The organism is Pseudoduganella sp. SL102 (assembly GCF_027856995.1).
In the GTDB taxonomy this organism is placed as follows: domain Bacteria; phylum Pseudomonadota; class Gammaproteobacteria; order Burkholderiales; family Burkholderiaceae_D; genus Rugamonas; species Rugamonas albidiflava.
The window spans coordinates 399,414-457,084 of sequence record NZ_CP115554.1; the positions used below are offsets into that span (position 1 = coordinate 399,414).

51 protein-coding genes (2 of these 51 cut by a window edge) are annotated in these 57,671 nt (G+C 63.9%); 38 read left to right on the forward strand and 13 right to left on the reverse strand.

The features are described 5' to 3' along the window. On the reverse strand, positions 1-333 hold the beginning of the coding sequence (locus tag OU994_RS01730) for an alanine--glyoxylate aminotransferase family protein (protein WP_281609384.1). The gene continues 864 nt to the left of window position 1, outside the view; only the first 333 of its 1,197 coding nucleotides appear in the window; the start codon lies at positions 331-333; the stop codon falls past the left edge of the window. Positions 334-466: 133 nt separating this feature from the next. On the opposite strand from OU994_RS01730, the gene OU994_RS01735 reads away from it, so the two are divergent. The 6 genes from OU994_RS01735 to OU994_RS01760 all read left to right on the forward strand — a co-directional run bounded on the left by OU994_RS01735 (position 467) and on the right by OU994_RS01760 (position 7,451). Continuing rightward, positions 467-817 (forward strand): helix-turn-helix transcriptional regulator, encoded by a 351-nt coding sequence (locus OU994_RS01735; RefSeq protein ID WP_281609385.1) that lies wholly within the window; start codon positions 467-469, stop codon positions 815-817. Continuing rightward, entirely contained in the window at positions 814-1,314 is a 501-nt protein-coding gene (locus tag OU994_RS01740; protein WP_281609386.1) for an SRPBCC family protein, read from the forward strand. The genes OU994_RS01735 and OU994_RS01740 overlap by 4 nt, the downstream gene beginning before the upstream one ends. Further along, on the forward strand, positions 1,311-1,970 hold the full coding sequence (locus OU994_RS01745; RefSeq protein WP_281609387.1) for a glutathione S-transferase family protein: 660 nt from the start codon (positions 1,311-1,313) through the stop codon (positions 1,968-1,970). The genes OU994_RS01740 and OU994_RS01745 overlap by 4 nt, the downstream gene beginning before the upstream one ends. 132 nt (positions 1,971-2,102) lie before the next feature. Continuing rightward, positions 2,103-2,255, forward strand: a complete 153-nt coding sequence (locus OU994_RS01750; RefSeq protein ID WP_165497536.1) for a hypothetical protein — start codon at positions 2,103-2,105, stop codon at positions 2,253-2,255. 132 nt (positions 2,256-2,387) lie between these two features. Next, positions 2,388-3,977, forward strand: coding sequence for a carboxylesterase/lipase family protein (locus OU994_RS01755; RefSeq protein WP_281609388.1), 1,590 nt, complete (start codon positions 2,388-2,390; stop codon positions 3,975-3,977). A gap of 180 nt (positions 3,978-4,157) precedes the next feature. After that, the gene (locus tag OU994_RS01760) at positions 4,158-7,451 is read left to right on the forward strand and encodes a DEAD/DEAH box helicase (protein WP_281609389.1); all 3,294 of its coding nucleotides are present in this window, start codon (positions 4,158-4,160) and stop codon (positions 7,449-7,451) included. A gap of 17 nt (positions 7,452-7,468) precedes the next feature. Here OU994_RS01760 and OU994_RS01765 read toward each other — a convergent pair whose 3' ends face one another. Further along, complete coding sequence (locus OU994_RS01765) at positions 7,469-9,271, reverse strand: serine hydrolase (RefSeq protein WP_281609390.1); 1,803 nt, start codon at positions 9,269-9,271, stop codon at positions 7,469-7,471. A gap of 127 nt (positions 9,272-9,398) precedes the next feature. Here OU994_RS01765 and OU994_RS01770 point away from each other — a divergent pair, with 127 nt between their 5' ends. The 5 genes from OU994_RS01770 to OU994_RS01790 all read left to right on the forward strand — a co-directional run bounded on the left by OU994_RS01770 (position 9,399) and on the right by OU994_RS01790 (position 15,165). Further along, complete coding sequence (locus tag OU994_RS01770) at positions 9,399-10,157, forward strand: MipA/OmpV family protein (protein WP_281609391.1); 759 nt, start codon at positions 9,399-9,401, stop codon at positions 10,155-10,157. Positions 10,158-10,163: 6 nt separating this feature from the next. Then, the gene (locus OU994_RS01775; RefSeq protein ID WP_281609392.1) at positions 10,164-10,838 is read left to right on the forward strand and encodes a response regulator transcription factor; all 675 of its coding nucleotides are present in this window, start codon (positions 10,164-10,166) and stop codon (positions 10,836-10,838) included. Between the two features lie 10 nt (positions 10,839-10,848). Then, positions 10,849-12,195, forward strand: a complete 1,347-nt coding sequence (locus OU994_RS01780; protein WP_281609393.1) for a HAMP domain-containing sensor histidine kinase — start codon at positions 10,849-10,851, stop codon at positions 12,193-12,195. A gap of 22 nt (positions 12,196-12,217) precedes the next feature. Then, entirely contained in the window at positions 12,218-12,784 is a 567-nt protein-coding gene (locus OU994_RS01785) for a hypothetical protein (RefSeq protein WP_281609394.1), read from the forward strand. Positions 12,785-12,909: 125 nt separating this feature from the next. Next, the gene (locus OU994_RS01790) at positions 12,910-15,165 is read left to right on the forward strand and encodes a PhoX family phosphatase (RefSeq protein WP_281609395.1); all 2,256 of its coding nucleotides are present in this window, start codon (positions 12,910-12,912) and stop codon (positions 15,163-15,165) included. 157 nt (positions 15,166-15,322) lie between these two features. On the opposite strand, the gene OU994_RS01795 is transcribed toward OU994_RS01790, so the two are convergent. Then, entirely contained in the window at positions 15,323-15,685 is a 363-nt protein-coding gene (locus OU994_RS01795; RefSeq protein ID WP_281609396.1) for a hypothetical protein, read from the reverse strand. Between the two features lie 391 nt (positions 15,686-16,076). Here OU994_RS01795 and OU994_RS01800 point away from each other — a divergent pair, with 391 nt between their 5' ends. Further along, positions 16,077-17,894, forward strand: coding sequence for a DUF885 family protein (locus OU994_RS01800; protein WP_281609397.1), 1,818 nt, complete (start codon positions 16,077-16,079; stop codon positions 17,892-17,894). A 168-nt stretch (positions 17,895-18,062) separates the two neighbouring features. Here OU994_RS01800 and OU994_RS01805 read toward each other — a convergent pair whose 3' ends face one another. Beyond that, positions 18,063-19,616, reverse strand: a complete 1,554-nt coding sequence (locus OU994_RS01805; RefSeq protein ID WP_281609398.1) for a DUF4157 domain-containing protein — start codon at positions 19,614-19,616, stop codon at positions 18,063-18,065. Between the two features lie 329 nt (positions 19,617-19,945). Further along, complete coding sequence (gene glmS, locus OU994_RS01810; protein WP_131148429.1) at positions 19,946-21,775, reverse strand: glutamine--fructose-6-phosphate transaminase (isomerizing); 1,830 nt, start codon at positions 21,773-21,775, stop codon at positions 19,946-19,948. Positions 21,776-21,967: 192 nt separating this feature from the next. Between glmS and OU994_RS01815 the strand changes: the two genes are divergently transcribed. Further along, positions 21,968-22,432 (forward strand): Lrp/AsnC family transcriptional regulator, encoded by a 465-nt coding sequence (locus OU994_RS01815; protein WP_281609399.1) that lies wholly within the window; start codon positions 21,968-21,970, stop codon positions 22,430-22,432. A 668-nt stretch (positions 22,433-23,100) separates the two neighbouring features. Then, positions 23,101-23,697, forward strand: coding sequence for an ACP phosphodiesterase (locus OU994_RS01820; RefSeq protein WP_281609400.1), 597 nt, complete (start codon positions 23,101-23,103; stop codon positions 23,695-23,697). Positions 23,698-23,783: 86 nt separating this feature from the next. Here the strand turns inward: OU994_RS01820 and glmU are convergent, their stop codons facing one another. Then, on the reverse strand, positions 23,784-25,160 hold the full coding sequence (gene glmU, locus OU994_RS01825) for a bifunctional UDP-N-acetylglucosamine diphosphorylase/glucosamine-1-phosphate N-acetyltransferase GlmU (protein WP_281609401.1): 1,377 nt from the start codon (positions 25,158-25,160) through the stop codon (positions 23,784-23,786). A gap of 40 nt (positions 25,161-25,200) precedes the next feature. Here glmU and OU994_RS01830 point away from each other — a divergent pair, with 40 nt between their 5' ends. Next, the gene (locus tag OU994_RS01830; RefSeq protein ID WP_131148425.1) at positions 25,201-26,073 is read left to right on the forward strand and encodes a DUF6279 family lipoprotein; all 873 of its coding nucleotides are present in this window, start codon (positions 25,201-25,203) and stop codon (positions 26,071-26,073) included. 4 nt (positions 26,074-26,077) lie between these two features. Here the strand turns inward: OU994_RS01830 and OU994_RS01835 are convergent, their stop codons facing one another. Next, on the reverse strand, positions 26,078-26,827 hold the full coding sequence (locus OU994_RS01835; protein ID WP_281609402.1) for a DeoR/GlpR family DNA-binding transcription regulator: 750 nt from the start codon (positions 26,825-26,827) through the stop codon (positions 26,078-26,080). Between the two features lie 107 nt (positions 26,828-26,934). Here OU994_RS01835 and OU994_RS01840 point away from each other — a divergent pair, with 107 nt between their 5' ends. The 5 genes from OU994_RS01840 (at position 26,935) to OU994_RS01860 (ending at position 30,084) form a co-directional block, all read left to right on the forward strand. After that, positions 26,935-27,624: an NUDIX hydrolase N-terminal domain-containing protein gene (locus OU994_RS01840; RefSeq protein ID WP_281609403.1), complete on the forward strand. Its 690-nt coding sequence runs from the start codon at positions 26,935-26,937 to the stop codon at positions 27,622-27,624. A 281-nt stretch (positions 27,625-27,905) separates the two neighbouring features. Next, positions 27,906-28,538, forward strand: a complete 633-nt coding sequence (rsmD, locus tag OU994_RS01845; RefSeq protein ID WP_174800437.1) for a 16S rRNA (guanine(966)-N(2))-methyltransferase RsmD — start codon at positions 27,906-27,908, stop codon at positions 28,536-28,538. A gap of 82 nt (positions 28,539-28,620) precedes the next feature. Next, positions 28,621-29,112, forward strand: a complete 492-nt coding sequence (coaD, locus tag OU994_RS01850; protein ID WP_130186883.1) for a pantetheine-phosphate adenylyltransferase — start codon at positions 28,621-28,623, stop codon at positions 29,110-29,112. A 10-nt stretch (positions 29,113-29,122) separates the two neighbouring features. Beyond that, a complete protein-coding gene (locus OU994_RS01855) occupies positions 29,123-29,380 on the forward strand; it encodes a YfhL family 4Fe-4S dicluster ferredoxin (RefSeq protein ID WP_131148422.1) in 258 nt (85 codons plus the stop codon). A 107-nt stretch (positions 29,381-29,487) separates the two neighbouring features. After that, positions 29,488-30,084 (forward strand): chalcone isomerase family protein, encoded by a 597-nt coding sequence (locus OU994_RS01860; RefSeq protein ID WP_281609404.1) that lies wholly within the window; start codon positions 29,488-29,490, stop codon positions 30,082-30,084. A gap of 89 nt (positions 30,085-30,173) precedes the next feature. On the opposite strand, the gene OU994_RS01865 is transcribed toward OU994_RS01860, so the two are convergent. Further along, complete coding sequence (locus tag OU994_RS01865; RefSeq protein WP_131148420.1) at positions 30,174-30,461, reverse strand: hypothetical protein; 288 nt, start codon at positions 30,459-30,461, stop codon at positions 30,174-30,176. Between the two features lie 108 nt (positions 30,462-30,569). On the opposite strand from OU994_RS01865, the gene OU994_RS01870 reads away from it, so the two are divergent. Further along, complete coding sequence (locus OU994_RS01870) at positions 30,570-31,538, forward strand: LysR family transcriptional regulator (RefSeq protein ID WP_131148419.1); 969 nt, start codon at positions 30,570-30,572, stop codon at positions 31,536-31,538. A gap of 198 nt (positions 31,539-31,736) precedes the next feature. On the opposite strand, the gene OU994_RS01875 is transcribed toward OU994_RS01870, so the two are convergent. Together OU994_RS01875 and OU994_RS01880 are read right to left on the reverse strand one after the other, a co-directional pair. Next, entirely contained in the window at positions 31,737-33,287 is a 1,551-nt protein-coding gene (locus OU994_RS01875; RefSeq protein WP_281609405.1) for a methyl-accepting chemotaxis protein, read from the reverse strand. Between the two features lie 40 nt (positions 33,288-33,327). Then, a complete protein-coding gene (locus OU994_RS01880; protein WP_130186877.1) occupies positions 33,328-33,783 on the reverse strand; it encodes an Lrp/AsnC ligand binding domain-containing protein in 456 nt (151 codons plus the stop codon). Positions 33,784-34,009: 226 nt separating this feature from the next. Between OU994_RS01880 and putA the strand changes: the two genes are divergently transcribed. After that, positions 34,010-37,654: a trifunctional transcriptional regulator/proline dehydrogenase/L-glutamate gamma-semialdehyde dehydrogenase gene (putA, locus tag OU994_RS01885; protein WP_281609406.1), complete on the forward strand. Its 3,645-nt coding sequence runs from the start codon at positions 34,010-34,012 to the stop codon at positions 37,652-37,654. A gap of 210 nt (positions 37,655-37,864) precedes the next feature. On the opposite strand, the gene OU994_RS01890 is transcribed toward putA, so the two are convergent. Beyond that, on the reverse strand, positions 37,865-38,620 hold the full coding sequence (locus tag OU994_RS01890; RefSeq protein WP_281609407.1) for a 5'-methylthioadenosine/adenosylhomocysteine nucleosidase: 756 nt from the start codon (positions 38,618-38,620) through the stop codon (positions 37,865-37,867). Positions 38,621-39,027: 407 nt separating this feature from the next. After that, the gene (locus tag OU994_RS01895; protein ID WP_281609408.1) at positions 39,028-39,177 is read right to left on the reverse strand and encodes a hypothetical protein; all 150 of its coding nucleotides are present in this window, start codon (positions 39,175-39,177) and stop codon (positions 39,028-39,030) included. A 279-nt stretch (positions 39,178-39,456) separates the two neighbouring features. Here OU994_RS01895 and OU994_RS01900 point away from each other — a divergent pair, with 279 nt between their 5' ends. The 7 genes from OU994_RS01900 (at position 39,457) to OU994_RS01930 (ending at position 48,211) form a co-directional block, all read left to right on the forward strand. Then, entirely contained in the window at positions 39,457-40,512 is a 1,056-nt protein-coding gene (locus OU994_RS01900) for a nitronate monooxygenase family protein (RefSeq protein WP_281609409.1), read from the forward strand. 282 nt (positions 40,513-40,794) lie between these two features. Beyond that, a complete protein-coding gene (locus tag OU994_RS01905; protein WP_131148415.1) occupies positions 40,795-41,565 on the forward strand; it encodes an ABC transporter ATP-binding protein in 771 nt (256 codons plus the stop codon). Then, positions 41,565-42,320 carry an ABC transporter ATP-binding protein gene (locus tag OU994_RS01910; protein WP_281609410.1) on the forward strand — a complete coding sequence of 252 codons (756 nt, stop codon included), beginning with the start codon at positions 41,565-41,567 and terminating at the stop codon, positions 42,318-42,320. Before OU994_RS01905 ends, OU994_RS01910 begins: the two co-directional genes overlap by 1 nt. A 117-nt stretch (positions 42,321-42,437) precedes the next feature. Beyond that, on the forward strand, positions 42,438-43,658 hold the full coding sequence (locus tag OU994_RS01915) for an ABC transporter substrate-binding protein (RefSeq protein WP_373922531.1): 1,221 nt from the start codon (positions 42,438-42,440) through the stop codon (positions 43,656-43,658). Positions 43,659-44,181: 523 nt separating this feature from the next. Next, positions 44,182-45,066, forward strand: a complete 885-nt coding sequence (locus tag OU994_RS01920) for a branched-chain amino acid ABC transporter permease (RefSeq protein ID WP_281609411.1) — start codon at positions 44,182-44,184, stop codon at positions 45,064-45,066. 10 nt (positions 45,067-45,076) lie between these two features. Continuing rightward, positions 45,077-46,051: a branched-chain amino acid ABC transporter permease gene (locus tag OU994_RS01925; protein ID WP_131148413.1), complete on the forward strand. Its 975-nt coding sequence runs from the start codon at positions 45,077-45,079 to the stop codon at positions 46,049-46,051. 99 nt (positions 46,052-46,150) lie between these two features. Next, a complete protein-coding gene (locus OU994_RS01930) occupies positions 46,151-48,211 on the forward strand; it encodes a 3-hydroxybutyrate oligomer hydrolase family protein (protein ID WP_281609412.1) in 2,061 nt (686 codons plus the stop codon). Positions 48,212-48,355: 144 nt separating this feature from the next. On the opposite strand, the gene OU994_RS01935 is transcribed toward OU994_RS01930, so the two are convergent. Further along, complete coding sequence (locus OU994_RS01935) at positions 48,356-49,525, reverse strand: iron-containing alcohol dehydrogenase (protein WP_281609413.1); 1,170 nt, start codon at positions 49,523-49,525, stop codon at positions 48,356-48,358. Positions 49,526-49,654: 129 nt separating this feature from the next. Between OU994_RS01935 and OU994_RS01940 the strand changes: the two genes are divergently transcribed. The 9 genes from OU994_RS01940 to OU994_RS01980 all read left to right on the forward strand — a co-directional run. Next, positions 49,655-50,419, forward strand: a complete 765-nt coding sequence (locus OU994_RS01940; RefSeq protein ID WP_281609414.1) for a TSUP family transporter — start codon at positions 49,655-49,657, stop codon at positions 50,417-50,419. A 228-nt stretch (positions 50,420-50,647) separates the two neighbouring features. Continuing rightward, positions 50,648-52,576 (forward strand): tRNA uridine-5-carboxymethylaminomethyl(34) synthesis enzyme MnmG, encoded by a 1,929-nt coding sequence (mnmG, locus tag OU994_RS01945; RefSeq protein ID WP_131148410.1) that lies wholly within the window; start codon positions 50,648-50,650, stop codon positions 52,574-52,576. Next, positions 52,576-53,229 carry a 16S rRNA (guanine(527)-N(7))-methyltransferase RsmG gene (gene rsmG / locus OU994_RS01950; protein WP_281609415.1) on the forward strand — a complete coding sequence of 218 codons (654 nt, stop codon included), beginning with the start codon at positions 52,576-52,578 and terminating at the stop codon, positions 53,227-53,229. Before mnmG ends, rsmG begins: the two co-directional genes overlap by 1 nt. Positions 53,230-53,361: 132 nt before the next feature. After that, positions 53,362-54,132: a ParA family protein gene (locus tag OU994_RS01955; RefSeq protein ID WP_131148408.1), complete on the forward strand. Its 771-nt coding sequence runs from the start codon at positions 53,362-53,364 to the stop codon at positions 54,130-54,132. Between the two features lie 101 nt (positions 54,133-54,233). Next, positions 54,234-55,127, forward strand: coding sequence for a ParB/RepB/Spo0J family partition protein (locus tag OU994_RS01960; protein ID WP_281609416.1), 894 nt, complete (start codon positions 54,234-54,236; stop codon positions 55,125-55,127). Positions 55,128-55,769: 642 nt separating this feature from the next. After that, positions 55,770-56,138, forward strand: a complete 369-nt coding sequence (locus OU994_RS01965; RefSeq protein WP_281609417.1) for an ATP synthase subunit I — start codon at positions 55,770-55,772, stop codon at positions 56,136-56,138. Between the two features lie 69 nt (positions 56,139-56,207). Then, positions 56,208-57,011, forward strand: coding sequence for a F0F1 ATP synthase subunit A (gene atpB / locus OU994_RS01970; RefSeq protein ID WP_131148405.1), 804 nt, complete (start codon positions 56,208-56,210; stop codon positions 57,009-57,011). Between the two features lie 114 nt (positions 57,012-57,125). Next, entirely contained in the window at positions 57,126-57,410 is a 285-nt protein-coding gene (atpE, locus tag OU994_RS01975) for a F0F1 ATP synthase subunit C (protein WP_130186860.1), read from the forward strand. 40 nt (positions 57,411-57,450) lie between these two features. After that, positions 57,451-57,671, forward strand: partial view of a F0F1 ATP synthase subunit B gene (locus OU994_RS01980; RefSeq protein WP_131148404.1) — the 5' portion only. Its footprint extends 250 nt past the window's final position; 221 of the gene's 471 nt are visible here — the first part of the coding sequence; the start codon lies at positions 57,451-57,453; its stop codon lies beyond the right edge, outside the window.

A 57,671-nucleotide genomic window follows, 5' to 3' on the forward strand; every position in this document is an offset into this window, starting at 1 on the left:
GGCCATGCGGCGGCTGAAGTAGCCGTTGCAGATGCACAGCACCTGGTCGCCGGGGTGCACCAGGTTCGCGATCGCCATTTCCATCGCCGCCGAACCCGGGCCGCCAACGGCGAGCACATAGCGCGAATTGGTCTGGAACACGTAGCGGCCCATGTCCTTCACCTGCGCGACGACCCGGTTCATCGTCTCGCCCAGGTGGTTGATGACGATCGAGTTCGCCGTCGCCACGCTGTGCGGGATCGGCACGGGGCCGGCACCCATCATCAGCAGCGGTTCGTCGGGAAGGATCTCGTCCAGCGGAACGATATGGGGAACGCTGACGGCTTCATGCATGGCGGGCTCCGGGCAATGGGGGGTCGTCCAGCATATCAGCCACTTGACAGCCCATCAACGCTGTACCGGTCGTCATGCCGAACACTTAAGCAAACGCTTGACTATTGGCCGCGACACGCCGATACTCAAGTCCATGCTTGACCATGATGCCCGCCTCGATGCCGTTTTCCGTGCCCTGTCCGAACCCGCCCGCCGCGCGATCGTGCTGCGGCTGTCCCGTGGCAGTGCCAGCGTGAGCGAACTCGCCGAACCGCTGTCGATGTCGCTGGCCGCCGTGGTGCAGCACGTGCAGGCGCTGGAACAGAGCGGCCTGGTGACAACGCACAAGACCGGCCGGGTACGCACCTGCATGCTCGACCCGCAGGCGATCGGCCTGGCCGAGTCTTGGCTCAGCCAGCGGCGGCTGCAATGGGAAGGACATTTCGACCGGCTCGGCGCCGTGCTTGCCGAGGACACCAACCCAGCCAGTGAAAGGAAATCATGAAGAATGCCAGCCATGTTGCGTCAGCGCCGATTTTCCATGGTTCGTTCGTGATCGAACGGCGCTACCCGGTGCCGCCCGAACGGGTGTTCGCCGCATGGGCCGAACCAGCCTTGAAGGAGCGCTGGTTCCGCGGGCCGCCGGGATGGGAATTGGACGGCCGGTCGCTGGACCTGCGCGAAGGCGGCAGCGAAACGCTGAACGGGCGCTTTACCGGCCCACCGCCGCTGGACACCCGTTTCACCGCACGCTACCACCACGTGCTGCCGGCCCGGCGGCTGGTGTACATCTACGACATGCACCTGAATGGCACGCATCATTCCGCCTCGCTGGCCACGGTGGAATTCCTGCCGGACGGCACCGGCACGCTGCAGCGTTTCCATGAGCAGGTAGCGTTCCTCGATGGCACCACGGCGGACAAAGGCGTGCCATCGCGCGAACACGGTACCGCCGTGCACCTCGATTGCCTCGCCACCCTGCTCGCGGGAGGCCAGCAATGAACCTGACCCTGTACGCCCACCCCTTTTCGTCGTACTGCCAGAAGGCGATCATCGCGCTGTACGAACATGGCCTGCCGTTCACGCTGAAGCGCATCAACGATGGCGATGCCGGCGCGGAAGAAGAATTCGCTGGCCGCTGGCCGATGCTGCACATGCCGCTGCTGGCCGACGGCACGCGCGACGTGATGGAAGCCACCATCATCATCGAGTACCTGGAACGGTATCGCGGCACGGCGCCGTCGCTGCTGCCGGGCGACGGCGACCGCGCGCTCGACGTGCGCTTCCTCGACCGCTTCTCCGACAACTACGTGATGACGCCGATGCAGCGCATCGTCTACGATGCCTTCCGCCCGCCGGAACAGCGCGACGCGCGCGGCGTGGCCGATGCTCGCGGCATGCTGGAACGGGCCTATGCATGGCTCGATGCGCACATGGCCGGGCGGCACTGGGCCGCCGGCGCGGATTTCACGCTGGCCGACTGCGCCGCCGCGCCGTCGCTGTTCTATGCCGACTGGGTCCACCCGATACCGGCGCGGCACGCGCATGCCCGGGCTTACCGGGCCCGGCTGCTGGCGCGGCCATCGGTCCAGCGCGCCGTGGACGAGGCAAGGCCCTACCGGCACCTGTTTCCGCCAGGCGCGCCGGACCGCGATTGACTGCCGCCCGGCCGGGTAAGTACCCCTCGATGCCGCCGATACCGGCTGTTACCACCGGCGCGTGACTGACGATCAATCCACGGGAGATACGCCGTACTGCGAGGCGCCCCTCGGCGGATTCGTTCGCAAACCGTGCACCAGCGTACCGACGACGCTACCGTATGGCGGCATCATGCAGCCATACCGTACAACATCTCGAGGAGAGACATCATGGGTAAATACCTGCTTGCCTGGCTGCTGGGCGTTCCCGCCATCGTGCTGGTGCTGATCTACCTGATTTTCTGATGCGGCCGTGCTGCCGCGCGCAATGAAAAACGCCACCCGACGTGGCGTTTTTCATTTTTGGAACGGGTGAGGGGGCCACGCCCGATACTGTTCGGCTAAGCTACTGGCCGGACCCATCGACCGCCGCCCGCCATGACCGACCCGACCCGCCGCGCCTTCCTGAAGCAATCGATCGTTGCCGCTTCCAGTCTCTCCAGCCTTGCCACCCTGCGGGCCCATGCCGCCACCACGGGCGAAGCGCCGGTCGCGGCGACCATCCATGGCCGGGTGCGCGGCTACCGCGACAACGGCGTGCTCGTCTTCAAGGGCGTGCGCTATGGCGCCGATACCGCGCCGCGCCGCTTCCTCGCGCCACTGCCGCCGCAACCCTGGAGCGGTATCCGCGACGCGCTCGCGCATGGCGCCTCCGCGCCGCAGCCGGACCGCGCCGAGGCGACCAGCGAGGATTGCCTTTTCCTGAACGTGCACACGCCGGGCCTGCGCGATGGTGCGAAGCGGCCGGTCATGTTCTATATCCACGGCGGCGCCTACAACAACGGCTCCGGTTCCAGTCCGCTGTACGACGGCGTGCGGCTGTGCCGGCGCGGCGACGTGGTGGTGGTCACCGTCAATCACCGGCTCAACGCATTCGGATACCTGTACCTGGCGCGCCATGGCGACGACCGGTATGCCGATTCCGGCAATGCCGGCCAGCTCGATCTGGTCCTGGCGCTGCGCTGGGTGCGGGACAATATCGCCGGCTTCGGCGGCGATCCTGGCAACGTGACCGTATTCGGCCAGTCGGGCGGCGGCGCCAAGATCGCCACGCTGATGGCGATGCCGGCGGCGGCCGGCCTGTTCCACCGCGCCGCCACGATGAGCGGCCAGCAGGTCACCGCCAGCGGCCCTCTCAACGCCACGCTGCGCGCCCGGGCGGTGCTCGATGCGCTGAAGCTGCCGGCCGGCTCGATCGACGAGATCCGCACGCTGCCGTACCAGCGGATCGTCGAGGTGCTGGGCACGCGCGACCCGGTGCTGCCCTTCGGCGGGGTGTCGTTCGCGCCGGTGCTGGACGAACGCAACCTGCTGCGCCACCCGTTCTACCCCGACGCGCCGGCGCAATCGGCGCACATCCCCATGATGATCGGGAATACGCACGACGAGACGCGGGCCTTCCTGGGCGGCGATCCCGCCAATTTCAATCTGGGCTGGGACCAGCTCGCCGCGAAGCTGGTGCCGAACATGCGCGTCGACATCCAGCCGGAGGCGGTGATCGCGGCTTACCGAAAGCTGTACCCGGCGCTGTCGCCAAGCGATTTGCTGTTCAAGATCACCACCGCGTCGCGTTCCTGGCGCGGCGCGATCATCGAGGCCGAGGAACGCGCCAGGTCCGGCAGCCCGGCCTTCGTCTACCAGCTCGACTGGGCGACGCCGAAGGATGGCGGCAAGTTCGGCGCGCCGCATGCGTCGGACATCCAGCTGGTGTTCGACAACATCGCCAAGCCGGGCGCCACCGCCATCGGTCCGCAGGCGCAGGCCGTGGCCGACATGATGAGCGAGGCATCCATCGCCTTCGCGCGCAGCGGTGATCCCAACAGCAGGTTCATCCCGCGCTGGGAACCTTACGACATGACGCGGCGTCAGACCATGATCTTCGACGTGCCGCCCCGGCTGGAAGACGATCCGCGCGGCGCCGAGCGGCGGATTTTTGCCAAGGTGCCGTATGTGCAGCCGGGAACGTGAGCAAGCCGTGAGCAAGAGATGAGCAAGACATGGGCAGGACATGAGCAGCAAATAAGCAGGAACAGGCAGGACACGGGCGGACATCCGGAGCGAACCTGAGTGAAACCTGCGCGGCGGCGGACAATCGGCAACGGCGACCGGCGATAATGTCGCATCCATCTACCTTGCAATGCTCCTGTCATGCACTTGTCCGTCGACCAGATCGCACACGAGTTCGATACCGCCACCTTTGCACGCGGCGAAGATTACGTACGCCGCCGCAAGGTCGTCACCTTCGAGTGGGACGATGCATTCCTGTATGGCGAAGTCGAGGGCAGCGGCGCGGAAGTCTATGTGCAAAGCATTTACCTGGAAGCAGGCCGGCGCGGCTTGCGGGTCAAGGGTTCCTGCACCTGCCCGATGGATTACAACTGCAAGCACGTGGTCGCAGTGCTGCTGGCCAGCATGAAACACCAGAAGGCAGCGCCGGCGGCACCTCCGTCAGCCTTGCCGGCCAGTGCGGAACGATGGCTGGAACGCCTCGCGCGCACGTTCACACAAGCCAGCACGCCACCGGTGCCGGCCCGCGGCGCGGAATACCGCCTGGTGTACGTGCTGGTGCCGGACGGCGAGGACGGCGCGCTGCGGCTGAACGTGGGCAAGGCGCGCCTGCGCAAGGATGGCGGCATCGTCGCCGCCACCATCCACAACGACTTCTACAGCCTGCTGTCCACGCGGCCGAACTACATGCGGCCGGAGGACGAAGAGCCGGTCCGCCTGCTGTCCGCACTGCGCACCGGCAGCATGTTTGCCGGCGATATCCGGCCTGCCGGCCCGATTGGCACCCGCCTGCTGGAGCAGTTGCGTGCGGAAAACCGCCTGCTGTTCGCGCACTCGACCGCCAGGCTGAAGAACGGCGATGTGGTATCAGTCCGGCAAGGCCCGCCACGCAGCGCCACGCTCGGCTGGCACGCCGACGACGCCGGCAACGGCCAGGTCCGGCTGGGCTGGCGCTTCGACGACGGCACGCCGGTCGGCCATGTGCTGGCCACGGAGCCGGCACATTACGTGGACGGCGGCATGCTGGGCGAGCTGGCGCTGCCGCGCGAACTTGCCGTGCTGCCCCTTGCCGACCTGCTGGACCTGGTCGCGAACGCACCGCAACTGGCACCTCAGCAGCGCGCCGGCATGGCGGCACGCCTGGCCGCGCAAGGCCTGGACCGGGTGCTGCCCGCGCCGCTGGAACTGGCGACGCGCCAGCGCAGCGATATTGCACCGGTGCCGCACCTGCTGCTCGACAGCCGGGCCGCCAACCTCCGCGACAAGCCGGCGTGGGACGATCACGCGCTGCTGCATTTCAATTACGACGGCGTATCCACCGAAGGCGAGACCGGGCCGGTATTGCGCCGGACGACGGGGGACACGATCGAACTGGTGGCGCGCGACATGGAAGCCGAACGGGCGGCCGCGGACTTGCTCGCCAGCCTGGGATTTGCCGCCGACACGGAGAAATCGCTACCGGGGCGATACCCTTCCATGCGGCTGCCTGCGCCACAAGACTGGATCGGCTTCATGCGCCATGGCCTGCCGCGCCTGCGCAAGGCCGGCTGGCAGGTCTCGATGAACACCGGTTTCCGCTTCGACTTCGATGATCCGCAAGACTGGTATGCCGAGCTGGACGAGGAAGGCGAGGGCGTCAGTGCCTGGTTCGCCCTCGGACTCGGCTTCGTCATCGATGGCCAGCGCCACGCGCTGCTGCCCCTGCTGCTGCAATTGATCCGCGCAGCGCCGCACGACTTCGATGCCGCGGCCCTGGCCGCGCGCGCGGATGGCAGCGAGATCCTTGTCGACCTGCCCGATGGCCGGCGCGATGCGCTGCCGTGGAGCCGCATCCGGCCGATCCTGGCCACGCTGGGCGAACTGTATTTCGCCGAACGCCTGGGCAGCACGCTGCGCCTGCCCGTGACCGACGCCGCCCGGCTGGCGGAACTGGAACGGGCCGCGCAGCTGCGCTGGCTGGGCGGCGAGCGCCTGCGCGAACTGGGCAGGAAACTCGACGGCTTCGCCGGCGTCATGCCGGTGGCTGCGCCGGCCGGCTTGCGCGCCACGCTGCGCGCCTACCAGCTCGACGGCCTGGCCTGGATGCAGTTCCTGCGCGAATACGATTTCGCCGGCATCCTGGCCGACGACATGGGGCTCGGCAAGACGATCCAGACGCTGGCCCACATCCTGGCCGAAAAGGAGGCCGGCCGGCTCGATGCGCCCGCGCTGGTGGTGGCGCCGACCAGCCTGATGGGCAACTGGCAGGCCGAGGCCGCGCGCTTCGCTCCTAACCTGCGCGTGCTGCTCCTGCATGGCAAGGACCGGGCCGCGCTGTTCGACGGGATCGGCCAGGCCGAGCTGGTGCTGACAACCTATGCATTGCTCGGCCGCGACGAGGACGTGCTGCGCCAGCGGCGCTACCACCTGCTGATCCTGGACGAAGCGCAATACATCAAGAACAGCCGTTCGCGCGCCGCCCAGGTGGCCTGCCTGCTCGATGCGCGGCATCGCCTGTGCCTGACCGGTACCCCGGTGCAGAACCATCTGGGCGAACTGTGGTCGCAGTTCCATTTCCTGATGCCGGGCCTGCTGGGCGACGAAAAAGCCTTCAATGCCCATTTCCGCAAGCCGATCGAGCAACAGGGCGACACCTTGCGCAAGGACTTGCTGGCGCGGCGCGTGAAGCCGTTCATGCTGCGGCGGACCAAGGACAAGGTGGCCACCGAGCTGCCGCCGAAGACGGAGATCGTGCTGCCCGTGGAACTGGGGGGTGCGCAGCGCGACCTGTATGAAACGGTGCGCGTGGCCATGGACCGCAAGGTGCGCGACGAGATCGACCGCAAGGGCCTGGCGCGCAGCCAGATCGTGATCCTGGACGCGCTGCTCAAGCTGCGCCAGGCATGCTGCGACCCGCGCCTGCTCAAGGGACGCGATACCGCCAGCGCCGGCTCGGCCAAGCTCGACACGCTGATGGAGCTGCTGGACACGCTGCTGAGCGAAGGCCGCAAGGTGCTGGTGTTCTCGCAGTTCACCAGCATGCTGGCGCTGATCGCGGCGGCCCTGCGGGCCCGCGCTGTCGAGTTTGCCTTACTGACGGGCGACACGGTCGACCGCGCCGCGCCGATCGCGGCCTTCCAGGAGGGCAATGCCGCGGTGTTCCTGATCAGCCTGAAAGCTGGCGGCGTCGGACTGAACCTGACCGCGGCCGATACGGTCATCCACTACGATCCCTGGTGGAATCCCGCCAGCGAAAACCAGGCCACCGACCGGGCCTGGCGCATCGGCCAGGAACGGCCGGTGTTCGTCTACAAGCTCATCGCGCGCGGCACGCTGGAGGAGAAAATCCAGGAGATGCAGCGCCGCAAGGGCGAATTGGCCAATGCCGTGCTGGATGCCGAGGGGGCACTGGCGCCAGCGCTCGGCGTGGAGGAATTGCGGGCGATCCTTGCATAGCCGGTGGATTGCCGTCTTCAAGCCCACAGGCGCAGCGGCAACAAGTCCCATGCGGCCAGCACGATCGCCAGTTGCAGGATCGCCACCATGGCCAGGGCATCGATCCGTCGGCCGCTCCCGCGCCGCAGCGCCAACGCCAGGCCGCCCAGCATCGCCACCGGCAAGGCGGCCGTGACGATCGCCAGCAGGGCACTGGCCACCGTCAGGTCGCCCAGCTGGAGCAATGACTGCCGGTAAAACAGCGGCAACGGCAGCAGCAGTGCCAGCACGCCCGCCAGTGGGATCGCCAGCGGATCGCGCGGCGGCAAGCGCCGCAGCGCCAGCCGCGCCAATCCCTTCGCCGCGATCCAGGCCAGTCCCAGCAGGCCGGCGGCCACGCTGCACCACAGCGATGCCAGGTACGCCAGCGATACCCGTGCATGGCTTTGCGTGCCAGTGGTGAGGATGCGCTGCCCTTCTGCCGACAGGAGCAGCGCATGGGAGGGCAGCACCTTGCCGGGCGCGCGGAACAGCCCCTTCCCCGCATGGACAAGAACCAGCGCCGGGCCCTGGAGCGGCTCCAGATGAAGCGCCGCGCCGCCGCCGCGCACCCGCACGAAGCCAAACACGGTATCGATGAAGCGCAGGCTGTCGAAACGGTTGGGGGCGGGCACGTACCAGCCTTCCCAGGGGCGCGGATCGAATGGGGGCGCCACGCGCGGCGCGGGCGTGGCCATGGCCGGCACGAGTACCTGCGCCAGCAGCGCATCGAAGCGCTGGTAATCGGCCGCTTCGTTGTCGGTATTGAAGGCGATGAAAAAGCCTTTTTGCGCTGCCGGGAACAGGCACAGCACGGCCTTGAAGCCGACCGTGCTGCCGCCGTGGCATCGGGCCACCAGGCCGTGGCGGTCGAAGGTGCGCAGTCCCAGGCCATAGCCGACCTGCAGGCCCGCACGTGCCGCCTCGGTTCCCGCGGGCTCGCCCATCCGGCGCAGCAGGGCCGGATCGATGAAGCCCCGGCCGCCGATGCTGCCGTCGCCCATCAGGAAGCGGGCGAAGCGGCCCATGTCCGCCGCGGTGGTCGTGAACTGGCCGGCAGGGCGCATATACGATGGCATCGCCCCGTGGCGGGCGCCATGCTCGAAGTGGCCCATGGCCAGGCGCGGATCGGCGGATTGCGTGACGAACGCGAAGGTGCTGTCGTGCATGCCCAGGGGCGCCAGCAGGGCCCCGTCCAGGTAGCGTTCGTAGCGCTGCTTCACGACGGCTTCGATGACCATGCCGAGCAGCGTGTAGCCCATGTTCGAATACGAATGCCGCGTGCCGGGGCGGTGCCGCACGCGCAGCAGCCCGCTGCCGGCCGGGAAGGCGGCGGCAAGCGGCGCATCGTCCCGCGCCTTCATCGTAAACACCTGCCAGAAATGGACATCGTCCAGCCCGGACGTGTGATCGAGCAGGTGCCGCAGGCGTACCGGGTCGCTGGCCTGCCATGGATTGTCGAAGGCCATCTCGGGCAATAGCGCGGTCACCGGCATGTCCAGCGCCAGGCGGCCTTCGGTGACCAGGCGCAGGATGCCGGCCGCCAGCAAGGTCTTCGCGATGGAGCCCACCTGCACGCGATGGTCCACCCGCATCGGCGCGCGGCTGCGGGCATCGCTGATGCCGGCGGCGCCATGCGTGTCGAGGGTGGACCACACGGCGCCTTCGAGACGCTGCGCCTGCAGCAGCGCGGCGACCCGGGGCGCGAGGGAGGTCGCTGCCGAGCCGTGTGCCACATTGTGTGCCAGGCCTGGCGGGATAAAGACAAGCAGGAGTGCCAGCAGGGTGATCAGCGTTTTCAAGGGGTACCCGAACAAGAACGAGTCCTCAGCATACGCAGCCGGCGGTGAAAAATTGGTGAAATGCCGTCAGTTTGCGGACAGGTAGTCCGGCTGACAATCTCCGCTCCAACCATGAAGGAGCGACAATATGATCAAGCATGCAGCATTGGCCCTTGGCCTGGCAGCGGTGTTCCCGGCCGGTGCCAGCACCCTGTTCCCCACGGTGGGCGAAAAAGGCCCGCCACAGATCGGCATCGGCCTGGCCGCGCTGGTGGAGAACGAAGGCTACAAGGATGGCGGCACCGAAACCGAGCCGCTGCCGGTGTTTTTCTACCAGGGCGAACGCTTGCGCGTGCTCGGTCCGCAGCTGACCTATCGCGTACTGGGCGACCGCGACAACTACATCGGCCTGCGCGTCGATTACCGTTTCGACGGCTACGACAAGGATGACGGCGCGATCTTCGACGGCATGGAGGAACGCAAGAGCGGCATCGCGGTGGGTGTCGCCGGGCAGTTGCGGGCGGGCCCCGGCAACATCTACTACAGCGCGGCGAAAAGCGCTTCCGCCAGCAAAGGCATGTATGCGACCATTCAATATGGCATCCCGGCCACGGTCGGCGGATGGACGGTTACGCCGCGTGCCGGCGTCGAATATTTCAATGCAAAGTATGCGGACTATTATTTTGGCGTGCGGACGCACGAAGCGCGCACCGGCCGCCCGGCCTATGCCCCGGGCAGCGCGTTCAACCTCGATGTCGGTGTCGACGTGCACCGCGACCTGGGCCGCCATCACACGGTGTTCGGCAGCGTGAAGTACCGCCGCTACGACGGCGCCATCAAGGACAGTCCCCTGATGGAGAAGGGCGCTTCGCCACGGCTCAATATCGGCTACCTGTACCGCTTCTGACCGGATATGCAACGCGTCATCCTCATCGAAGACAACGAGCGCATGGCCGCCCTGGTGGCCAGCGGCTTGCGCGCCGCCGGCATCAGCGCCGACATTGCCGCCACCGCGTCGGAAGGGGCGGCGGCGCTGCGCCTGTCGACCTATTCCGCCATCGTGCTCGATCGCGGCTTGCCCGACGGCGACGGCCTGGCGTGGCTCGGCAGCCAGCGCCGCGCCGGGAATACCTTGCCGTGCCTGATCCTCACCGCGCGCGATGCGCTGCACGACCGGGTGGACGGCCTGGAGAACGGCGCCGACGATTACCTGGCCAAGCCGTTCCCGATGGTGGAGCTGGTGGCGCGCGTGCGTGCGCTCCTGCGCCGGCCCGCCGGCCTGGTCAGCCTGGTCGCCAGCTGGCAGGGCTTGCAGGTCGATCCCGCGCAGTCCAGCGTGCAGTACGGGAGCCAGACCCTGCGCCTGTCCGAGGCGGAAACCCAGGTCCTGCTGTCGCTGGTGCGCGCCGGCGGTACTTTCCTGCGCCGCTCGCAGCTGGAAGCGGCCGCCTGGGGATTGAGCATTGCCACCACCAGCAACGCGCTGGACGTGGTGGTGTACCGGCTGCGCACCAAGCTGCTCAAGCTGGGCGCGCCGCTCGACCTGGTGGTACGGCGGGGCGTGGGCTATGCACTGGCCGGGCGCTAGGCTGGCGGCGATGCGGCGCTCGCTGGCCGGCCGGCTGCTCAGCGGCATCCTGCTGGCGGTGGGCGGCACCGCCATCGCCTTCGGCCTGCTGTTCCAGTGGATCGTGCTGAACAATTCATCGCTGATGGTGAAGGATGGCCTGGTCGGCCAGGGCGAAGAAATCCTCGACAACCTGCGCACCGGGCCGGACGGCAAGCTGCAGGTACGCATGCATGAACCCATGCAGACGGGCTACGACGCCTTCTACCGCAACCTCAAGTACCGGGTGCTCGACGCGCACGGCGCAGTGCTGGTGAGTTCCGAGCGGGACGGCCGGCCGCTCATGGCGTTTACGGCCGTCGATGCCACGCGCTTCAGCCACAGCGACGAAGGCGGCGTGGCCCTGTCGGTCGCCACCATCCCGGCCACCCATGAAGGCCGCCGCATCTATATCCAGACCGGGCGCAGCGACCGCTTCGCCGACCTGGCCATCGAGGCGATCACGCCCGCGGTATTCCAGAGCGCGGCGCTGGTGACGATCCTGGCCGTGCTGTCCCTGTCGGTGGTGCTGGTCTGGCTGACGCGGCGCGCCCTGCGCCCGGTGCGGGCCATCTCCATCGAAGCATCGCGCATTTCTCCCGACAGCATGGAACGGCGCCTGCCCACCGCGGGCCTGCCGGAAGAAATCGCGCCGCTGGTGAACGCCTTCAATGCAGCCCTCGACCGGGTGCAGGAGGGATACCGCAGCCAGCAGCGCTTCATTGCCAACGCCGCCCACGAACTGAAGACGCCACTGGCCGTGCTGCGTGCCGAGATCGAACTCGATGGCCATCGCGGCCATGAACGCTACCTGCGCGATATCGACCTGATGGCCCGCATCGTCCAGCAACTGCTGCAGCTGACCGAAGCGGCGGAGCGCTCCAGCTACGCGTTCCGGCCTGTCGACGTGGTGCAGATCGCCCGCGAGGTCTGCGATTTCCTGGCGCCGCTGGCGGCATCTTCCCGGATCGTGCTGGCACTGGACGGAGACGCGGATTGCGTGCTCGCGGCGGATCCTGGCGCGCTGTTCGGCCTGCTCAGGAACCTGGTGGAAAATGCGCTGCGCTATTCCCCGCCGGGCGGCACCGTGACGGTGGAAGTGGCCGCCGGCCGCCTGCAGGTGAGCGACCAGGGCCCGGGCGTGGCGCCGCAAGAGGTGGCCTTCCTGTTCGAGCGCTTCTGGCGCAGCCAGGCGCGCCAGACCGATGGGGCCGGGCTGGGCCTGGCGATCGTGGCCGAAGTGGCACGCAATCATGGCTGGAACGTGCGCTACCGGCCGAACCTGCCGGCCGGGGCGGTGTTCGTTGTCGGATTCAATGAGGACGGATCGGCCCCATGATTTTCCTGCTACGCTAGCCGCCATGCACATCGGCCAACATCCCACGCATACCCTCGAATTGCGCGTACGCGAACTGTCGCAACTGTTCAATTCACTGGATCCCACCCCCTTCCTCAATCGCGACCTGGATCGCTCTTGCGAGGCCTATATCGAGAACTGGGCGTTGCCCCTGCCGTTCGACAGCCGCCTGCAACTTGTCATCCATGTCGAGCAGCCTGTCTCGGCCGCGGAAGCAGGCGAATTGCTGGCCGATGCCATCCACAATCACTACGGCTACAAGATCGAACTGGTGCGCGGAGAACTGGGCCAATTGCTGAGCCAGGGCCGCGCCAGCCTGGCGATCGGCCTTGTCTTCGTCGCGGCCTGCCTCACCGCTGGCGAGCTGATCTCTGGTGCATTCCCCGGACACGCCGCGAAGATTGCACGGGAAAGCCTGACCATCATCGGCTGGGTGGCCATGTGGCGGCCCGTGCAGATCTTCCTCTACGACTGGTGGCCGTTGAAACGCCGCATCCGGACGCTGGAAAATCTGCGCTTTGCGCGGGTATCGGTGCTGCCTGGCCAAGGTACCGGCACGGCTGCCGGCTAGATCGGACCACCACCGGCAACTGTTCGCCGCGCTGTCATCATTCGGTCATCAAGCGGTCACGAGAGGGTCATTTATCGACATTAAAATCTTGTCGTTTTGCAACCCACCAGGCATAGGACCCAGCAATGAACAAGCCGAACGACTTGACGCCCGCAGTGATCGCGGCGGACGACACCGACAGCACTTCGTCGAATCACTTCAACGCCGTGCTCAGCGCACGCCTGAGCCGGCGCAACATGCTGCGCGGCGGGTTTGCCACGGCAGCCACCGCGGTCCTCGGTGGCATGGGCCTGGCCGGCTGCGGCGGTTCGGACGACGATCCGGTGATGCCGCCCACCACCAGCCCGACGCCGCCAGCCCCGGCGCCGGCTGAAAAACTGCTGGGCTTTGCCGCCGTGCCGAAGAGCCTGGCGGACAGCGTCAGCGTGCCGGCCGGTTATACCGCCACCGTGCTGTACGCGCTGGGCGATCCGCTCCGCGCCAGCACCCCGGCCTACAAGAACGACGGCACCGATACCGATTTCGACAACCGCGCCGGCGACCACCACGACGGCATGGAATTCTTCGCGCTGTCCGCCACCGGCACGCCATCGACCACGGCGTCGGATCGCGGCGTGCTCGCCATGAACCACGAGGCGACCACCGATGAAAAACTGTCGTCCCACTTCCTGCACGCGAACGGCGGCACCACCAGCCTGCCGCGCCCTGCCGCCGAAGTGGACAAGGAAGTCGCCGTCCACGGCATCAGCGTGGTGGAAGTGAAGAAGACCGGCACCACCTGGGCCACGGTCAACGATTCCACGTTCAACCGCCGCATCACGCCGCTGACGGACGTGGAAATCGGCGGCCCGGCACGCGGCAGCGCGCTGCTGGTCACCAAGTACTCGCCGGATGGCACGCGCACGCGCGGCACCCTGAACAACTGCGGCAACGGCCGCACGCCGTGGGGCACCTACCTGTCGGGCGAAGAGAACTGGTCCGGCTACTTCGCGCGCTCGGCCACCGACGATGCCGCCCGCGACGCCAAGAGCGTGGCTTCGCTGCGCCGCTATGGCCGCAACCAGGGCGCCACGTCGCGCCACGGCTGGGAAACCGCCGGCACGGACGACAAGTACCAGCGCTGGGACATCAGCAAGAAGGGCGCTTCGGCCAACGGCAGCGACGACTACCGCAACGAGATGAACGGCCAGGGCTACATCATCGAAGTCGATGCCTACGACAAGACCAAGCCGGCCAAGAAGCGCAGCGCGCTGGGCCGCTTCGCGCATGAAAGCGCCGCGTTCGGCATCGCCACCGCCGGCCAGCCGCTGGCCGTCTACATGGGCGACGATTCGCGCAACGAATACATCTACAAGTTCGTCTCGGCCGCCGCCTGGGCCGCCGCCGACGCCACCCCGACGGACCGCATCGCCACCGGCGACAAGTATCTCGATTCGGGCAAGCTGTATGTCGCCAAGCTGAACGCCGACGGTACCGGCCAGTGGATCGAACTGTCGATGGACAATCCGCAGATCAAGGCGTATGCCGCCTACCAGTTCGCCGACCTGGCCGACGTGGTGGTCAACGCGCGCCTGGCGGCCGATGCGGTGGGCGCAACCAGGATGGACCGCCCGGAATGGTGCTCGGTCAACCCGGCCAACGGCGAGATCTACTACACGCTGACGAACAACTCGAACCGCAACGTCAATCCGAGCGGCTCGTCGCAGCTGGCACCGGATGCGGCCAACCCGCGCGCCTACACCGACATGAAGGGCAGCAGCGCGCAGAACGGCAATCCGAACGGCCACATCATCCGCTTCAAGGAAGGCACCGGCGCCGGCGCGGCCACCACCTTCCAGTGGGATGTGTACCTGTTCGGCGCCGAGAGTGGCGCGGATGCGACGAAGATCAACCTGTCGTCGCTGACCGCCGACCAGGACTTCTCCAGCCCGGACGGCTTGGCGTTCCTGAAGAGCACCGGCATCTGCTGGATCCAGACCGACGATGGCGCCTACACCGACGTGACGAACTGCATGATGCTGGCCGCCCTGCCGGGCCAGGTGGGCGACGGCGCCAAGACCACGCTGACCTACGACAAGGCCGACGGCAGCAAGCTGGCCGTGGATACCTTCGTGGGCAAGAAGGCGACTCCGGACACGCTGAAGCGCTTCCTGGTCGGCCCGGTGGGTTCGGAAATCACCGGCATCACGGAAACCCCGGATGGCAAGGCGCTGTTCGTCAACATCCAGCACCCGGGCGAAAGCACGTCGCTGGCCAATATCGCCGATCCGACCAAGTACACCAGCCAGTGGCCGAGCAATGCCGGCTACGGCCCGGGCAAGCGTCCCCGTTCGGCAACCATCGTCATCACGAAGAACGACGGCGGCCGTATCGGTACCTGATCGCCCCACGGCGTGAACGAAAAAGCCGGCGCTTGCCGGCTTTTTTTCGTTCGATGTCGTGCTTCGGGGCGCTTGTTCGCCGCCCGCTCAAATGAAGCCCGCGTTCGCGGCGGCCATTGTTGCCAGGACAGGCGCCGCTCACCGCGGCGCCGGCTGGTCAATTGAAGACACTGTACGAATCAGGATTCGCGGCGCGGTAGGCAACCAGTTCGGCACGCACCTCGGCGCGGGTCTTGCCTTGCGCGCCAGTGTCGACCGGCTGCGCCGGATACTGTTCCCCGTGGACCAGCTCGCCACGCTGCCGGGCGATCAGCACCTCCGCTTTCACCTGTTCGCGTGTCTTGGTGGAGACCGTCTCGAACGTGTTTCCTGCGTACTGTTCGCCATGAGTCGCGTAGCCGGCGGCGGCAGTGCGCTCTGCGACGATCTCGACACGGGTAATGCTGGCGCCTTCATGGGCCGCCACGGCGGCGGAAGCGGACAAGGCGATGGTAGCAATGACGGTGGCGATGGTTTTCATGGTGAGGCTCCTTGAATGATTGGTGTGAGTTCGTCTCCTCGCCATTTAAGTAGCCAACAACTACATAGTGCGCTACTTATTTGACGCTTGCCGGGTTCGGCGGAAGACCAGTGAACGTACTTTACATCGCGCACGATCAAATAGCTAGCTAAATATCACTATGGATGCGATAGCGTTTTCTGGCGCGATGGACCGGCTTGGGCGCATTGGGTGAAGGGCAGGCCCCTGTTGCCGCACCGCGACAGGGGCGCGCTGGTAGATCAAATTCCTGAAAACCAATGGACGAAGCAAACTTGTTGGTTTGTAATGGTTCGATAGTCACGTCGACATCGATTGATACCTGGACATCCTCCAGCGATGCATCCCATTGTTACCACGGCCAAAAACCACCATGACTTCGATAAAACGCCTCGGCCTGATCACCGCAACCGCTTTCCTGGCCTTCAGTGCGACGCCACTGCTCGGCGCCAGCCCGACATCGGCAGCACAGGCTGCGCAATCAGCAAAGAGCGCGACGGCGACGCAACGCATGGCGGAGCTGGCCGCCGATTATTACCAGTTCAACGGCCGGTTCGAACCGCTCTATGCCACCTATGCAGGGGATAACCGTTTCGATGACGAGCTTGGACTGAGCATCGCGCCTGCCGAGCGAGCCCGGCGACATGCCGCCTATCGCGGATTTGCCACGCGGCTCAAGGCGATCGCACCCTCCCAGCTCAGCGCAGCCGACCGGATCAGCCACGACATCATGGCCTACGAAATCCAGACGGTGCTGGACATGGCGTCGTTTCCGGATCACCTGATGCCGATCAACCAGATGGGCGCGATTCCGATGGAACTCGCCATGGTGGCGGATGGGAAAGGCGCGCTTCCGTTGGCGACACCGAAGCACTACGACAATTTGTTGCGTCGGCTGGTCCAGCTCACGCCATGGATCGACCAGGCCATCGCCAATATGCGCGCAGGAATCGAGGCCGGTGTCGTCCTGCCGAAGCCGTTGATCGTCTCGACACTGCCGCAGTACCGCGACCTTGCCACGACCGACATCGAAAAGAATCCGTTCTATGCCGGCATCAAGAACCTGCCGGATAACTTTTCGGCGGCCGAGAAAGCCAGGATCACGAAAGCGTACCAAAGCGAGATCACCAACCGGCTCCAGCCGGCACTCGCCAGGCTGGCAGCTTTCATGGAGAAGGAATACCTGCCGGCAGGGCGCTCCACATCCGGCCTCTCCGACCTGCCGAATGGCGCAAAGTGGTACCAGCAGAATATCGTTTATGCCACCACGACCCGCCTGACGCCGGACGAGATCCATGCGATGGGACTGGCCGAGGTGGCGCGCATCCAGCAGCAGTTCGCCGTGGTGGGTCCGAAGATGGGTTACCAGGGACCAGCTGCCGAACTACCGAAATGGGTAGCGGGCCAGTCCCGATACAGGCCGTTCAAGGATGACCAGGAAATCCTCGAGGTATATCGCAAGCTCGACGTGGCCGTCGCATCGAAATTGCCCGCCTTGTTCACGCTGGTGCCGAAGTCGCCACTGGAGCAGCGCCTGGAGCCCGAACTGACGCGGGCAACAGCGTCCGATCATTACACGGGACCGAGCACCGACGGAAAACGTCCGGGCATTTTCTGGTCTGTCGTGAATGACGCGAAGGAATACGACCGCACCAAGATGACCAGCCTGTACCTGCACGAGGGCAGGCCTGGTCACCACTTCCAGGTCGCCCTTCAGGTGGAAACACCCTTGCCGGACTTCCGCCGCTTCGGCGGCAATAATGCCTTTGCGGAAGGCTGGGCACTCTACGCGGAGACCCTGGGCAGCGAGATGGGCCTGTACGAAGAACCCGACCAGTATTTCGGTCACCTCAACAGTGAGCTGCTGCGCGCGGCGCGCCTCGTGGTGGACACGGGTTTGCACGCGAAAGGCTGGAGCCGCGAACGGGCGATCGGCTACCTGAAGGAAGTGAACGGTTACACGGACCAGGTTGCCAAGAGCGCCATCGAACGCTACATGGCGTTGCCCGGGCAGGCGCTCGGCTACAAGGTTGGTTCACTGAAGATCCAGGCGTTGCGCAAGCGTGCCGAGGAAGCCTTCGGCAAGCGCTTCTCGCTGCCGGCCTTTCACGCCGTCGTGATCGGCGACGGTTCGCTTCCTCTTGCCGTGCTGGAGCGTAAGGTGGAGCGCTGGATAGCAGAGGCCAAGTGAATGATGGTTTTCGCGATGGGCGACTTTTGACGGCGTAGTCGCCCATTGGCGAGGCCAGTCCGTGGCGCGGCGCGGATCGAGGAGGGCGCTGCTTGGCGTCGTTACTGTCGTGTCACCCAGCAACAATGCCGAAGGAGTGGCTCGGCGTGCAAACCCGAAAGTCTGCAATCACAACGCTCCTTTGATGGTCGTCCAGAATTTGCCCGCATGGAACTCGGCTACCGTCCAGAAAGGACCATCGAGCATCGGTGCACCGATCTGGGATGAGCTGGCAAAATCGAGGCCGTCGAATGACTGGCAAGTTCCGTTGACAAACAACGGCGCGCTGCATTTGGGGCGAACCGATTTTGTTGTCGTGGTCACGTTTGCGTCTGTCCGCAAATAGTGGGATGCGAAATCCGTTCCCCACGCCTGCGAGTCGCAGCCAACCGAGCGGACCGCTGCGTTGCGGGTGAACCAGCAACGTCGGGGAAACAGGCCGGCGTTCGCCAGCGGGTAAGTTGGCGGCGGTTCTTCAGGATTGAATCCCGCCGGCGCAAAATTGCCGGCACCACCCCACATCGAGCCGCCCCCGGCGTGTCCGAAAATTACCATGTCGGCGATTGGGGAAGCCCCGCCGTTGGAAGTAAGTTCGAGATCCACATCGGGCTCGGTGCTCGACACGCTGCCCGGATAAAACAGTGCAGCAAGGTTTGCATGGTTAGGCTCGGCAGTGGCGTCGAACAGATGGATGCTTAACGTTGAACCCGTGGTCGCAGTCAGGTTCGAGATATCGAACTGGTCGCCCGTGTTGATGTAGAGCTCATATCGCGCGTTGAAATTGGCCGGTGGCGCGGGCAGGGTCGCCGCACGCATGCTGACCGGCCGAATGCATTTCCAGTCGTTGAAATGGGCGCCGGCCTTTTTCGCCAGGCCACCCAGGGTATCGGTGTCGCTATCCGACGTGGCCGTGTTGCCGTCGATTTTCCAGCGGCGCAGCACCGGGTGTGCATCCCGCGACACGATATCGCGGACTGCCCCGGCACCCAGGACCGCTGAAGCCGGGGCAGGCATCAGTTGCGCTGTCACCCGGTCGGCTTCGTGCTCTGCCTGGTCCCCGGCGCGGCCGAGCATGATGTTCCCCGGCGTGGGGCCTGCGCCGGCCTGCTGAACCACATGCGTCAATTCGTGCGCCAGCAGGCGGGCGCCGTGCGCGGTACCCGGCGCAAACTGGCCTGCGTCGAAGACGATATTCCGGCCAACCGTGTAGGCGTGGGCGGAAACGGCCCGGGCCGATTCCGCCGCGTGGCGATCCGTATGCACCCGGACATGGCCGAAGTCATGGCCAAAGCCTGCCTCCATGCGGGCCCGCGTGGCGGTGTCCAGCGACTGGCCCGGCGCGCGCAGCACGCTGGCGACGCCGGCAGCGGCGTCGGCATGGCCCGGCGCAACCGTTCCGGATGAAGGGCGGCCATGCGGTGCCATGGGCTTGGGCGACGTGGCGCTGCGCGGTTGACGAAATACATGAACGGGCGCCGCGCCGGCTGGCCGTTGCGCACCCACGACACCGATGGCAAGGCTGGATCTGGCCTGGCAGCGGGGACACGAACCGCCGCATGCACACGAATGCGGTGGCGCCGGGATGCGTTCAGGTTGAGTGACAGGTGCAGGGGCCGCGTGGCGCTGTACGAGAGGGCCGCCGGTACGGCCGCCAGATGATTTTTTCTGTTCCAGTGCCAGCATGACATGCTCCTCTTCAACGAAGGAACCAGCCCGACGGTGGCCCGCATTGCCGGACCTTGGTGCGGCGATGTTAGCACGCGCGGCAGGGGGAGGTGGCGGTGGCGGGATCGGAGGGGTGCTGCAGGCTGGCCGTGTCCCGATCCGCAAACAATCAGTTGGTCGGAGTAACGGCCGCTTCCGCAGCCGGAAGCGGCCAGTCGCAGCGTGCACTGTATATGGGCATCCCTGTTGCCGCCACCCTTGGGCTGGTGGCTGGCAGGGCCCGCTCCGACCAGCGTAATTCCGCCCCGACCAACTGTATTCGCGCTAGACACAGCGGAAAACCGCCCTTACTCCACCGTCACCGATTTCGCCAGGTTACGCGGCTTGTCCACATCGGTGCCCCGTGCCAGCGCGGTGTGATACGCCAGCAGCTGCAGCGACACCACGTGCAGGATCGGCGACAGGCAGCCGTAGTGTTCCGGCATGCGGATCACGTGCACGCCTTCGCCGGAGGTGATGCGCGAATCGACGTCGGCGAACACGTACAGCTGGCCGCCGCGGGCGCGCACTTCCTGCATGTTCGATTTCAGCTTCTCGATCAGCGCATCGTTCGGGGCGATCGTCACCACCGGCATTTCTTCCGTCACCAGCGCCAGCGGGCCGTGCTTCAGTTCACCGGCCGGGTAGGCTTCGGCGTGGATGTACGAGATTTCCTTCAGCTTCAGTGCACCTTCCAGGGCGATCGGGTAGTGCATGCCGCGGCCCAGGAACAGCGCGTTTTCCTTGCGGGCGAAATCCTCGGCCCAGGCGATGATCTGCGGTTCCAGCGCCAGCACGGCGGAGATCGCCGAAGGCAGGTGGCGCATGTCCTTCAGGTGCGCGGCTTCTTCTTCGTCGGTAAGGCGGCCATTGACTTGCGCCAGCGACAGCGTCAGCAGGAACAGCGCGGACAGCTGCGTGGTGAAGGCCTTGGTGGACGCCACGCCCACTTCGACGCCGGCGCGGGTGATGTATGCCAGCTTGCACTCGCGCACCATCGCGCTGGTAGCCACGTTGCAGATCGTCAGCGTGTTTTCCATGCCCAGCGAGCGGGCATGCTTCAGCGCGGCGATCGTGTCGGCCGTTTCGCCGGACTGGGAAATCGTCACCACCAGCGTGGACGGATTCGGCACGCTGTCGCGGTAGCGGTATTCGCTGGCGATTTCCACGCTGACTGGTACCTTGGCGATCGATTCGATCCAGTACTTGGCCGTCAGGCCCGAGTAGTAGCTGGTGCCGCAGGCCAGGATCAGCACGCGGTCGATTTCCTTGAAGACCTTGTGGGCGCCGTCGCCGAACAGCTCGGGCATGATGCCGGTCACGCCTTCCAGCGTATCGCCCACCACGCGCGGCTGCTCGAAGATTTCCTTCTGCATGTAGTGGCGGTACGGGCCCAGTTCCGCGGCGCCGGTGTGCGCGTGCACGGTTTTCACTTCACGCTCCACCTGCTTGCCGTTCACGTCGACGATCCAGGCACGGCCCAGTTGCAGGTCGACCACGTCGCCTTCTTCCAGGTAGATGATCTGGTCGGTGGTGCCGGCCAGCGCCATTGCGTCCGATGCGACGAAGTTCTCGCCCTTGCCCAGGCCGACGATCAGCGGCGAGCCCTGGCGCGCAGCCACCACGCGGTGCGGTTCTTCGCGGGAGAACACGGCGATCGCATAGGCGCCATGCAGGCGCTTGACGGCCTGCTGCACGGTCTCGAACAGGTCGCCGGTGTACAAGTGGTCGACCAGGTGGGCGATCACTTCGGTGTCGGTCTGGCTCTGGAACACGTAGCCCAGCGCCGTCAGCTCGGCGCGCAGTTCGTCGTGGTTTTCGATGATGCCGTTGTGGACCAGCGCAATGCGGGCGTTATCGGAATTGGGCGAGAAGTGCGGGTGGGCATTGTGCGAGGCTGGCGCGCCGTGCGTGGCCCAGCGGGTGTGGGCGATACCGGTGAAACCTTGCAGGCCGACTTCCTGCATCTGCTTTTCCAGTTCCGCCACGCGCGACGTGCTGCGCGAACGCTGCAGGCGGCCATCCGTGTGGAGCGCGACGCCGCAGGAATCGTAGCCACGGTATTCCAGGCGCTTCAGGCCTTCGATCAGGATCGGGGTGATATTACGTTGCGCTACCGCGCCGACGATGCCGCACATGGTGACCTCTACAGTGAATGTTGATATGTCGACAATGGTAGTTCACTAGGATGGAAATATGCTTACTTATTGCGGCAATATATGAAACAATATTTTGTCATTACTTGGTAATGAAATTTTATTGCGATAGTAATCGAATTTTTTTCATATATTTCTTTGTCGCGCTTGTGGCGCCAACGCAGAAAGGAAGACATGGAGATTTCACTGGATGAGCTGGACCGCCGCATCCTGAATGCATTGCAGGAAGACGCCGCTATCACCAATGCGGAACTGGCGCAGGTCGTGCATGTGTCCGCCCCGACCTGCCTGCGCCGCGTCAAGGCGCTGCGCGATGCCGGCATCATCGAGCGCCAGGTGGCCATCGTGGCACCCGACAAGGTGGGCTCGCGCTTGACGGCCATCGCCGAAGTCACGCTGGATGTGCAGGCGGCGGACAGGATGGCCGAGTTCGAGGTGCTGGTGGCGCAGGAAGCGGCGGTACTGCAGTGCTACCGGGTGTCGCCCGGCCCCGATTTCGTGCTGGTCGTGCAGGTCGGCGACATGCCGGCTTATCACGCGCTGGCCCATCGCCTGTTCACGAGCCATGCCAATGTGCGCAACGTGAAGGCGTATTTCTCCACGTTCCGCAGCAAATTCGAGACACGCATCGCCGTTTGACGGGCCGGCTGATCGGTTGTTATCCACCGCCATCCACAGGATGTGCATGGGCTTGTCCACCGGCTTTTCCACTGCCGATCCCCCGTTTATCTCCAGCTTATACAGGGTTATGCAGGCCCTTATACCGGCTTGATCACAAGGTTTTCCACAAAGTTTCCCACAGCCGTGTGCACCGGTCCCTGGCTGCCAGGCCATGGGGCGCGGCATTGCTGCCGCCGCGTGCACCCATATGCCGGGCATGGCCCCCAGGAATTTTCGGCTGTGAGTAAATGGGGTGGTTATTCACCGACGCCCGGAGACCAAGCCGCCACCTCCACCCTGGCGACCTGGCAGGCGCTCGTCGTGCCAAATGAGCAGGCAAGTCAGCGTGCGGGAACGCTTGAAAACCACCTGCCCACATGTTTTCCCAGGGCTTTTCCACAAACTTATCCAGCGCTGCCGCCACATCAAAAACACCGGTTTACAAGCCATACAGGGCTATCCACGGCTTATCCCGGCCTTTTGCGCAGGCTTGCCCACAACCTTATCCCCATACGGGCATCGATAGCATGTTTACCGGCGATCCCAGCCCGCGTACGACATTGCACACTGGCTACCCACTGGTTTTACCCGGGCTTGTGCACACGCTTGTCCACAGCAGGGCCGGTCGGCAGCGGCTAGAATGGCGCATGAATTACCTGGCCCACGTGTACCTGGCCCGGCACTCCGATGCGGCGATGGTCGGCGCGATGCTGGGCGACTTCGTCAAGGCGAACGATATCGCGGCGTACCCGCCCGAGATCGCGCGCGAAATCACGCTGCACCGTCATATCGACAGCTATACGGACAGCCATCCGGCCGTGCTGGCATCGAAGGAATTGTTCGGCGAGGGCCGGCGCCGCTATGCGGGCATCGTGCTCGATGTGTTCTACGACCATGAATTGAGCCGGCACTGGCACCAGTGGTGCGACGTGCCGCGCGCGGCGCTGATCGCCCGCTTCTATGACGCGCTGGCGGCGCACGAGCCGATGCTGCCGCCGCGGCTGCGCGAGATGCTGCCCTACCTGGTGCGGCAAGACTGGCTGGGGGGGTACGCCACGTTCGATGGCGTGGAAGGGACGATCGCGCGGGTATCGCGCCGCCTGAGCCGCAATGGCGAATTGCTGCGCGACGGCGTGCAGGACCTGGTGCGGCACCGCGACGCCATCGCGGCAGGCTTCGAGCGCTTCTTCCCCGACCTGGTGCGGTTCGCGGAAGAGCGCAGGGCGCAACTGCTGCTTGCGTAGAGTTGCTTGCCTGGAGTTGCTTGCCTGGAGTTGCTTGCTTGGCGGCTTGCCGGGCTGCTGCCTGGCTGCCGCTACCTCCCCCTTGCTTACTTCTTGGCCTTGACCGGGCGCTGCCAGCCTTCGATCGTGACCTGCTTCGGACGGGAAATCGTCAGCATGCCGGCCGGGGCGTTTTTCGTCAGCGTGGTGCCGGCACCGATCGTGGCGCCGGCGCCCACCGTTACCGGGGCCACCAGCTGGCTGTCGCTGCCGATGAAGGCGTTGTCCTCGATGATGGTGCGGAACTTGTTGGCGCCGTCGTAATTGCAGGTGATGACGCCGGCACCGATGTTGACCCGCGAGCCCACTTCCGAGTCGCCCACGTAGGCCAGGTGGTTGGCCTTGCTGTGCGCGGCGACCTGGCTGTTCTTGATTTCAACGAAGTTGCCGACGTGGACATCCTCGCCCAGCGTGGTGCCCGGACGCAGCCGCGCATAAGGCCCGATCAGCGATTTCGGGCCGACGGTGGCGCCCTCGATGTGGCAGAAAGGCTTGATCTGCGCGCCTGCCTCGATCGTCGCGTCGACGATCACGCTGTGTGCGCCGACCGTCACGCCATCGGCCAGCGTGACCTTGCCTTCGAAGACGCAACCGACATCGATCGTCACATCGCGGCCGCAGACCAGTTCGCCGCGGATATCGATGCGGGCCGGGTCCAGCACCGTCACGCCTTTTTCCAGCAGGGTGCGCGCCAGGTTGTTCTGGTGGATCCGTTCCAGCTCCGCCAGCTGCACCTTGCTGTTCACGCCCAGTACTTCCCATTCCGCGGACGGATGCGCGGACACGACCTCGACGCCATCGGCCACGGCACGGGCCACGATGTCCGTCAGGTAGTACTCGCCTTGCGCATTCTTGTTTTCCAGCGACGCCAGCCATTTTTTCAGGTGGCCGGTGGGGATGCACATGATGCCGGAATTGATTTCCTTGATGGCGCGCTCTTCTTCCGTTGCATCCTTTTCTTCGACGATGCGCACGATGCGATTATCCTCGCGAACGATGCGCCCCAGGCCGAACGGATTTTCCTGCACCACGGTGAGGATGCCCAGCTTGTCGGCACCGGCCGCATCGACCAGGCGCTGCAGCGAAGAAGTGGTGGTCAGCGGCACGTCGCCATACAGCACCAGCGTGGGTACCGCTTCATCCAGCACGGGCAGCGCCTGCATCACCGCATGGCCGGTGCCCAGTTGCGGTTCTTGCAGCGCCGCGGAGATTTCAACGCCGCCGCGCGCCTTCTGCTCCTCGAGAGCGGACAGCACCGTGGCGCCCCCATGCCCGTAAATCACACATAATTTAGCCGGGGCAAGGCCACGCGCCGTATCGATCACGTGCGCCAGCAACGGCTTGCCTGCCAGCGGGTGCAGTACCTTGGGCAGGGCCGATTGCATGCGCTTGCCCATGCCGGCAGCGAGAATGACTACGTTCATAAGCTGAATTCGTTAAGTTAATAATATGTAAAAGTTTAACATGCAGACATCGTCCTACCGTACGTGGTTCCTGGTTGCCCTGCTGGCGCTTGTCGCGGCGTGCAGTTCACTGAAACTGGCCTATAACAATGGCGACACGCTGCTGTACTGGTGGCTGGACAACTATGTCGACTTCGATGACGAACAGAGCGACCAGGTCAAGAAGGACATCAACGACCTGTTCCGCTGGCACCGCAAGACCCAGTTGCAGGATTACGTGCACGTGCTGCAGCGCGCCCAGCAACAGTTGCGGGGCAATCCCACGCCGGCGGACCTGCGCGCCGACTATGACGATATCCGCGCCCGCACCCAGGCGCTGTTGCTGAAGGCGGCGCCGGACATCGCCGACCTGGCGCTGTCGCTGAAGCCCGAGCAGCTGGCGCAGATGGAAAAGAAATTCGCCAAGAATAACGACAAGTTCCGCCGCGAGAACATGAAGGGCGATCGCGAAGACCAGAACGAATTCCGCTACAAGAAATCGATGGAGCAGTTCGAACTGTGGTTCGGCAGCTTCTCGCGCGAACAAAAGGAGATCATCCGCAAGGCCTCCGATGCACGGCCACTCGATAACGCCATCTGGCTCGACGAACGCATGCGCCGCCAGCGCAACGTGCTGGCCCTGGCGCGCCGGATCATGCAGGAAAAGCCTTCGCGCGAACAGGCGGTCGCGCAGATCCAGAGCCTGATCCGGGAAAGCTTCGCGCGCCTGGACAACTCCGAGCGCAAGGCCTTCTATGAAGCCAATACCAATGCGTCGATCGGCCTGGTGCACACGGTGATCGGCATCGCCACGCCGGAGCAGAAAGCCCACGCGCAAAAACGCATGCAGGGCTGGATCAACGATTTCAATACCCTGGCCGCCGAAGTCAAGTGAGCCGTCACAGCACGCGAATCCCCAGGTCGCGATAAGGCGCCAGTTCGGCATCCGGCACCGATCCTGCCGTGACAAGCGTACCGATGCGGCCCGCCTCGCACACCACGTACGAGGCGGCCGTGCCCAGTTTCTCCGGCGTTACCAGTGCCACCACGTGCTTCGATGCGTTGACGATGGCGCGCTTGACGGCCGCTTCCTCCGCGTCGGCGACGGTCAGCCCGGCCGACGGGTGCAAGCCATAGGTGCCGATGAAACAGACATCGGCCAGCAACTGGCGATAGAAATCCACCGTTTCCGTGCCCAGGTTGACGCGGTACTGCGCGTGCACGCGGCCGCCGGCCATGCGCACTTCGATGGCCGGGTGATCGAGCAGCGCCAGCGCGGCCGGCAGGCTGTGCGTGGCCACCGTCAGCTTGCCCATGGCGGGCAATTGGCGCGCCAGCCATCCCGCCGTGGTGCCGCCATCGAGAATGACCAGCTGCCCCTCGGCCACCAGCGCCAGCGCCTTCCGTGCAATGTCCTGCTTGGCCACCGCGTCGTGCTGTTCGCGGGCCTGGTAGGCGTTCGGGATCGGCGAGGGCAGCAGCGCGCCGCCGCGGATACGCGTCAGTGCGCCCTGGCGGGCCAGTTCGTCGATATCGCGGCGGATCGTATCCTCGGACACGTCCAGCGCTGTGCTGAGTTCGCCTAGCTGCACCTGGCCGTGGCGTTGCAATTGGTCGAGGATGCGGCGGAAACGTTCGTGCTTGAGCATGGTCGGGTCGGTCAGGTCGGGTCAAGTCATGTTTGCGGTATTTTGCGACTTATTGCAATAATCTGCAAGAAAAGCTAGGCTATCGCTATTCTTTCCTGGAGCCGCCGATGAACACCAATTTTTCGCTGCCGTCTTCCGATCCCGCTACCGCCGCCGCCGCGTTGCAAGGCGGCATGTGGCTGGGCATCGCCCAACGCCTGCAGGCGCTCGCACAGGCCGGGCTGGCCTACGATCCCCACGTATTCGATGCCGAGCGCTACCAGGAAGTGCTGGCGCTGAGCCAGCAGATGCTGAGCCACCTGACGGGCCAGCCCGTCGCCCAGCTGCGGGATGCCATCGCTCTCGAGCGCGGTTATCCGACACCGAAGGTCGACATCCGCGCGGTGCTGTTCAACGGTACCGACCAGGTGCTGATGGCGCGTGAAAAGCACGACGGCGGGCGCTGGTCGCTGCCGGGCGGCTGGGCGGACGTCGGCTGCACGCCGTTCGAGGTGGCGGTCAAGGAAGTGCGCGAGGAAACCGGCCTGGACACGGAAGCCGTGCGGCTGCTGGCGCTGTGGGACAAGCGCGTGCACCCGCATCCGCCCCAGGCGTGGTACGTGTACAAGGCGTTCGTGCTGTGCCGGCCCACTGGCGGCGCGCTGCTGGCGGACACTCCTGAGACAAGCGAGGTGCGCTGGGTCTCGCGCCATGAGCTGCCCGGACTGCATCTGTCGGTCGACCGGGTCACGCTGTCGCAGCTGGAAACGCTGTTCGCCTTCGCGGAAAACCCGGACTTGCCGACCTTGTGCGATTGAACACTTCAGCACCGGCAAGTCAACTGTTGCCAAAAAACGGGGACAGTCCCCGAATTTTGGCAACATTTAACAATGCGGGCATTCGCCAGAGTACGCGGGTACGCCAGGGGTACAACGCCAGCGAGTGACCGGTTCACAAACCGTGGTTTTGTGGCACTCCCCACTACTAAATGTTGGCTAAGCGCGACAGAAAACGTTGCTAAAATTCGGGGACTGTCCCCGTTTTTTGGCAACAAATGCGGCGTGGTATAGTGCCCGCCTCATTTCCGCGTCACGTCGCCATGCAAAAGAAAAAGCCCGCCGCCAAAGTTCCCGTCCACGGTCCGCAGCACGCCAAGCAGGTGCGCATCATCGGCGGCAGCTGGAAGCGCACGCCGTTGCCGGTACTCGAGGCGCAGGGATTGCGGCCGACGCCGGACCGGGTGCGCGAGACGGTGTTCAACTGGCTCAACCACCTGAAGGGCGACTGGGGCAATTTGCGCGTGCTGGACCTGTTCGCCGGCAGTGGCGCGCTCGGCTTCGAAGCGGCCAGCCGCGGGGCGCAGCAGGTGACGATGGTGGACGCGAACGCGACCATCGTGCGCCAGCTCCAGGCGATCCAGGAAAAACTGAACGCCACCAATATCGTGGTGCAGCGCGCCGATGCGCTGGCGCTGGCGCAATCGCTGGCACAGCGGGGCCAGCGGTTCGACGTGATCTTCCTCGATCCACCGTACCAGGAAGATTTCCTGACGCGCGCCTTGCCGCTGTGCGACAAGCTGGTTTCCGAAGGCGGCCTGGTCTATGCCGAATCCGGCCTGCCCCTGGTATCCGACGAAGGCGAGAGCCCGGAGTGGCTGGCAAACTGGGACGTGGTGCGCCAGGACAAGGCGGGCATGGTGCACTTCCACCTGTTGCAGCGCCGGGCGGTATAAGACAGCCACAAGCCCCGGCGCTGAAGGCGTCCCTTGTTTCAGGCATAATGCGCGTCTATTCCGTGCAAAAACGAGGGACCCAATGGTTGTAGCCGTTTATCCGGGAACGTTCGACCCGCTGACCCGTGGTCACGAAGACCTGGTGCGCCGTGCATCGGGGCTGTTCGACACGCTGGTGGTCGGCGTGGCCGACAGCAAGAACAAGCATCCGTTCTTCACCGTCGAGGAACGCCTGGAAATCGCCAACGAAGTGCTGGGCCATTATCCCAATGTGAAGGTGGAGAGTTTTTCCGGCTTGCTGAAGGATTTCGTGCGCCAGCACGATGCCCGCGTGATCGTGCGCGGCCTGCGCGCCGTGTCCGATTTCGAATACGAATTCCAGATGGCGGGCATGAACCGCTACCTGCTGCCGGATGTCGAGACGCTGTTCCTGACACCGTCGGACCAGTACCAATTCATCTCGGGCACCATCGTGCGCGAGATCGCCCAGCTGGGCGGCGACGTGTCGAAGTTCGTGTTCCCGTCCGTCGATCGCTGGCTGCGCAAGAAAATCGCGGCAAACGAGGCCGCTTAAAGGTGTTGCCATGGCTTTGATGATCACCGACGACTGCATCAATTGCGACGTTTGCGAGCCCGAGTGCCCGAACGAAGCGATCTACATGGGTCCGGAAATTTACGAAATCGATCCCGACAAGTGCACCGAATGCGTCGGCCACTTCTCGGAACCGCAGTGCCAGCAGGTGTGCCCGGTGGCGTGCATTCCGTTCAACCCGGAATGGCGCGAATCGGAAGAGCAGCTGCGCGCGAAGTACGAGCGCCTGGAAGCGGCCAAGGCCGCCTAGAAGCCTGCACGCTGCGGCGCCACCACGAAAAAGCATGATCGTGCGTGAGCCGGACAGGGCAGTGGTATAGTGCAACGGCACTTCCACAACACCGATCCGGAGACACCATGAATCCTTCCCGCAGACTGGTCTTGCATGGCGCCTGTGCGCTGCTGCTGGCCGCCGCCTTGCCCTCCTTGCCAGCCTTTGCCGCGACGGACGTGGCGGGGGTCAAGTTCGACGACACCGCCACGGTCAATGGCCAGCCCTTGAAGCTGAACGGTGCCGGCGTGCGCACCAAGGTCATCTTCAAGGTCTACGCGCTGGGCCTGTACCTGCCGGAAAAGAAAACCTCGGTGGCCGATATCCTGGCAACCCAGGGACCGCGCCGCATCCAGATCGTCAGCCTGCGCGACCTGACTTCGCAGGACTTCGGCGATGCGTTCATGAAAGGCCTGAACGCGAACACGGACGCGGCTGAACGCACGCGGCTGCTGCCGCAGACCAAGACGTTCGGCGAAATGTTCGCGGCCATTCCCGGCCTGAAGAAGGGCGACGTGCTGCTGGTGGACTGGATTCCCGGCACCGGCACGGTCTGCACGCTCAATGGCCGGAAGATCGGCGAAACGGTGCCGGACGTGGCCTTCCATAACGCGATCCTGCGCATCTGGATCGGCAACGACCCGGCCGACACGGGCCTGAAGCCGAAACTGCTGGGCGGCTGACCGGCCATGAAAAAACCCGGGACCGCGGCAGGGCGCGGTCCCGGGTTTTTGCTTGAGCGCCTGGCTCGGACGCCGATACTTAGCTTTGATTAAGCGCGCGAAGCGAGGGCTTGCAGTTCGGCCGCCTCGCTGGGAGACGCTTTTTGCGAATTCATCATGCGCTTGAGCATGGCGGCATCGCGCATCTGGCGGCGCTGCAGGCGTTGTTCCTTCGTCAGTTTCGGCTTCACCACCAGCACGGCAGCCAGCGCCAGCCCGCGCAGCAGGGGCTTGAACAGCACCAGGAAGCCGACAGCCAGCGCACACACCATCAACACCTGCAGCGCGTCGCCTACACTCAGCGGCAAGAATTGGGTTGCGGAAACGAAATTGAACATGTTTTTCTCGGTTTACGTATAGAATCTACCGTAACTATAGTGCAGCGCAACATATCAATCCAATTTCGTTTCCCAATATAAATCATCACTTTCCTGAATGACTGAATCATGAGCTTCCTGACACTCGATTTGAACCTGCTGCGTGTTTTCGATGCCGTGATGACGGAGCAAAACCTGACCCGGGCCGCCGGCCACCTGGCCATGACGCAACCGGCCGTCTCGAACGCCATCAAGCGCCTGCGCGAGAGCCTGGGGGACGAATTGCTGATCCGTACCGCCTATGGCGTGAAGCCCACGCCGCGTGCGGAAGCGCTGTGGCCGTCGGTGCGCAGTGCCCTCGCGTCGCTCGAAGCGGCGGTGGCGCCGGGATCGTTCGATGTGTCGAAAGCCCACGCCACGTTCCGCCTCGCCATGGCCGATGCCACCGCGGCCTTCTTCCTGCCGTCGCTGATGCGCTCGATCGAGGCGGAAGCGCCCGGCATCAATGTGCGCATGGTGCCGCTGACCACCCGCGAACCGCGCCCGATGCTGCTGCGTGGCGATATCGACCTGGCCGTCGGCTTCTTCCCCGGCGTGGCGGCACAGCTGTCGTATGAAACGGCATCGCCGATCCGCCACGAGCGGCTGTATTCCGGGATCTATGTGTGCGTGATGCGCCGCAACCACCCGCTGGCCAAGGAAGAACTGACCCTGGACAACTACTGTGAAGCGAACCACCTGCTGGTGAGCTTCTCCGGCCGCGCGCATGGCCTGGTCGACGAAGCGCTGGCGCAGCTGCAGCGCGAACGCCGCATCCTGCTGACGGTGAACCAGTTCTTCACGGCCGGGCGCGTGGTCGCCAACTCGGACCTGATCACCGTGCTGCCGAAGCACCTGATCGCGTCCACCGGCATGACCGATGCGCTGGTGTACAAGGAATTGCCGTTCACGCTGCCCGCTGTGCACCTGGACATGCTGTGGCACGAACGCGATGCCCGCAGCCCGGCCCACAAATGGCTGCGCGCGCAGCTGGAAAGCATGCAGCAGGGCGCGCAGCGGCTGGCACCCGGCACCTTGCCGAAGGCCGACACGCACTGACCGCGAGGAATTGCTTCAAGACAGGGTCTTGTCCCTGGCGCCGTTTAAGTTAAGCGTTAGCTAATGCATTGAAAGCGCATGCATTCACCCCAACAGCAAAGGGCTGGGGTCAGACCCGCCGGGTCTGACCCCTGATTTTGCATCTGGGGTGGACTATCTAAACGGCAATAGCGTCTGTCCCTGCTTGAGCCAAACGCTTCACCCCTTCTCCGCCGACTTGTACCCGATCCGGAACCCGCCCCAGTGCTTGCCCTGCACGTAGATCGGCGCGGACAGGTCGTGCATCACTTCTCCCGTATCCCGCTTGTAGGTCTGCAGCAGGAAAGGCCGCGTATTGCTGCCGCAGCGCTTGCCGGTGCGGTCGGTGAAGATGCGCTTGGTCCGGTTATTGACGATGTCCACGTCGTAGTTGCCGGTCAGCGGCTGCGAATATTTCTTGTTGTGCGTCGGGAAATAGCCGCCGTCGTCGACGGCACCGGCGTAGGCCAGCTGCGGCATCGCGGCCAGCAAGCCTTCCTGCAGCGGCGGCAGCACCCGGTCCGTGAAGCTGTCGAAGCGGGTGGTGTACTTGGGGGGATTGGTATTGGGAATCGGCTGGTAGCGGCGGTCGAACAGGGCTTCGCGCGTGATCTGGCCCTTGGCCAGCGCTTCCTCGAAAATCCTGCCCACTTCGGCGGCCGCGCGCTGGGCCGCGGCGCGCACGGCGTCATGCGACGTCGGCACATCCGCCTCGGCCAGTGCGCCGGCAATGATCTCGGCGCGGTCGGCCAGCGCCATCGCGGACGCCGCCACGCGCGGCAGGTCGCGGTCGGTCGACAGCATGCCGTCGCGGATACGCGCGATCGCATCGGCGATCACCTGGGCGGTCGCCACCTGTTCGCGTGACGCCCGGGCGATTTCATCGATTTCCTGCTCCGCGCTGCCGGACGACTGCTCGATCGCCGCCAGCAGGCCGTGCACGGTGCGCACGTTGCCGGCCGCGCCCGTGACGGCATCGGCCAGCGAGGTCATGCCGGCACAGGCCTTTTCCGCTTCATCGTTGATCTCGCGCACCATCTGGCTGATCTCGTCGGTGGCGGCCTTGGTGCGCTGCGCCAGCTGGCGCACCTCGCCCGCCACGACGGCAAAGCCGCGCCCCTGTTCGCCCGCGCGCGCCGCTTCGATGGCGGCATTCAGCGCCAGCAGGTTGGTGCGTGCGGAAATCTCCGAGATCGCGTCCGTGAAACCGGCGATGCGGCCTGCCTTCTGGCGCAGCGCGGCCATCGTGTCCGCCGCTGTCCGCGCGGCCGTGCTGGCGCCGGAAATGCGCGACAGCCCGTTGTCCGCCTCGGTACGGCCGGCCACTGTTTCCTCGCGCACGCGGTGCGCCACCACGGCGGCCCGTTCGGCATTGGCGGCGATCTGGTCGGTGGTGGCGGCATTCTGGCGCGTCGCGGTGGCGATGCTGCCGGCCGTGTCGACGTCGTCGCCGATCTTTTTCTTGATCGAGTCGATGAAATACGAGGTTTCGGCGGCGCCGATCATGATGGCATCGATCTCGTTGCCCACGGTGGCGGCGAAGCGCCGTGGTCCGTCATCCCGGCCGCTGGTGCCGGCAAGGCGGGCAAGGTGGATGGCCAGTACCGCGATCAGTGCGGCCAGCAAGGCCGGCCAGAGCGCCGCTGTGCCAAACACCAGCCAGGCGCAACCAACGCCCGCCACGATGGCGCCAACGGCCCATCCCGCTTGTTGCAATGCTGCGCGCTGCATCTCGTCTCCTCCGGCGCGGCGCCGGTGAGACGGGCCGTGCTCATTTGATGGGCAACTTGCTGGTATTCTTGACTTCTTCCATTACCGCATAAGTATGCGTTTCCCGCACGCCTTTTTGCAACAATGTTTTCCCAAGGAACTCCCTGTAAGCGGCCATGTCCTTTACGCGCGCCTTCACCAGGTAGTCGAAACCGCCGGCCACCATGTGACATTCGAGCACCTCGGGAATCAGTTGTACGCTATGCTTGAAGGCGTCGAACACTTCCGGCGTGGTACGGTCCAGCACCACTTCGATGAACACCAGCAGTGAAACGTCCAGCAGTTGCGGGTTCAGCTGGGCGGTATAACCCAGGATGTAGCCTGAATCGTGCAGCTTGCGCACCCGCTCCAGGCAAGCCGCCGGCGACAGGTTCACCCGCGCCGCCAGCTCCACGTTGCTGATGCGGCCGTCGCTCTGCAATTCCATCAGGATCTTTTTACTGATCTTGTCCAGCATCGTCTATCCCCACCTTTAATTTTATTTGGTTAAATTCTCTCATCAAAAATGTTGTATGGCTAGCCCCCAGCATTACCAGAATTAATCCAGAAGAATCCCGCATACAATCGAATCATTGGCAATCGCCGCAAGAACCGACCACCGCACGCTCCGCAGACCCTGTTTGCCGGGCGTGTTTTGTTAGGGGGCGGCCGTTCTCTCAACCATTCTTCGATAAAGATTCCCCATGAATGCCCCAGTTCCCTTCAGCGCCCTGCAGGCCGAAATCCTGCGCGACCCGTCCCCGCTGCGCGCGGCGATCACGGCCGCTTACCGGCGCGACGAACGCACCGCCGTGCAATGGCTGCTGGCCCAGATCCGCGACCGCGGCGATGCCGTCACGCAGGAGGCCCAGGCCCTGGCGCGCCGCCTGGTGACGGCCGTGCGCGAAAAGCGCACCCGCGCCTCGGGCGTGGACGCGCTGATGCACCAGTTCTCGCTGTCGTCCGACGAAGGGGTAGCCCTGATGTGCCTGGCCGAGGCGCTGCTGCGCATACCCGACCAGGCCACGGCCGACCGCCTGATCGCGGACAAGATCAGCAAGGGCGACTGGCGCAAGCACCTGGGCGAATCGCCGTCGCTGTTCGTCAACGCGGCCACCTGGGGCTTGCTCGTCACGGGCAAGCTGGTCGGTTCGTCCAGCGAGGAAAAGCTGGGCTCGGCCATCACGCGGCTGATCGCCAAGGGCGGCGAACCGCTGATCCGCAAGGGCGTGGACCTGGCGATGCGCATGCTGGGCAACCAGTTCGTGACGGGGCAGACGATCGACGAGGCGATCCGCAATGGCCGCGACAACGAAGCGCGCGGTTACCGTTATTCGTACGACATGCTGGGCGAAGCCGCGCTGACGGAAGCCGATGCGGCGAAGTACTACGCCAGCTACGAACAGGCGATCCATGCGATCGGCCGCGCCTCGAATGGCCGTGGCATCCGCAACGGTCCCGGTATCTCGGTCAAGCTGTCGGCCCTGCATCCCCGCTACAGCCGTGCGCAGCGCGAGCGCGTGATGGCGGAACTGCTGCCGCGCCTGCGCGCCCTGATCCTGCTGGCGAAAGGCTACGACATCGGCCTGAACATCGACGCGGAAGAGGCCGACCGCCTGGAACTGTCGCTGGACCTGATGGAAGCGCTGGCGCAGGACCCGGAACTGGCCGGCTTCGAGGGCATCGGCTTCGTGGTCCAGGCCTACCAGAAACGTTGCCCGTTCGTTATCGATTACCTGGCCGACCTGGCACGCCGCAGCGGCCGCAAGTTCATGGTCCGGCTGGTCAAGGGAGCCTACTGGGATGCCGAGATCAAGCGCGCCCAGGTCGATGGCATGCCGGGTTATCCGGTCTACACGCGCAAGGTGTACACGGATGTGTCGTACCTCGCCTGCGCGCAGCGCCTGCTGGCCAGCACCGACGTCCTCTATCCGCAGTTCGCCACGCACAATGCGCAGACGCTGTCGACCATCTACACGTGGGCAAAACGCGACGGCATCGACGATTACGAATTCCAGTGCCTGCACGGCATGGGAGAAACGCTGTACGACCAGGTGGTGGGCAAGGACAAGCTGGACAAGGCCTGCCGCATCTACGCACCGGTGGGCACCCATGAAACGCTGCTGGCCTACCTGGTGCGCCGGCTGCTGGAAAACGGCGCCAATTCCTCGTTCGTCAGCCAGATCGTCGATGAAGCCATCCCGGTCGAAACGCTGATCCAGGATCCGCTGGACCTGGCGCGCCGGCAGGGCGGGGCGCCGCACCCGGCCATCGCACTGCCGCGCGACATGTTCGGCACCGAGCGCGGCAATTCCGAAGGCATCGACCTGTCGAACGAGGATGTGCTGCGCGAGGTTGCCGCGGCGCTGGCTCCGGCGCGCACCTGGACGGCGGCACCGCTGCTGGCGGGTCCTGCGCCGGCGGAGCAGCCGGTCCAGCCGGCCCAGCCGGTATGCAACCCGGCACAGCACGGCGATCGGGTGGGCCAGGTGACCGAAGCCACCGCCGCCGACGTGGCCCGGGCGCTGGCCAGCGCCAGCCATGGAGCGATGGACTGGCAGACGGTGGAATCGTCGGCGCGCGCCGATGCGCTGATGCGCGCGGCGGACCTGTTCGAAGCCAACAAGCTCGAACTGATGGCGCTGGCCATCCGCGAAGCCGGCAAGTCGCTGCCGAACGCCATTGCCGAGGTGCGCGAGGCGGTCGATTTCCTGCGCTACTACGCGCAGCAGATCCGCCACGAGAAAAACGTGCTGGCGCTGGGGCCGGTCACCTGCATCAGCCCGTGGAACTTCCCGCTGGCGATTTTCACGGGGCAGGTGGCGGCGGCGCTGGCGGCCGGCAACGTGGTGCTGGCCAAGCCGGCCGAGCAGACGCCCCTGATCGCGCACCGCGCCGTGGAACTGCTGCATGAAGCGGGCATTCCCCGCGTGGCGCTGCAATACCTGCCCGGCCGCGGCGACGTGGTCGGCGCCGCCCTGTGCAGCGATGCCCGCGTCAAGGGCGTGATCTTCACGGGGTCGACGGAAGTGGCGCAGCTGATCAACCGCGTGCTGGCGCAGCGGGCGGTGGCGGAGCACTGCGATATCCCGCTGATCGCAGAAACGGGCGGCCAGAACGCGATGATCGTCGATTCTTCCTCCTTGCCCGAGCAGGTGGTGCAGGATGCGATCTCGTCGGCGTTCGACAGTGCCGGCCAGCGCTGTTCCGCGCTGCGCGTGCTGTTCCTGCAAGACGATATCGCCGACAAGACGATCCGCATGCTGAAGGGTGCCATGAGCGAGCTCAGGATCGGCAGCCCGGACCGGCTGGTAACCGATATCGGCCCCGTCATCGATGCCGAGGCCCAGCAAAACCTGCTGGCGCACATCGAGCGCACCAAGCGCACTTGCGTCGCGCATTTCTCGCTGGGCTTGCCCGAGACCGCCCAGGGCACGTTCGTGCCGCCGACCGTGCTGGAAATCCGTTCGCTGGCGGAGCTGACGAAGGAAGTGTTCGGGCCGGTGATGCACGTGATCCGCTACGGGCGCGCCGACCTGCCCAAGGTGATCGACCAGATCAACGCCAGCGGTTTCGGCCTGACGCTGGGCGTCCACTCGCGCATCGACGAGACGATCGACTACATCGCGCAGCGTGCGCACGTGGGCAATATCTATGTGAACCGCAACATCGTCGGCGCGGTCGTCGGCGTGCAGCCGTTCGGTGGCGAAGGCAAATCCGGTACCGGCCCGAAGGCGGGCGGGCCGCTGTACCTGAAGCGGCTGCAGCGGGGCGCGGCACCGCTCGAGACGCATGCGCGGCAATCGACGCCCAGCGTGGATGCGCTGGCCGTGTGGCTGCGCGCCAAGGGCAAGGAGGCGCTGGCCACGCTGGCCGAGCAATACGTGCGGTCGACACCGCTCGGCACCGAGATCGTGCTGCCGGGCCCGACCGGCGAGCGCAATACGCTGCGCTACGAGGCGCGCGGCACGATCGCCTGCTTTGCCGACACCCAGGACGCATTGCTGAACCAGCTGGCGGCCACGCTGGCGACCGGCAACCGTGCCGTGATCGTGGCGCATGCGACTTCACTCGTGCCCGCGGACTTGCCGCCTGCCGTGGAAGACCGCGTACAGGTCGTCGGCAGCCTGGAGGCGCTGAAGGACAGCTTCCAGATCGCCCTGGTGGAATCGTCGCTGGCGGCGCAGGTGAGGGGGCCGCTGGCCGAGCGCGATGGCGCGGTGGTCGGCGTCATCGACACGACGCCGGAAGGCGTGATCCCGCTGTGGCGGCTGATCGCCGAACGGGCGTTATGTGTCAACACGACGGCGGCGGGCGGCAACGCCAGCCTGATGACATTGGGCGCCTGACGGGTTCGATGCATTGAAAACAAAAAATGGCGCTGCGGCGCCATTTTTTTCGTCTTCCCGGTGCCAAAGCACGCAGGATGCCCTCAGGAAGGCTTCCGAGGGCCCTTGCCGGCGTTTTATGACGCGATTCGTGTCCGTGGCGCCGTATCGCCCTGAACCGGCTACAGCCTCATCTGGAGCGTTCCAGGGCATCAGGGGGCCCGGCGTTCGTCATGCCCCATGGCTTCGGCAATAATTTTCGATGATGCCGAACGCATAGCGGGAAGCCACGGTCTTCACGAATGCCATGAAATCGGTCGCGGCGGTTTCGTTGGCATTGTCCGAGATCGTGCGGATCACGGCAAACGGAATGCCCAGCTCGAAACACACCTGCGCCACCGCGGCACCTTCCATCTCCACCGCCAACAGCCCCGGCAAGGCACTTTTCAGGGCCGCCAGGCGCATGCCGTCGTTGATGAACTGGTCGCCACTACCGATCAGCCCGCGATGCAGCGTGGCGCCATTCTCGCCTTCCAGGAAGGTGCTGGCCGCGCCAGCCAGCCTTGAACTCATGGCCAGGTCGCTGGGAAGGTGCGCCAGGCCGGTCAGCGGAACCTCGAAACGGGGAAACAGGGGCGCCGCATCCATGTCGTGCTGTACCAGCGATTCGGCAATGACGACGTCGCCGACCCGCACATTGGCATCGGCACTGCCGGCCACGCCGGTGAAGAGGATGTGGGTAACTCCGAACCTTTCCACAAGCAGGGCAGCGGTCATCGCCGCAGCCACCTTGCCGATGCGCGACAGCACGGCCACCGCTTCCACGTTCCACAAGCTGCCCACCGTGTATTCGCGCATGCCGTGCACGTGCCGTTCAGGGTGCTGCATCGCCTGGATCAGGCCTTCCTGTTCTTCCGCCAGGGCGGAAATGATTCCCAAGCGCTTGTTTTTGCTCGAATTTTTGTCGTGGCTTTGAAAGATATGCATGGATTCCAGGATACTGGACAGCGCTTTTCTGTTGCTTTGCCTGTTTCTTTTGCTGCTGCTTCTGCTGCTTTCGCGCCGTTGGTTTACAAGAATAAGAATAAATATTTAAGCTGGTAGTAGATAGTAAACCCCGGCTTAACTGTGGATAACGCTGTTAACATCCACAAAATCAGTTGTTTACGTGTCCAGTAACCACTAGGACAAGGATTGTATCCGAGCCGGATGAGTTCTGAACAAAAAATCCCGTAGACCCCTCCCGCATGGTTTACGCACATCCGCTCCTGTGGATATGCAGCACCTTATCCACAGACACCTGCGAATTCGGCCTTTTTTTGGTCTCCAGCCTGTCGGCAAGGCAGGCAAATCACAAAAAACAGTCCTCAGTGACAGGCGCCAGGCCGTCTTCATCATGACGAACGGTCTGCCAGAGCCTGGATCGAATCCGGTTGAATCATGTCGGCAATGTGCAGCGCCAATCGTGCCTTGCTTCCGCGAACTTTTTTTTTTGCAAAACGTTTTTTCGTATCGACGTTGCTGGACGAAATCATTTTGTTCATTGAGCCGGTCCGGCCGGCGACGCGAAGCGGCGTCGGTTTACAAGAATAAGTATGTATACAAGCTAGTAGTGGTTGTTAACAGTTTGCACTTTCTGTGGATAAGTCAGCCGGCCTCAGTAAAATCAACGGTTTACGGGCCGCACAACCACACGCGTAAACCTTGTATGGTCGAGGAATGGTTTTTGGACAAAAATAGGCGGTGGCACCAATGCACGGTTTACGCACAAACGATGCCTGTGGATATCCTCACGCTTATCCACAGGCCCTTGAGGAGACATCATGGCGTTGCAATCCCTGTTCCCCCATCCAATCATCCAGGGCCCGATGGCTGTGGCTGGCGGATGCACGACACCCGCGCTGATCGCCGCCGTGTCGAATGCCGGCGGCCTCGGTTCGATGGCGTGTTCCCTGCTGGCGCCGGATGCGATCCGGCGCCAGGTAGCGGAGACCCGCGAGCTGACCGACAAGCCTTTCATGCTGAACTTTTTCGTCCAGGATCCGCCGCATCCCAGTGCCGAGGAGGTGGCGCGTGCGGTGGAATTGCTGAAACCCGTGTGGTCGTCGCTGGGCTGGTCCGAGCTGGCGCTGCCGTTCAAATGGTGCGAAGACTTTGCCGCCCAGTTCGCCGTGCTGCTGGAACTGAAGCCGGCCGTGGCCAGTTTCACCTTCGGCATACTTTCCGCAACACAAGTACAGCAGTTGCATGCCGCGGGCATCCATGTGATCGGCACCGCGACGCGTGTGGATGAAGCGCTGGCCTGGCAGAACGCGGGCGCCGATGCGGTGATCGCGTCGGGCACCGAAGCCGGCGGCCACCGCGGCACGTTCATCGGCGACCAGCGCGACGCTACATTGGATGCAGTTGCGCTGTTGAGGGCGATGGTGGCCGAGGTCACCATCCCCGTAATTTCAGCGGGCAATATCATGACCGGGGCGGACGTGCGCGATCGGCTGAATCTCGGTGCCGCGGCGGTGCAAATGGGGACGGCGTTCCTCGTTACCGATGAAGCAGGCATCCATCCCGCCTACAAGCACCGGCTGCAGATTGCCGGCAACGCGCCGACCCGCCTGACGCGGGCGTTTTCCGGCCGCTATGCACGCGGTCTGGTGAACCGTTTCATGGAACAGATGGAAGCGGTGGAAGACCAGTTACCGCCTTATCCCGTGCAAAACGCCTTGACCGGGCCGATCCGCTTCGAGGCGGCCAAGCGGGGCGATACCGAACTGATGTCCTTATGGTGCGGCACGGGCGTCGCGCGAGCCCGCCGCATGTGCGCAGCCAAGCTGGTGGAGACCCTGGTGGCTGAAATGGCAGGGCACCGTTCCATTAATTAATTGATATGTTCAGATCGGACTTTTTTGTTGTGCTGCAACGCATCAAAAAATGCAAAATGTTGTAGTAAGTTGCTCAATGATAGCGGCAGTTGAAAAACAAAGTCTGCATGCAGAATGCAATTCGCCGATTTTAGGCTTGTTGCGCAAAGCACAAATCTCGTTTGGTTCGGTAGTAGTTTGACAAAAGTTTATGGTAGTTATACGGTATTGTTAGGCATATTTGTTCTGGGTATGATCGACAAAAAATTTTAGCAGTATGTAAAGAATCCTCAGGGAGACGCGATGTCAAACTTCATCTTGGAAACAAGGAATTTGACCAAGGAGTTCAAGGGTTTCACTGCTGTTAATGACGTAAACCTGCGGGTTCAACGTGGTCATATTCATGCCTTGATCGGCCCGAACGGCGCCGGCAAGACAACCTGCTTCAACCTGCTGACGAAATTCCTGGTGCCGACCTCGGGCCAGATCCTTTTCAACGGCAAGGACATCACTTCCGCCAAGCCGGCGGAAATCGCCCGCATGGGCGTAATCCGTTCGTTCCAGATCTCCGCCGTTTTCCCGCACCTGACGGTGTTGCAGAACGTGCGCATCGGCCTGCAGCGCCAGCTGGGCACCACGTTTCATTTCTGGCGCAGCGAACGCACGCTGGATCAGCTGAACGCCCGCGCCATGGCGCTGCTGGCCGAAGTCGATCTCACCCAGTTCGCGGACACGATCACGGCGGACATGCCCTACGGCCGCAAGCGCGCGCTGGAGATCGCCACCACGCTGGCGATGGAACCGGAACTCATGCTGCTCGACGAACCGACCCAAGGCATGGGCCACGAGGATGTGCACCGGGTCACGGAGCTGATCAAGAAAGTCTCGAACGGCCGCACCATCCTGATGGTGGAACACAATATGAGCGTGGTATCGGGCATCTGTGACCGGATCTCCGTGCTGCAGCGCGGCGCGATGCTGGCAGAAGGCAGCTACGCCGAGGTGTCGAAAAATCCCCAGGTGATGGAGGCTTACATGGGCACGGAAGCAAGCGAACTGGTGGGAGCGCATTGATGAACGCGCCAGCCACCTCGAACGTCCACATGCCAGCCAGCCAGCCGGCGCAGGCGGCGCTGGAAATCGCCGACCTGCAAGCCTGGTATGGCGAGTCGCACATCCTGCACAACGTGAACATCACGGTGCGGCAAGGCGAAGTCGTCACGCTGCTGGGCCGCAATGGCGCCGGCCGCACGACGACCTTGCGCGCGATCATGGGCCTGACGGGCGCGCGCAAGGGATCGATCCGCATCAACGGGCAGGAAGCGATCAGCATGCCCACGCACCGGATCGCCCACCTCGGTGTCGGCTACTGCCCGGAAGAGCGGGGCATTTTCTCGTCGCTGTCGACCGAGGAAAACCTGCTGCTGCCGCCCACCCTGAAGACCAGCGAGAAAGGTATGTCGCTCGACGAGATCTACGACATGTTCCCGAACCTGAAGGAGCGCCGCAACAGCCAGGGCACCCGCCTGTCCGGCGGCGAGCAGCAAATGCTGGCCGTTGCCCGCATCCTGCGCACCGGCGCGCGCCTGCTGCTGCTCGATGAAATTTCCGAAGGGCTGGCGCCCGTCATCGTCCAGGGCCTGGCCCGCATGATCCGCACGCTGAAATCCAAGGGTTACACGATCGTCATGGTGGAGCAGAATTTCCGCTTCGCCGCGCCCCTGGCGGACCGGTTCTACGTGATGGAACATGGCCAGATCGTCGAGACCTTCGCCGCATCCGAATTGAACGCCAAGATGCCGGTGCTCACCGAGCTGCTGGGCGTATAGCCAGTCATCACGCAAGTAATAGCACAAGCAATCGCGCAAACAACAGCGTAAATCATCAGGCATCAGTGTGCCGCCGCGCCCGTGGCGGCCCCATAACACCCAGTGAAGGAGACGACAATGAAATCGACTATCCAGCGTAACGCAATCGCCATGGCAGCCACCGCTGTCTGCGCCATCGGCCTGTCCGGTACCGCGTCCGCCCAGGTTTCGGGCGACACGATCAAGATCGGTTTCATCACCGACATGTCCGGCCTGTACACGGACATCGATGGCGCCGGCGGCGCCGAGGCGATCAAGATGGCGATCGCCGATGCCGGTACCGTCATCGCCGGCAAGAAAGTCGAATTCATCTCCGCCGACCACCAGAACAAGGCGGACATCGCCGCCTCCAAGGCGCGCGAATGGTTCGACCAGCAGGGCGTCGACATGCTGATCGGCGGTACCAATTCCGGCGCCAACCTGGCGATGGCCAAGGTGGCGGCCGAAAAGAAGAAGATTTTCATCTCGATCGGCGCCGGTTCCTCGCGCCTGACCAACGAGGAGTGCACGCCGTACACGGTGCACTATGCGTATGACACCGTGGCGCTGGCCCGCGGCACGGGCGGCGCGATCGTCAAGCAGGGTGGCAAGGACTGGTACTTCATGACGGCCGATTATGCCTTCGGCCAGTCGCTCGAAGCGGACACCGCGGCTGTCGTGAAGACCGGTGGCGGCCGTGTACTGGGTTCGGTGAAGCACCCGCTGTCGGCCTCCGACTTCTCGTCGTTCCTGCTGCAGGCGCAGGCATCGAAGGCGCAGATCCTGGGGCTGGCCAACGCCGGTGGCGACGCGATCAACTCGATCAAGGCCGCCAACGAGTTCGGTATCTCGAAAAAAATGAAACTCGCCGGCTTGCTGATCTTCATCAACGATATCCATTCGCTGGGCCTGAACACCACGCAGGGCATGTACCTGACGGATGGCTGGTACTGGGACCTGAACGCCGACACGCGCGCCTGGTCGAAGCGCTACTTCGCGAAGATGAAGAAGGAACCGTCGATGCTGCAGGCGGCCGACTATTCGGCCGCGTCCAACTACCTGAAGGCCGTGAAGGCACTCGGCACCGACGAATCGGACAAGGTGATGGCGCACCTGAAGAAAACCCCTATCAACGACATGTTCACGAAGAACGGCGTGATCCGCCCGGACGGCCGCATGGTGCACGACATGTACCTGATGGAAGTGAAAAAACCGGCGGAGTCGAAGTACCCGTGGGATTACTACAAGGTGGTGGCCACCATCCCCGGCGAACAGGCCTACATGAAAAAGGCCGAGACCAAGTGTTCGTTGTGGAAGTAAGCAAGCGGAGCGGTTCGCGGCGCGCAGCGGTTTTTCCAGAGCGTTGAAACGGGCCGGCGGTTCGTTCCGCCGGCCCTGGACGTGCCCTGGACGCGAACGGCGCCGCAGTGCGCGCCGTTCGCGGCATTGGTCGATCCGGCAGGGGGCAGGGCGGCAACACCGGCTGATGGCTGATGGGTGATGGCTATTGGGAAGTTGCTGCTTACTGGTTGCTGCGTGCTGGTTGCTGGCTACCGGCCTGGGCGACGTGTACCAGGTTCGCCACTGCCGCCCTGTGCCGGCGCCGGTGTCCAGCGGCTGCGACGTAGCGTCCGCGTCCGCGGCGCCATTCGTCCGCTGTCCCGGCTGCTGTCCGGCTGCTGTCCAGGCCACGGCGCCTGGCTGAAGTCCTTGGTTGCCGTCGCCCGCTGCCGCGCGTGGTTGCCACCGCATCGGCCGTCTGTCATCGCTGTCGTCATCGCTGTCGTCATCGCTGTTCGCACCATTCACATTATTTGTTATCACTCTTCGAGGAGAAGAAGGCATGGAAATTTTCGGCGTTCCCCTGCCAGCCATGATGAGCCAGCTGCTGCTGGGACTCGTCAACGGCTCGTTCTACGCGATGCTGTCGCTCGGGCTGGCCATCATCTTTGGCCTGTTGAACGTCATTAATTTCTCGCACGGCGCGATGTACATGATGGGCGCCTTCCTGGCCTGGATGGGCATGTCCTATCTCGGCGTGAGCTATTGGGTCATGCTGATCGCCGCGCCGTTCATCGTCGGCATCCTCGGCGTCCTCATCGAGAAAACCATGCTGCGCTGGCTGTACAAGCTGGATCATCTGTACGGCTTGCTGCTGACGTTCGGCATCACCTTGCTCGTGGAAGGGATCTTCCGCTCGTTCTACGGCGTGTCCGGCCAGCCGTTCGACACGCCGGAACAGCTGCAGGGCGCTACCGACCTGGGCTTCATGATCTTGCCGAACTACCGCGCCTGGGTCGTCGTGGCGTCGCTGATCGTCTGCTTCGCCACCTGGTTCGTCATCGAGAAAACACGCCTCGGCGCCTACCTGCGCGCCGGCACGGAAAACCCGAAACTGGTCGAGGCGTTCGGCATCAACGTGCCGCTGATGGTCACGCTGACGTATGGCTTCGGCGTGGCGCTGGCCGGTTTCGCCGGCGTACTGGCGGCGCCGATCATCCAGGTGTCGCCGCTGATGGGCACGAACCTGATCATTGTCGTGTTCGCCGTGGTGGTGATCGGCGGCATGGGCTCGATCCTGGGGTCGATCGTCACCGGGCTGGGGCTCGGCGTCATCGAGGGCCTGACACGGGTGTTCTATCCGGAATTCTCGTCGACCGTGGTGTTCCTCGTGATGGTCATCGTGCTGCTGTTGCGTCCCGCCGGCCTGTTCGGCAAAGAAAAGTGAGAGGACAACCATGAACAAGACAATCGGCTACGGCCTGCTGCTGGCGGCGGCACTGGTGGCGCCGTTCATCGGCTACCCGGTGTTCCTGATGAAATTGCTGTGCTTCGCGCTGTTCGCCAGCGCCTTCAACCTGCTGATCGGCTTCACCGGCCTGCTGTCGTTCGGCCATGCCGCGTTCTTCGGCACGGCGGGCTACGTGGCGGGGAATGCCTTGAAAAACTGGGGCATGCCCGTCGAGCTTGGCCTCGTGGCCGGCGTGGTCGCCGCGGCACTGGTCGGCTTCCTGATCGGCGGCCTGGCGATCCGCCGCTCCGGCATCTATTTCTCGATGATCACGCTGGCGCTGGCGCAGATGGTGTACTTCTTCGCGTTGCGCTACACCGATTTCACGGGCGGCGAAGATGGCCTGCAGGGCGTGCCGCGCGGACGGCTGCTGGGCACGATCGACCTGTCGAGCGACCTGACCCTGTACTTCGTCGTTCTCGCCTGCTGCGTGGTGGCGTTCGCGCTGATCGTACGGACTGTCCACTCGCCGTTCGGGCAGGTGCTGAAAGCGATCAAGGAGAACGAACCGCGTGCCATCTCGCTGGGCTACGACGTGGACAAGTACAAGCTGATGGCGTTCGTACTGTCCGCCGCACTGGCCGGCCTGGCCGGTGCCCTGAAGACCGTGGTGCTGGGTTTCGAGACGCTGACGGACGTGCACTGGACGATGTCCGGCCTCGTCATCCTGATGACGCTGGTGGGCGGCATGGGCACGCTGGCCGGTCCGCTGCTGGGCGCCGTGATCATCATCGCGCTGGAAAACAAGCTGGGCGACTTCGGCACGGCAGTTGCCAGCGGTACCGGCATCGAATGGTTCAACACACTGGGCGAAGCCGTCAGCATGGTCACGGGCTTGATCTTCGTGGCGTGCGTGCTGCTGTTCCGGCGCGGCATCGTCGGCGAAATCGTGGCGGCGCTGGGCCGAAGAAAACCAGCGTGAGGTAGAGATGACGACGCCGGAATTTTCCGGCGTTGTTTTTTCCAGAGGGTTTTTACCCAACAAGCTGTGTACAACGACTCCAGAAAGAGGTGACCAACCATGCAGATGACGACATCGAAAACCGCGATTGCCCTGGCCGTGGCACTGTTGCTCGGTGGCTGTGGAAGCGACGATGACGACGATCCGGAAGTACTGAACCAGAAGCCCGCCTGGCTCGGGGCGATCTCGACCGCCAGCTATGACGGCACCTCGGATGACTTGCTGACGGCAGGCCTGGGGACCACCGGGCTGGCCGCCGCCGCGCCACCGGCCTATAACGATCCCGCCAATCCCACCGCACGCGAACTGCGCCGCAATGCGATCTTTGCCAATTACCGGGCCGTGCTCGACATCGCCACCAACAGCGGCTATGGCACGCTGTACGGGCCGAACGTGAACGCGGCCGGCGTGGCCACCAATGGCAGCGGCATGGTGGCCGGTACCGAATACCTGGCGTACACGGACGACGGCTCCGGCCGGCAAAACGTGACCTTGATGGTACAGGTGCCGAACAGCTTCGATCCCGTCAACCCCTGCATCGTTACCGGTACCTCGAGCGGCTCGCGCGGCATTTACGGCGCGATCGGCAGCGCCGGCGAGTGGGGGCTGAAGAACAATTGCGCGGTCGCCTATGCGGACAAGGGCAGTGGCACGGGCCTGTACACGTTCGACGACGACAGCGTCAACGGTTTGAACGGCGTGCGTGCGTCGCGCACGTCCGCCGGCAAGGATGCCCATTTCGCGCCCGAATTGAGCGACGCGCAGCGCACCGCGTTCGCCCAGCAATTCCCCGGGCGCGTCGCCTTCAAGCATGCGCACTCGCAGCGCAATCCGGAAAAGGACTGGGGCAGGGTCACGCTGCAAGCCATTGAATTCGCCTTTTACGTGCTCAACGAGAAGTACGGTGTCGTCGCCAAGGACAATACCAACCGCCTGGTTCGCTTCACGCCCGCCAATACGCTGACGATTGCTTCATCGATTTCCAACGGTGCCGGTTCGGCGCTTCTCGCGGCCGAACAGGATACGGCCGGCCTGATCGATGCGGTGGCGGCGACCGAACCGCAAATCCAGCCGAACCGGACCGATGGCTACACCGTTCGCCAGGCCGGCACCACGGCGACGGCGCAAGGCAAGCCGCTGCTCGACTACTCGAGCTACGCCGCGTTGTACCAGCCATGTATCGCCGGTGGGGCAGGGCGCTGCGCGTCGCTGGTGGCGAAAGGGCTGTTGACCGGCAACGACCTGGCGTCGCGCCAGGCCGATGCACGGGCGAAGATGCGCGCGTATGGCTGGACACCGGACGCGGAACCGCTGCAGGCCGCGCACGCGTTGACGAACATCCTCGTCGCCGTCACGTACGTGAATGCCTACGGCAAGTTCTCGGTGACGGACAATGTGTGCGGCTTCAGCTGGGGCACGGCGGACACCACGGGCTCGCCGGTCGCCTTGCCGGCCGCGACACGGGCCTCCAGTTTCGCCACGCAGAACGGCATCCTGGGTACGCCGATCTACGAGGACTCGGTGGGGGGAGCCAAGCTGTACAACCTGGGCGTGTCGCCGTCCACGGGTGTCGAAGACCAGGCGCTCGATGGCTTCCTGTGCCTGCGCTCGCTGGCGACCGGCGTCGACGCGGTGACCGGGGCGCCACTCACCGGAGACCGGGCGGCGCAGAGTGCCCGCGTGCGTGCCGGCATGACCGAGGTGCAGGCGACCGGCAACCTGCGCGGCAAGCCGGCGGTGATCGTCTCGGGGCGGGCCGATGCGCTGATCCCGGTCAATCACGCCTCGCGCGCTTACGTGGGCTTGAATGCCGCCGTCGAGGGATCGGCGAGCAAGCTGCGCTACGTGGAAGTCACCAACGCCAACCACTTCGACAACTTCTCGAACGCGTTGCCGACCGTGATCGTGCCGCTGCACGTCTATCTGTTCCGCGCGCTGGACGCCGTGTACGCCAACCTGAAAAACAGTGCGACGGCGCTGCCGCCCTCGCAGGTCGTGCACACGGTCACGCGGGCCAGCAATGCCGTGCCGATCACCGTGGCCAACGTGCCGCCGATTTCGGCGGTGCCGGGGAGCAGTGCCATCACGGTCAGCGGCACGACGGTGAACGTGCCGGATTGATCCCGCGCGCCGGGCTGCGGCATGGCGGATAGGGAAGGGCGGGCCTGCGGGTCCGCCTTTTTTATGGTGTCGCGCGATCCGCACGGCGGCCGCGCAGGGCCTTCGGTAGCCGGGCCGTTCGGACGCTATCCGCTACCGCGCCGGCTACAGCGCAGCCGCGTAAATGGCCCGGGCATCGTCGCGCGTGACATCGCGGGGGTTGTTGCCCAGCAGGCGGGTCTGCAGCATCGCATCGTCGACCAGGCGGTCGAGATCTGTCTCGGCAATGCCGACTTCGCGCAATGTGCCGGGGATGCCGGTCCGTCGTGCCAGTTGCGCCATCGCGGCCGCGAACGCTTCCGCCCGGGCTTGCGCCGTGCCGCGAGCATCGGGCGCGATGATCTCGGCCAGCTCGGCATAGTGGCTGGCCGCCGCCGGCGCATTGAAGCGCAGGACATGGGGCAGCACCAGCGCATTGGACAAACCATGCGGAACGTGGAAGATGCCGCCGATCGGGTAGGCCAGGGCATGTACCGCGGCGACGGGTGCGTTGGCGAATGCCTGGCCCGCCAGCAACGCTCCGAGCAGCATCGCTTGCCGGGCTGCCAGGCTGGCGGTGCGATCTTGGGTAGGCTGGCAGGCCGGCAGCAGATTGGCCCACAGCAGGCGCAGTGCTTCACGCGCCAGCATATCGGACAAGGGATTTTTCTTGTGCCGGCTCGTATACGCTTCGATCGCGTGCACCATGGCATCGATGCCGGTCGCAGCGGTGACGGCCGGCGGCAAGCCCAGCGTCAGTTCCGCGTCGAGGATCGCCATGTCGGCGTACAGCTGCGGGGCGACCACGCCCATCTTCGTGGTGGAGCCGGTGGTGACAATCGCGATATTGGTGACTTCCGAGCCGGTGCCCGCCGTGGTGGGAATTTGCACGAGCGGTAATCGCTCACCACGTACGTTGCCAATTCCATAGGCTTCCGCCAGCGGCTGGCTGCTGCCGGCCAGGACCGCGATGAGCTTCGCGACATCCATGGAGCTGCCACCCCCGAGACCGATGACGAGATCGGTTCCGTCCTGGCGCGCCGTTTCGACGGCCGCGAGCACGACGTGTTCGGGTGGATCGGCAATCACATCGCTGTAGGTCTTCACGTGGAATCCGGCGTTTTCCAGGCTGGCGATCGGAAGCGCAGCCAGGCCGGTGGCGAGGAACCCCGCATCGGTCACGACCAGCGCGCGGCGGGTGGCGGGGAAGCGGTCGCGGATATGTTCACCGAGGCGGCTGCTGGCGCCGACGGTGGAGACGATGTACGGCACGGTGCTGAAGGAAAAATCGTTCATGGCATCTCCGTGGGTGGCGGTTACACGAGCATACCTCAGCGGATGCCGCTCCGGCGGCCGTCAATGTTCTTCCGTACAATGTCGGGTTTGGTGGGGTGACTTCGGTGGCGTAAGGACAGGGGAGATCGGATGCTGGATATCGCGGTGTTGGGAGTGGCGGCCTTCGCGGCCGGCCTGGTGGATGCGGTGGTGGGCGGGGGAGGGCTGATCCAGATTCCCGTCCTGTTTTCCACCTTCGGCAATACCGCCCCGGCAACGCTCCTGGGTACCAGCAAGCTGGCCGGCATTTTTGGGACTGCGGCCGCCGCAATCAATTACGCGCGGCGCGTATCGATTGCCTGGTCCACCGCGGCGCCGGCTGCCTTTGCCGCCTTCCTGTTCGCGTTCTTTGGCGCGTACACCGTCACCAAGATTCCCGCCGATTTCATGCGCACGCTGTTGCCGTTCGTGCTGGTCGCCGTCGCGATCTATACGTTCCGGCGCAAGGACCTGGGCAGCATCCATGCACCGCTGCACAGCGGATTGAAGGAGCGCTTGCTGGCGGTCGTGATCGGCGCCTGCATTGGATTCTATGATGGCTTCTTCGGTCCGGGGACCGGCAGCTTCCTGGTCTTCCTGTTCGTGCGGCTGTTCGGGTTTGATTTCCTGGGTGCGTCCGCCGTGGCCAAGGTCGTCAACGTGGCGTGCAACTTGTCCGCGCTGATGTGGTTTGGTTATAGCGGGCACCTGCTGTGGCAGCTCGGCCTGATGATGGCCGTCTGCCAGGTAGCCGGTTCGCTGATCGGCACCAAGCTGGCGATGCGCCACGGCAGTGGGTTCGTGCGCAGGGTCTTCCTCGTGGTCGTGATGATCTTGATCGTGAAGACATCGTGGGATGCCTGGCAGCGGTGGTGATTGTTCCACGTGAAACACACTAACTGAGCGCACTGCCCCGGCTTTTCCGGGCTTTTGTTTCACGTGGAACAGTGCCTCAACCTGGGAGTTCATCAGCAATTTCCCCACAAGACAACTCAACAAAACGACGTTCCACGTGAAACATTCCTGGAATATTTCTGCCTAAAAAATTCGCAGTCCGCAAAAAACTCTATAATCTGGGTTCATCCCTCTGCTTCTCTTTCCACCATGTTATTTCCTACTGAATTCGACGTCATCGTCGTTGGCGGCGGCCATGCCGGCACCGAAGCTGCACTGGCGTCGGCCCGCATGGGTCAGAAGACCCTGCTGTTGACCCACAATATCGAAACGCTTGGCCAGATGTCGTGCAATCCGTCGATTGGCGGTATCGGCAAAGGCCACCTCGTCAAGGAGGTGGATGCACTGGGTGGCGCGATGGCGATCGCCACGGACGAAGCCGGTATCCAGTTCCGCATCCTGAACTCGTCGAAAGGCCCGGCCGTGCGTGCCACGCGGGCCCAGGCCGACCGCATCCTGTACAAGGCGGCCATCCGCTCGCGCCTGGAAAACCAGCCGAACCTGTGGCTGTTCCAGCAGGCCGTGGACGACTTGATGGTGGAGGGCGACCGTGTCGTGGGCGCCGTTACGCAGATCGGCTTGAAGTTCAAGTCGCGTGCCGTCGTCCTGACCGCCGGGACTTTCCTCGACGGGAAGATCCACGTCGGCTTGCAAAATTACTCGGCCGGCCGTGCCGGCGATCCGCCAGCGCTGTCGCTGTCCGCGCGCTTGAAAGAATTGAAGCTGCCGCAAGGCCGCCTGAAAACGGGTACGCCGCCGCGCATCGATGGCCGCAGCATCGACTTTTCCCAGATGACGGAGCAACCGGGCGACCTCGATCCGGTGCCGGTATTCTCGTTCATGGGCAACACGGCCATGCATCCGAAGCAGCTGCCGTGCTGGGTCACGCACACGAACCAGCAAACCCACGACATTATCCGTGGCGGCCTGGACCGTAGCCCGATGTACACCGGCGTCATCGAGGGCGTCGGTCCGCGCTATTGCCCGTCGATCGAAGACAAGATCCACCGCTTCTCGGCCAAGGAATCGCACCAGATCTTCCTGGAACCGGAAGGCTTGACGACGCACGAGTTCTACCCGAACGGCATTTCCACCAGCCTGCCATTCGATGTGCAGATCGCCCTGGTGCGGTCGATGAAGGGCCTGGAGAATGCGCACATCCTGCGCCCCGGCTATGCGATCGAATATGACTACTTCGACCCGCGCGGCTTGAAGGCATCGCTGGAAACCAAGGCCATCGCCGGCCTGTACTTTGCCGGACAGATCAACGGCACCACCGGCTACGAGGAAGCCGCCGCGCAGGGCTTGCTGGCCGGCCTGAACGCCGCGCTGCAAACCCAGGGCAAGGAAGCCTGGACGCCGGCGCGTTCGGAAGCCTACCTCGGCGTGCTGGTGGACGACCTGGTCACGCAAGGCGTGCAGGAGCCGTATCGCATGTTTACCAGCCGCGCCGAGTACCGCCTGTCGCTGCGCGAAGACAATGCCGACATGCGCCTGACGGAAATCGGCCGCAAGCTGGGCGTGGTGGGCGATGCGCAGTGGGAAGCCTTCGAGCGCAAGCGCGATGCGGTCGCTGCGGAACTCGAACGCCTGAAAGCGACGTGGGTCAATCCCCGCATCCTCGAGGCGGCGGAGTCGGAACGGGTGATTGGCCAGGCTATCGAACGCGAGTACTCGCTGGCGGACTTGCTGCGTCGCCCGAACGTCGACTACGACACACTGGTGACGCTGACGGGCGCGGACGGCCGCAATCTCGGCGGTCCGGGCGTGACGGACGCGGCCGTCCAGGAACAGGTGGAAATCCAGCTGAAGTATTCCGGTTATATCGAACGCCAGCTGAAGGAAGTGGAACGGCACGAGCATTACGAAAACCTGAAGCTGCCCGAAGGGTTCAACTACCTGGACATTGCCGCGCTGTCGGTGGAAGTGCGGCAAAAGTTGAACAAGCATCGCCCTGAAACGCTGGGCCAGGCATCGCGCATTTCCGGCGTGACCCCGGCGGCGATTTCGCTGCTGCTGGTGCACCTGAAGAAGGCCGGCTTCGGCGGCTTTGTCACACTCAAAGACGAGGCCGCCTGATGGCCGGATTCGATCGCACCGCGCTGGGACAGGTGCTGGCACAGGGCGTTGCCGAGCTGGGCCTGAACCTCTCGTCCGTACAGCAGGAGCAGTTGCTCGACTACCTGGCCCTGCTGAACAAATGGAACCACGTCTACAACCTGACGTCCGTGCGGGACCCGATGCAGATGATGACGCTGCACCTGCTCGACTCGCTGGCCGCCGTCCCGGCCTTTGCCGGGGCCAGGAACGTGCTCGACGTGGGAGCAGGGGGCGGGCTGCCCGGCATCGTATTGGCCGTCGCACGGCCGGACATGAAAGTGTCGATGATCGATACGGTGCACAAGAAAACCGCGTTTTTGACGCAGGTGAAGGTGGAATTGGGCCTTTCGAACGTGACCGTATACACGAAGAAGGTGCAGGAGCTGGCGGTCAAGGAACCGTTCGACGTGATCACGTCGCGCGCCTTCGCGGACCTGTCCGACTTCGTCGAGTGGTCGCGTCACCTGCTGGCCGAACGTGGCAAGTTCATCGCATTGAAAGGCACCGCACCGCAGGACGAGCGCGAGCGGCTGCCGGGCGACTGGAAAGTGGGCGATTTGCAGGCCCTGCGGGTGCCGGGACTGGATGCGGAACGGCACCTGGTTTTCGTCGAACGCGGAGAAACTGTATAAATCGTATAAACGATATAAACAGTTTATACGGTATAAATTATATAAATAGTATAAACGGTATAAATCGTATAAATAATATAAACGATATAAACCATATCAAAACCAGAACTGAAGCGAACAAGAAAAAAACCGATGGCAAAGATATTCTGCGTAGCGAACCAGAAGGGCGGAGTGGGCAAGACGACCACGACGGTGAACCTCTCCGCCGGCCTTGCCAAATTGAACCAGCGCGTATTGCTGGTCGACCTGGACCCGCAAGGCAATGCGACGATGGGGGCGGGTATCAACAAGGCCGGCCTGGCCGCATCCACCTATGAAGTCATGCTGGGCAGTGCCGATGTCGCCAGCGCACGCCAGCGTTCCGAATCCGGCCGCTTCGACGTGCTGCCGGCCAATCGGGAACTGGCCGGTGCCGAAGTGGAGATGGTGGAGCTGGATAACCGCGAAAAGCGCCTGAAGGACGCGCTGGCGCTGGTCGACCAGGATTACGACTTCATCCTGATCGATTGCCCGCCGGCGCTGTCGATGCTCACGCTGAACGGCTTGTGCGCAGCACACGGCGTGATCATTCCCATGCAGTGCGAGTACTACGCGCTGGAAGGCTTGTCCGACCTGGTCAACACCATCAAGAAAGTGCACGCCAACCTGAACCAGGACCTGAAGATCATCGGCCTGCTGCGCGTGATGTTCGACCCGCGCATGACGCTGTCGCAGCAGGTCTCGGCCCAGCTCGAGCAGCATTTCGGCGACAAGGTCTTCAAGACGATCATTCCCCGCAACGTGCGGCTGGCCGAAGCGCCGTCGTATGGCATGCCAGGGGTGTCATTCGATCCGTCTTCCAAGGGGGCCCAGGCGTATATCGCCTTCGGCGCCGAGATGGTGGCGCGCATCAAGACGATGTAATCAGGTCGGTACCCTTAACAAAAACCCACGTGCAGAAACTGGGGTCAGACCTGGCGGGTCTGACCCCGGCCTCTGCTGTTGGGGTAAGCGTTGGAAAACAAATGGCAACCAAAAAACTCAAAGGCCTGGGTCGCGGCCTCGATGCGCTGCTGGGCGGCGCTGACGACTCTCCCGCTCCCGCCGAGCCGGGCAATCCCTCCGAACTGCCCCTCGGCCAACTGCAACCGGGCAAGTACCAGCCGCGCACGCGGATGGACGAAGGCAGCCTGAACGAACTGGCTGCGTCGATCAAGGCGCAGGGCATCATGCAGCCGATCCTCGTGCGGCCGCTCGGTGACGCGCAAGGCGACATCCGATATGAAATCATCGCCGGCGAGCGCCGTTTCCGCGCCGCGCTGATCGCCGGCCTCGACACCGTGCCCGTGCTGGTGCGCGAAGTGGACGATACGTCCGCCGCGGCCATGGCGCTGATCGAGAACATCCAGCGCGAAGACCTGAACCCGCTGGAGGAAGCGCAGGGCATCCACCGCCTGATCACCGACTTCGCCTTCACGCATGAACAGGCGGCCACCGCTGTCGGGCGTTCGCGCTCCGCCGTATCGAACCTGCTGCGCCTGCTGAACCTGGCGGCGCCGGTGCAAACGATGCTGATGGCCGGCGACATCGACATGGGTCACGCCCGCGCCCTGCTGGCGGTCGATGCCGCCACGCAGATCACGCTGGCCAACCTCGTGATCGCGAAACGCCTGTCGGTGCGGGAAACGGAAAAACTGGTCACCCGCACGCAGGAAGAGCTGGACGCGCCACCCGAAGCCAGGGTGCGGGAAAAGTCGGGCGACATCCGGCGCCTGGAAGAAGAACTGTCCGACCGCTTCGCCACGCCCGTCACGTTCCGCATCGGCGCGAAGGGCAAGGGCCAGATGATCATCGACTTCGCCGACCTGGAGATCCTGGAAGGCGTGCTGGCCAAACTGCGCGAGCCGGCGAGCGAATAAGCCGCCCGGACGGACGGGATGCGGACACAGCATTCCGGACGGCACAGCCATGTCCCACGCGATGCCGTACGCCCCAAGCTCGCCGGCCGGCATCCAGGTGCCGGCAATTTTCCCTCTCTTTCCCGCCCGGGATTCAGCACCGAAAGTTATTCACATAATCGATGACGGTTATTCGGCAATTGCAAATGGCTGAGTTATTCACGAAACGACAGTGCATTTCCTATTAACAAAGCACGCTGGTGATAATGCTGCCGATAGCATCTTCGCGTTTTCGAAAAACACCTCTAAAAAATCGGCGACGTGAATAACGTATTGTCATTGTTCGCGATGGCAGCGCCCCGATATGGCGTTGTGAAGGAAGATGGCGGTTGCGCGGCAGGCATTAGCGTTGCGCAAAAGATACGGCATGACACCGGGAAGAACTGGCCAAAGAAGGGCGAACAGGCGAGGTACAGGGCTTAAGGCCCGGCTAAGTCTGCCATGCCCATGTTGCCTGCACCACATCGGTGCAGGGGCTTGACGGATTAGTCACAATGTTGCCTGATTTGCTCCCGTGAGGTGCATCACGTTTGACGCAACTCACGTAACAGTCCTATAATCCCGTGTCTTTGGGTCTTAAAGCTACGTTAAGAAGGTTGGCAAGTGAGTGATTCTGCAGCAAGTATCGCCCGGCCGGTCTTTCGCATCGTTGCCCTGCAATTAACCATCGCCGTCCTTTTCTCAGCCCTCGTCGCGCTCTTCGCCGGGGTGGGAAAAGGCTGGCCCGCCGCCATGGGCGGGGCGATCGCGGTGCTGGGCAGCCTGGTCTACGCGCTGATCGTCACGCGGGCCAACGGCGACCCGAAAGCCATCTTCCGGCGTCATTTTCGCGCGGAGATGGTGAAATTATTCATTACAGCAGTGCTGTTCATTGCGGTACTGGTGCTGTTTCCATCGGCCGCGTCGGTTTGGCTGATTTTAGGTTTCGCGGTGACGACCCTGGCTTATTGGTTCTCATTGCTCGCAGTTTAAATGCCGTTTGATGCCCTTCGAGATTCGAAGGATGCGGACAAAGTTTCTAAATTCAATACCAACTTTACTATGACGACTGAACACGCGGGGGGCCACGCAGGCCCGGCAAACGCCACCGAGTACATCCAGCACCACCTGACTCACCTTCAGAATACCGACGGCACGTACAACCTGGACACGTTCTGGATCTCCGCGATCCTGGGCGCCCTGTTCCTGTTCGTGTTCTGGCTGGCCGCCAAGCGCGCCACGGCCGGCGTGCCTGGCAAGCTGCAGAATTTCGTCGAATTCGTGATGGAAATCGTCAACGACACCGTCAACGGCGCCTTCCATGCAAAGAGCAAGGTCATCGCCCCGCTGGCGATCACGATCTTCGTCTGGGTCTGGCTGCTGAACGCGATGGACTTCCTGCCGGTGGACCTGCTGCCAATGCTGCTGTCGATGGTTGGCGTGAATTACCTGCGCGTCGTGCCGACCGCCGACGTGAACCACACGCTGGGCATGTCGATCGGTGTTCTGATCTGCATTATCGGCTTCTCTATCAAGGCGAAGGGCGCTGGCGGCTGGGTCAAGGAACTGTTCACGGCCCCGTTCCACGCCAGTGGCCCGGTCGGCATGATCCTGCTGGCCCCTGCCAATTTCCTGCTGCAGATGGTTGAATTGCTGGCCAAGCCAATCTCGCTGTCGCTGCGACTGTTCGGCAACATGTATGCCGGCGAACTGATTTTCATCCTGATCGCGCTGCTGCCATGGTGGGCACAGTGGGCACTGGGTGGTCCATGGGCAATCTTCCACATCCTGATTGTGACGCTGCAGGCCTTCGTCTTCATGGCCCTGACGGTTGTGTACCTCGCCCTCGCGGTAGAGAAGCACTAATTAGGCACCTCGCCGGGCCGGAGACGGCCTGGCGGGATGCCGGGCGGTATGTAGTAAAAAGAGTTTTTTAAATCTGGTATCTGTCGTTTTTTTTAAATCTTAGGAGAAATCTAAATGCAAGCTCTGATCGCACAAGTACAAAGCATGACCGTTCTGTCCGTGGCTATCATCATCGGCCTGGCCGCAATCGGTACCGCTCTGGGCTTCGCTATCCTGGGTGGCAAGTTCCTGGAAGCTTCGGCACGTCAGCCTGAACTGATGCCGCAACTGCAAACCAAGCTGTTCGTTATCGCTGGTCTGCTGGACGCGATCTCGATGATCGGCGTTGGTGTTGCTCTGCTGTTCACGTTCGCTAACCCGTTCCTGACCCCGCTGACCGCCGCTATCGCAGGCCAGTAATTTACCGCTCCAACCAGGGGAAACTTTTTAGGAGCAAGGTATGAACATCAATATGTCTCTCATCGGTCAGATGATCACCTTCGCGGTGCTCGTTTGGTTCTCGATGAAATTCGTATTCCCGGCGCTGAATGCTGCGCTGGATGAGCGTGCCAAGCGTATCGCGGACGGTCTGGCTGCTGCCGAGCAGGGCCAGGCTTCGATGGCGGCAGCTGAAAAGCGCGCCACGGAAGCCCTGACCTCCGCGCGTGACGAAGCTGCGTC

Coding starts and splice junctions, on each gene's coding strand:
- OU994_RS01805 (WP_281609398.1), bottom strand. CDS start 19,616: ATGCTGGCACTGGAACAGAAAAAATCATCTGGCGGCCGTACCGGCGGC.
- OU994_RS01855 (WP_131148422.1), top strand. CDS start 29,123: ATGGCTTTGATGATCACCGACGACTGCATCAATTGCGACGTTTGCGAG.
- OU994_RS01820 (WP_281609400.1), top strand. CDS start 23,101: ATGAATTACCTGGCCCACGTGTACCTGGCCCGGCACTCCGATGCGGCG.
- OU994_RS01760 (WP_281609389.1), top strand. CDS start 4,158: ATGCACTTGTCCGTCGACCAGATCGCACACGAGTTCGATACCGCCACC.
- OU994_RS01865 (WP_131148420.1), bottom strand. CDS start 30,461: ATGTTCAATTTCGTTTCCGCAACCCAATTCTTGCCGCTGAGTGTAGGC.
- OU994_RS01915 (WP_373922531.1), top strand. CDS start 42,438: ATGAAATCGACTATCCAGCGTAACGCAATCGCCATGGCAGCCACCGCT.
- putA (WP_281609406.1), top strand. CDS start 34,010: ATGAATGCCCCAGTTCCCTTCAGCGCCCTGCAGGCCGAAATCCTGCGC.
- OU994_RS01895 (WP_281609408.1), bottom strand. CDS start 39,177: ATGAACAAAATGATTTCGTCCAGCAACGTCGATACGAAAAAACGTTTT.
- OU994_RS01835 (WP_281609402.1), bottom strand. CDS start 26,827: ATGCTCAAGCACGAACGTTTCCGCCGCATCCTCGACCAATTGCAACGC.
- OU994_RS01815 (WP_281609399.1), top strand. CDS start 21,968: ATGGAGATTTCACTGGATGAGCTGGACCGCCGCATCCTGAATGCATTG.
- OU994_RS01935 (WP_281609413.1), bottom strand. CDS start 49,525: ATGAACGATTTTTCCTTCAGCACCGTGCCGTACATCGTCTCCACCGTC.
- OU994_RS01955 (WP_131148408.1), top strand. CDS start 53,362: ATGGCAAAGATATTCTGCGTAGCGAACCAGAAGGGCGGAGTGGGCAAG.
- OU994_RS01740 (WP_281609386.1), top strand. CDS start 814: ATGAAGAATGCCAGCCATGTTGCGTCAGCGCCGATTTTCCATGGTTCG.
- OU994_RS01930 (WP_281609412.1), top strand. CDS start 46,151: ATGCAGATGACGACATCGAAAACCGCGATTGCCCTGGCCGTGGCACTG.
- OU994_RS01960 (WP_281609416.1), top strand. CDS start 54,234: ATGGCAACCAAAAAACTCAAAGGCCTGGGTCGCGGCCTCGATGCGCTG.
- OU994_RS01800 (WP_281609397.1), top strand. CDS start 16,077: ATGACTTCGATAAAACGCCTCGGCCTGATCACCGCAACCGCTTTCCTG.
- OU994_RS01840 (WP_281609403.1), top strand. CDS start 26,935: ATGAACACCAATTTTTCGCTGCCGTCTTCCGATCCCGCTACCGCCGCC.
- OU994_RS01745 (WP_281609387.1), top strand. CDS start 1,311: ATGAACCTGACCCTGTACGCCCACCCCTTTTCGTCGTACTGCCAGAAG.
- OU994_RS01910 (WP_281609410.1), top strand. CDS start 41,565: ATGAACGCGCCAGCCACCTCGAACGTCCACATGCCAGCCAGCCAGCCG.
- OU994_RS01860 (WP_281609404.1), top strand. CDS start 29,488: ATGAATCCTTCCCGCAGACTGGTCTTGCATGGCGCCTGTGCGCTGCTG.
- rsmG (WP_281609415.1), top strand. CDS start 52,576: ATGGCCGGATTCGATCGCACCGCGCTGGGACAGGTGCTGGCACAGGGC.
- OU994_RS01735 (WP_281609385.1), top strand. CDS start 467: ATGCTTGACCATGATGCCCGCCTCGATGCCGTTTTCCGTGCCCTGTCC.
- OU994_RS01785 (WP_281609394.1), top strand. CDS start 12,218: ATGCACATCGGCCAACATCCCACGCATACCCTCGAATTGCGCGTACGC.
- OU994_RS01790 (WP_281609395.1), top strand. CDS start 12,910: ATGAACAAGCCGAACGACTTGACGCCCGCAGTGATCGCGGCGGACGAC.
- OU994_RS01870 (WP_131148419.1), top strand. CDS start 30,570: ATGAGCTTCCTGACACTCGATTTGAACCTGCTGCGTGTTTTCGATGCC.
- mnmG (WP_131148410.1), top strand. CDS start 50,648: ATGTTATTTCCTACTGAATTCGACGTCATCGTCGTTGGCGGCGGCCAT.
- OU994_RS01770 (WP_281609391.1), top strand. CDS start 9,399: ATGATCAAGCATGCAGCATTGGCCCTTGGCCTGGCAGCGGTGTTCCCG.
- OU994_RS01880 (WP_130186877.1), bottom strand. CDS start 33,783: ATGCTGGACAAGATCAGTAAAAAGATCCTGATGGAATTGCAGAGCGAC.
- glmU (WP_281609401.1), bottom strand. CDS start 25,160: ATGAACGTAGTCATTCTCGCTGCCGGCATGGGCAAGCGCATGCAATCG.
- OU994_RS01925 (WP_131148413.1), top strand. CDS start 45,077: ATGAACAAGACAATCGGCTACGGCCTGCTGCTGGCGGCGGCACTGGTG.
- OU994_RS01905 (WP_131148415.1), top strand. CDS start 40,795: ATGTCAAACTTCATCTTGGAAACAAGGAATTTGACCAAGGAGTTCAAG.
- glmS (WP_131148429.1), bottom strand. CDS start 21,775: ATGTGCGGCATCGTCGGCGCGGTAGCGCAACGTAATATCACCCCGATC.
- rsmD (WP_174800437.1), top strand. CDS start 27,906: ATGCAAAAGAAAAAGCCCGCCGCCAAAGTTCCCGTCCACGGTCCGCAG.
- OU994_RS01755 (WP_281609388.1), top strand. CDS start 2,388: ATGACCGACCCGACCCGCCGCGCCTTCCTGAAGCAATCGATCGTTGCC.
- atpE (WP_130186860.1), top strand. CDS start 57,126: ATGCAAGCTCTGATCGCACAAGTACAAAGCATGACCGTTCTGTCCGTG.
- OU994_RS01795 (WP_281609396.1), bottom strand. CDS start 15,685: ATGAAAACCATCGCCACCGTCATTGCTACCATCGCCTTGTCCGCTTCC.
- OU994_RS01780 (WP_281609393.1), top strand. CDS start 10,849: ATGCGGCGCTCGCTGGCCGGCCGGCTGCTCAGCGGCATCCTGCTGGCG.
- OU994_RS01940 (WP_281609414.1), top strand. CDS start 49,655: ATGCTGGATATCGCGGTGTTGGGAGTGGCGGCCTTCGCGGCCGGCCTG.
- OU994_RS01775 (WP_281609392.1), top strand. CDS start 10,164: ATGCAACGCGTCATCCTCATCGAAGACAACGAGCGCATGGCCGCCCTG.
- OU994_RS01900 (WP_281609409.1), top strand. CDS start 39,457: ATGGCGTTGCAATCCCTGTTCCCCCATCCAATCATCCAGGGCCCGATG.
- OU994_RS01890 (WP_281609407.1), bottom strand. CDS start 38,620: ATGCATATCTTTCAAAGCCACGACAAAAATTCGAGCAAAAACAAGCGC.
- OU994_RS01875 (WP_281609405.1), bottom strand. CDS start 33,287: ATGCAGCGCGCAGCATTGCAACAAGCGGGATGGGCCGTTGGCGCCATC.
- coaD (WP_130186883.1), top strand. CDS start 28,621: ATGGTTGTAGCCGTTTATCCGGGAACGTTCGACCCGCTGACCCGTGGT.
- OU994_RS01920 (WP_281609411.1), top strand. CDS start 44,182: ATGGAAATTTTCGGCGTTCCCCTGCCAGCCATGATGAGCCAGCTGCTG.
- atpB (WP_131148405.1), top strand. CDS start 56,208: ATGACGACTGAACACGCGGGGGGCCACGCAGGCCCGGCAAACGCCACC.
- OU994_RS01830 (WP_131148425.1), top strand. CDS start 25,201: ATGCAGACATCGTCCTACCGTACGTGGTTCCTGGTTGCCCTGCTGGCG.